This is a genomic window from Companilactobacillus nantensis DSM 16982, assembly GCF_001435815.1.
Classification (GTDB): domain Bacteria; phylum Bacillota; class Bacilli; order Lactobacillales; family Lactobacillaceae; genus Companilactobacillus; species Companilactobacillus nantensis.
This window is the reverse complement of the sequence record NZ_AZFV01000006.1, coordinates 1-57671: the sequence shown is the minus strand read 5'-3', so window position 1 is coordinate 57671 and position 57671 is coordinate 1. Positions and strand designations below refer to the sequence as shown.

57 protein-coding genes and 1 other annotated feature (1 of these 58 running past the window's edge) are annotated in these 57671 nt (G+C 35.1%); of the genes, 39 read left to right on the top strand and 18 right to left on the bottom strand.

All coding sequences use genetic code 11. The features are described from left to right. From FD31_RS03815 to FD31_RS03785, 7 genes are all read left to right on the top strand, one after another. A protein-coding gene (locus FD31_RS03815; RefSeq protein ID WP_057891438.1) for an SDR family NAD(P)-dependent oxidoreductase crosses the window boundary here: on the top strand, positions 1–501 show its 3' portion. The gene continues 324 nt to the left of window position 1, outside the view; only the last 501 of its 825 coding nucleotides appear in the window; the start codon falls outside the window, past its left edge; the stop codon is at positions 499–501. Between the two features lie 114 nt (positions 502–615). Then, positions 616–1092, top strand: a complete 477-nt coding sequence (locus tag FD31_RS03810) for a hypothetical protein (RefSeq protein WP_057891437.1) — start codon at positions 616–618, stop codon at positions 1090–1092. Positions 1093–1176: 84 nt separating this feature from the next. Next, positions 1177–2061 carry a proline iminopeptidase gene (pepI, locus tag FD31_RS03805; protein ID WP_057891436.1) on the top strand — a complete coding sequence of 295 codons (885 nt, stop codon included), beginning with the start codon at positions 1177–1179 and terminating at the stop codon, positions 2059–2061. Further along, entirely contained in the window at positions 2054–2434 is a 381-nt protein-coding gene (locus FD31_RS03800) for a helix-turn-helix domain-containing protein (protein WP_057891435.1), read from the top strand. Before pepI ends, FD31_RS03800 begins: the two co-directional genes overlap by 8 nt. A gap of 30 nt (positions 2435–2464) precedes the next feature. Next, the gene (locus FD31_RS03795) at positions 2465–2953 is read left to right on the top strand and encodes an AraC family transcriptional regulator (RefSeq protein WP_057891434.1); all 489 of its coding nucleotides are present in this window, start codon (positions 2465–2467) and stop codon (positions 2951–2953) included. A gap of 89 nt (positions 2954–3042) precedes the next feature. After that, the gene (locus tag FD31_RS03790; RefSeq protein WP_083483577.1) at positions 3043–3354 is read left to right on the top strand and encodes a HigA family addiction module antitoxin; all 312 of its coding nucleotides are present in this window, start codon (positions 3043–3045) and stop codon (positions 3352–3354) included. Between the two features lie 133 nt (positions 3355–3487). After that, positions 3488–4324 (top strand): SDR family oxidoreductase, encoded by an 837-nt coding sequence (locus FD31_RS03785; protein WP_057891432.1) that lies wholly within the window; start codon positions 3488–3490, stop codon positions 4322–4324. A 176-nt stretch (positions 4325–4500) separates the two neighbouring features. On the opposite strand, the gene FD31_RS03780 is transcribed toward FD31_RS03785, so the two are convergent. After that, positions 4501–4785 (bottom strand): hypothetical protein, encoded by a 285-nt coding sequence (locus FD31_RS03780; protein ID WP_057891431.1) that lies wholly within the window; start codon positions 4783–4785, stop codon positions 4501–4503. 285 nt (positions 4786–5070) lie between these two features. Between FD31_RS03780 and FD31_RS03775 the strand changes: the two genes are divergently transcribed. The 3 genes from FD31_RS03775 (at position 5071) to FD31_RS03765 (ending at position 7837) form a co-directional block, all read left to right on the top strand. Then, positions 5071–5961, top strand: a complete 891-nt coding sequence (locus tag FD31_RS03775; protein ID WP_235805322.1) for a serine hydrolase — start codon at positions 5071–5073, stop codon at positions 5959–5961. A 151-nt stretch (positions 5962–6112) separates the two neighbouring features. Beyond that, positions 6113–7054: an NAD(P)H-binding protein gene (locus FD31_RS03770; protein WP_057891430.1), complete on the top strand. Its 942-nt coding sequence runs from the start codon at positions 6113–6115 to the stop codon at positions 7052–7054. 243 nt (positions 7055–7297) lie between these two features. Further along, on the top strand, positions 7298–7837 hold the full coding sequence (locus tag FD31_RS03765) for a dihydrofolate reductase family protein (protein ID WP_057891429.1): 540 nt from the start codon (positions 7298–7300) through the stop codon (positions 7835–7837). A 38-nt stretch (positions 7838–7875) separates the two neighbouring features. On the opposite strand, the gene FD31_RS03760 is transcribed toward FD31_RS03765, so the two are convergent. The 6 genes from FD31_RS03760 to FD31_RS03735 form a co-directional block, all read right to left on the bottom strand. Then, a complete protein-coding gene (locus FD31_RS03760; protein WP_057891428.1) occupies positions 7876–8685 on the bottom strand; it encodes a CAP domain-containing protein in 810 nt (269 codons plus the stop codon). 17 nt (positions 8686–8702) lie between these two features. Continuing rightward, a complete protein-coding gene (locus FD31_RS03755) occupies positions 8703–9284 on the bottom strand; it encodes an SLAP domain-containing protein (protein ID WP_057891427.1) in 582 nt (193 codons plus the stop codon). 100 nt (positions 9285–9384) lie between these two features. Further along, positions 9385–10611, bottom strand: coding sequence for a hypothetical protein (locus tag FD31_RS03750; protein ID WP_057891426.1), 1227 nt, complete (start codon positions 10609–10611; stop codon positions 9385–9387). Between the two features lie 126 nt (positions 10612–10737). Then, a complete protein-coding gene (locus FD31_RS03745) occupies positions 10738–11352 on the bottom strand; it encodes an SLAP domain-containing protein (protein ID WP_057891425.1) in 615 nt (204 codons plus the stop codon). Between the two features lie 12 nt (positions 11353–11364). Next, positions 11365–11778, bottom strand: a complete 414-nt coding sequence (locus FD31_RS03740) for a nucleoside 2-deoxyribosyltransferase (RefSeq protein ID WP_057891424.1) — start codon at positions 11776–11778, stop codon at positions 11365–11367. Between the two features lies 1 nt (position 11779). Continuing rightward, the gene (locus FD31_RS03735) at positions 11780–12661 is read right to left on the bottom strand and encodes a LysR family transcriptional regulator (protein WP_057891423.1); all 882 of its coding nucleotides are present in this window, start codon (positions 12659–12661) and stop codon (positions 11780–11782) included. Between the two features lie 107 nt (positions 12662–12768). On the opposite strand from FD31_RS03735, the gene FD31_RS03730 reads away from it, so the two are divergent. Genes FD31_RS03730 through FD31_RS03720 form a run of 3 tightly spaced genes read left to right on the top strand, consistent with a single transcriptional unit; the run spans position 12769 to position 14942 of the window. Then, the gene (locus FD31_RS03730) at positions 12769–13311 is read left to right on the top strand and encodes a DapH/DapD/GlmU-related protein (RefSeq protein WP_057891422.1); all 543 of its coding nucleotides are present in this window, start codon (positions 12769–12771) and stop codon (positions 13309–13311) included. Continuing rightward, on the top strand, positions 13311–14060 hold the full coding sequence (locus FD31_RS03725) for an SDR family oxidoreductase (RefSeq protein ID WP_057891421.1): 750 nt from the start codon (positions 13311–13313) through the stop codon (positions 14058–14060). The genes FD31_RS03730 and FD31_RS03725 overlap by 1 nt, the downstream gene beginning before the upstream one ends. Before the next feature lie 15 nt (positions 14061–14075). After that, a complete protein-coding gene (locus FD31_RS03720) occupies positions 14076–14942 on the top strand; it encodes an aldo/keto reductase (protein ID WP_057891420.1) in 867 nt (288 codons plus the stop codon). A gap of 77 nt (positions 14943–15019) precedes the next feature. On the opposite strand, the gene FD31_RS03715 is transcribed toward FD31_RS03720, so the two are convergent. Beyond that, entirely contained in the window at positions 15020–15883 is an 864-nt protein-coding gene (locus FD31_RS03715; protein WP_057891419.1) for an SDR family oxidoreductase, read from the bottom strand. A 93-nt stretch (positions 15884–15976) separates the two neighbouring features. On the opposite strand from FD31_RS03715, the gene FD31_RS03710 reads away from it, so the two are divergent. The 6 genes from FD31_RS03710 to FD31_RS03685 all read left to right on the top strand — a co-directional run bounded on the left by FD31_RS03710 (position 15977) and on the right by FD31_RS03685 (position 20484). Next, positions 15977–16726 carry an alpha/beta hydrolase gene (locus FD31_RS03710; protein WP_057891418.1) on the top strand — a complete coding sequence of 250 codons (750 nt, stop codon included), beginning with the start codon at positions 15977–15979 and terminating at the stop codon, positions 16724–16726. A 111-nt stretch (positions 16727–16837) separates the two neighbouring features. Next, entirely contained in the window at positions 16838–17071 is a 234-nt protein-coding gene (locus FD31_RS03705; protein ID WP_057891417.1) for a cytochrome b5 domain-containing protein, read from the top strand. 337 nt (positions 17072–17408) lie between these two features. Continuing rightward, the gene (locus FD31_RS03700) at positions 17409–18446 is read left to right on the top strand and encodes a zinc-dependent alcohol dehydrogenase family protein (protein ID WP_057891416.1); all 1038 of its coding nucleotides are present in this window, start codon (positions 17409–17411) and stop codon (positions 18444–18446) included. Positions 18447–18460: 14 nt separating this feature from the next. Further along, positions 18461–19057: an NAD(P)H-binding protein gene (locus tag FD31_RS03695; RefSeq protein WP_057891415.1), complete on the top strand. Its 597-nt coding sequence runs from the start codon at positions 18461–18463 to the stop codon at positions 19055–19057. 80 nt (positions 19058–19137) lie between these two features. Then, the gene (locus FD31_RS03690; RefSeq protein ID WP_057891414.1) at positions 19138–20016 is read left to right on the top strand and encodes a LysR family transcriptional regulator; all 879 of its coding nucleotides are present in this window, start codon (positions 19138–19140) and stop codon (positions 20014–20016) included. A 96-nt stretch (positions 20017–20112) separates the two neighbouring features. After that, positions 20113–20484, top strand: coding sequence for a nuclear transport factor 2 family protein (locus FD31_RS03685; RefSeq protein ID WP_057891478.1), 372 nt, complete (start codon positions 20113–20115; stop codon positions 20482–20484). A gap of 66 nt (positions 20485–20550) precedes the next feature. On the opposite strand, the gene FD31_RS03680 is transcribed toward FD31_RS03685, so the two are convergent. From FD31_RS03680 to FD31_RS14525, 3 genes are all read right to left on the bottom strand, one after another. Beyond that, positions 20551–21207 carry a nitroreductase gene (locus tag FD31_RS03680; RefSeq protein ID WP_057891413.1) on the bottom strand — a complete coding sequence of 219 codons (657 nt, stop codon included), beginning with the start codon at positions 21205–21207 and terminating at the stop codon, positions 20551–20553. Positions 21208–21230: 23 nt separating this feature from the next. After that, a complete protein-coding gene (locus FD31_RS14530; RefSeq protein WP_307724943.1) occupies positions 21231–21455 on the bottom strand; it encodes a hypothetical protein in 225 nt (74 codons plus the stop codon). A 99-nt stretch (positions 21456–21554) separates the two neighbouring features. Then, positions 21555–21689: a hypothetical protein gene (locus tag FD31_RS14525; RefSeq protein ID WP_307724942.1), complete on the bottom strand. Its 135-nt coding sequence runs from the start codon at positions 21687–21689 to the stop codon at positions 21555–21557. A gap of 123 nt (positions 21690–21812) precedes the next feature. On the opposite strand from FD31_RS14525, the gene FD31_RS03670 reads away from it, so the two are divergent. Genes FD31_RS03670 through FD31_RS03660 form a run of 3 tightly spaced genes read left to right on the top strand, consistent with a single transcriptional unit; the run spans position 21813 to position 24029 of the window. After that, on the top strand, positions 21813–22577 hold the full coding sequence (locus tag FD31_RS03670) for an ABC transporter ATP-binding protein (RefSeq protein ID WP_057891412.1): 765 nt from the start codon (positions 21813–21815) through the stop codon (positions 22575–22577). Between the two features lies 1 nt (position 22578). Next, positions 22579–23310 carry a hypothetical protein gene (locus FD31_RS03665; protein WP_057891411.1) on the top strand — a complete coding sequence of 244 codons (732 nt, stop codon included), beginning with the start codon at positions 22579–22581 and terminating at the stop codon, positions 23308–23310. A 2-nt stretch (positions 23311–23312) separates the two neighbouring features. Then, entirely contained in the window at positions 23313–24029 is a 717-nt protein-coding gene (locus FD31_RS03660) for an ABC transporter permease (protein WP_057891410.1), read from the top strand. Positions 24030–24086: 57 nt separating this feature from the next. Here the strand turns inward: FD31_RS03660 and FD31_RS03655 are convergent, their stop codons facing one another. Next, entirely contained in the window at positions 24087–25277 is a 1191-nt protein-coding gene (locus FD31_RS03655; protein ID WP_057891409.1) for an ATP-binding protein, read from the bottom strand. Positions 25278–25645: 368 nt separating this feature from the next. Between FD31_RS03655 and FD31_RS03650 the strand changes: the two genes are divergently transcribed. The 6 genes from FD31_RS03650 to FD31_RS03625 all read left to right on the top strand — a co-directional run bounded on the left by FD31_RS03650 (position 25646) and on the right by FD31_RS03625 (position 35960). Continuing rightward, positions 25646–28177: a M1 family metallopeptidase gene (locus tag FD31_RS03650; RefSeq protein WP_057891408.1), complete on the top strand. Its 2532-nt coding sequence runs from the start codon at positions 25646–25648 to the stop codon at positions 28175–28177. Positions 28178–28363: 186 nt separating this feature from the next. Continuing rightward, entirely contained in the window at positions 28364–30550 is a 2187-nt protein-coding gene (locus FD31_RS03645; protein WP_057891407.1) for a hypothetical protein, read from the top strand. Positions 30551–30756: 206 nt separating this feature from the next. Beyond that, positions 30757–32976, top strand: a complete 2220-nt coding sequence (locus FD31_RS03640; protein WP_057891406.1) for a hypothetical protein — start codon at positions 30757–30759, stop codon at positions 32974–32976. Positions 32977–33436: 460 nt separating this feature from the next. Then, positions 33437–34177, top strand: coding sequence for a metal ABC transporter ATP-binding protein (locus tag FD31_RS03635; protein ID WP_057891405.1), 741 nt, complete (start codon positions 33437–33439; stop codon positions 34175–34177). Then, the gene (locus FD31_RS03630; RefSeq protein WP_057891404.1) at positions 34177–35028 is read left to right on the top strand and encodes a metal ABC transporter permease; all 852 of its coding nucleotides are present in this window, start codon (positions 34177–34179) and stop codon (positions 35026–35028) included. The genes FD31_RS03635 and FD31_RS03630 overlap by 1 nt, the downstream gene beginning before the upstream one ends. Next, positions 35025–35960 carry a metal ABC transporter substrate-binding protein gene (locus FD31_RS03625; RefSeq protein ID WP_057891403.1) on the top strand — a complete coding sequence of 312 codons (936 nt, stop codon included), beginning with the start codon at positions 35025–35027 and terminating at the stop codon, positions 35958–35960. Before FD31_RS03630 ends, FD31_RS03625 begins: the two co-directional genes overlap by 4 nt. A 254-nt stretch (positions 35961–36214) precedes the next feature. Here FD31_RS03625 and FD31_RS03620 read toward each other — a convergent pair whose 3' ends face one another. After that, positions 36215–36913, bottom strand: coding sequence for a Bax inhibitor-1/YccA family protein (locus FD31_RS03620; protein WP_057891402.1), 699 nt, complete (start codon positions 36911–36913; stop codon positions 36215–36217). Between the two features lie 78 nt (positions 36914–36991). Between FD31_RS03620 and FD31_RS03615 the strand changes: the two genes are divergently transcribed. From FD31_RS03615 to FD31_RS14370, 7 genes are all read left to right on the top strand, one after another. Next, positions 36992–37432 (top strand): hypothetical protein, encoded by a 441-nt coding sequence (locus FD31_RS03615; RefSeq protein ID WP_057891401.1) that lies wholly within the window; start codon positions 36992–36994, stop codon positions 37430–37432. A 133-nt stretch (positions 37433–37565) separates the two neighbouring features. Next, positions 37566–38030 (top strand): LytTR family DNA-binding domain-containing protein, encoded by a 465-nt coding sequence (locus tag FD31_RS03610; RefSeq protein WP_057891400.1) that lies wholly within the window; start codon positions 37566–37568, stop codon positions 38028–38030. Continuing rightward, a complete protein-coding gene (locus FD31_RS03605; protein ID WP_057891399.1) occupies positions 38020–38769 on the top strand; it encodes a LiaF transmembrane domain-containing protein in 750 nt (249 codons plus the stop codon). The genes FD31_RS03610 and FD31_RS03605 overlap by 11 nt, the downstream gene beginning before the upstream one ends. Before the next feature lie 342 nt (positions 38770–39111). Further along, entirely contained in the window at positions 39112–40389 is a 1278-nt protein-coding gene (locus FD31_RS03600) for a Fic family protein (RefSeq protein WP_057891398.1), read from the top strand. A 219-nt stretch (positions 40390–40608) separates the two neighbouring features. Further along, positions 40609–43695 carry a type I restriction endonuclease subunit R gene (locus FD31_RS03595; protein WP_057891397.1) on the top strand — a complete coding sequence of 1029 codons (3087 nt, stop codon included), beginning with the start codon at positions 40609–40611 and terminating at the stop codon, positions 43693–43695. An 8-nt stretch (positions 43696–43703) separates the two neighbouring features. After that, positions 43704–45353, top strand: coding sequence for a type I restriction-modification system subunit M (locus tag FD31_RS03590; protein ID WP_057891396.1), 1650 nt, complete (start codon positions 43704–43706; stop codon positions 45351–45353). Next, positions 45346–46581 (top strand): restriction endonuclease subunit S, encoded by a 1236-nt coding sequence (locus FD31_RS14370; RefSeq protein ID WP_057891395.1) that lies wholly within the window; start codon positions 45346–45348, stop codon positions 46579–46581. Before FD31_RS03590 ends, FD31_RS14370 begins: the two co-directional genes overlap by 8 nt. A gap of 13 nt (positions 46582–46594) precedes the next feature. On the opposite strand, the gene FD31_RS03580 is transcribed toward FD31_RS14370, so the two are convergent. From FD31_RS03580 to FD31_RS03565, 4 genes are all read right to left on the bottom strand, one after another. Continuing rightward, positions 46595–47521: a site-specific integrase gene (locus FD31_RS03580; RefSeq protein WP_057891394.1), complete on the bottom strand. Its 927-nt coding sequence runs from the start codon at positions 47519–47521 to the stop codon at positions 46595–46597. An 81-nt stretch (positions 47522–47602) separates the two neighbouring features. Beyond that, entirely contained in the window at positions 47603–48766 is a 1164-nt protein-coding gene (locus tag FD31_RS03575) for a restriction endonuclease subunit S (protein WP_057891393.1), read from the bottom strand. 234 nt (positions 48767–49000) lie between these two features. Continuing rightward, positions 49001–50008 carry an aspartate--ammonia ligase gene (asnA, locus tag FD31_RS03570; protein ID WP_057891392.1) on the bottom strand — a complete coding sequence of 336 codons (1008 nt, stop codon included), beginning with the start codon at positions 50006–50008 and terminating at the stop codon, positions 49001–49003. Positions 50009–50103: 95 nt separating this feature from the next. Next, positions 50104–50353 (bottom strand) — a binding site (T-box leader). 115 nt (positions 50354–50468) lie between these two features. After that, positions 50469–50954: a GNAT family N-acetyltransferase gene (locus FD31_RS03565; RefSeq protein ID WP_057891391.1), complete on the bottom strand. Its 486-nt coding sequence runs from the start codon at positions 50952–50954 to the stop codon at positions 50469–50471. Between the two features lie 112 nt (positions 50955–51066). On the opposite strand from FD31_RS03565, the gene FD31_RS03560 reads away from it, so the two are divergent. Both FD31_RS03560 and FD31_RS03555 read left to right on the top strand, forming a co-directional pair. After that, positions 51067–51915 carry a LysR family transcriptional regulator gene (locus FD31_RS03560; RefSeq protein WP_057891390.1) on the top strand — a complete coding sequence of 283 codons (849 nt, stop codon included), beginning with the start codon at positions 51067–51069 and terminating at the stop codon, positions 51913–51915. A gap of 44 nt (positions 51916–51959) precedes the next feature. Continuing rightward, entirely contained in the window at positions 51960–53645 is a 1686-nt protein-coding gene (locus FD31_RS03555) for a glycosyltransferase family protein (protein ID WP_057891389.1), read from the top strand. 27 nt (positions 53646–53672) lie between these two features. Here the strand turns inward: FD31_RS03555 and FD31_RS03550 are convergent, their stop codons facing one another. After that, complete coding sequence (locus FD31_RS03550) at positions 53673–54290, bottom strand: LysE/ArgO family amino acid transporter (protein ID WP_057891388.1); 618 nt, start codon at positions 54288–54290, stop codon at positions 53673–53675. Positions 54291–54415: 125 nt separating this feature from the next. Here FD31_RS03550 and FD31_RS03545 point away from each other — a divergent pair, with 125 nt between their 5' ends. Both FD31_RS03545 and FD31_RS03540 read left to right on the top strand, forming a co-directional pair. Continuing rightward, the gene (locus FD31_RS03545) at positions 54416–55864 is read left to right on the top strand and encodes an aminotransferase-like domain-containing protein (protein ID WP_057891387.1); all 1449 of its coding nucleotides are present in this window, start codon (positions 54416–54418) and stop codon (positions 55862–55864) included. A 224-nt stretch (positions 55865–56088) separates the two neighbouring features. Beyond that, positions 56089–57671, top strand: a 1583-nt coding sequence (locus FD31_RS03540; protein ID WP_157049140.1) for a hypothetical protein, incomplete at its 3' end; no start/stop codon positions are given.

Sequence of the window (57671 nt, the reverse complement as noted above, 5' to 3'; positions counted from 1 at the left end):
GTTTTTGGATTAGGCAATGTTACAAAAGCTGTTTTGCCAATCATGCGTTCACAAAAACAAGGCTTAATTGTCAATATTTCGTCTGCCTTAGGCGTTACTTCATTACCGACTCTCGGTTGGTACAGTGCCACTAAATTTGCCGTAGAAGGGTATTCAAACGCTTTGCGCCAAGAAGTTGCTCCATTAGGCATTCAAGTTATGAACGTTGAACCAAGTGGTGCTAGAACAAAATGGAATGCTGGTAAAACTGCACCAGTTGAAATTGCCGATTATAGCAAGTTTGCGGATATGGTAAATGGTGCTTCAGCTGGTGTTACTCAAGCTCCCGGAAATCCAGAATTAATTGCTGAAACAATTTATGATTTCGCTACAAATCATGAAACAGTCCCTGAACACTTGCCATTGGGTACTTTTGCGACTGATGGTATTAAACAAGAACTTACTAATACTTTGAAAGATGTTGACGAATATCACGATATTTCAGTTGGTATTGATAAATAAATTAAAAAATCTCAGCTAACAATTTAGCTGGGATTTTATTTTGCCGATTTTTTAATAAATAAACTTTTTCTTCGTAATTTGTATATCAGACGGAACAAAGTGAGGGATACAAATATGCGGACGAAGTTGAAGGAGCTAGGTAGTGAACAACGTTATAGATATACTGGAAAATTTGTTAAGTATGGCTTTAGATATAGCGATTGGGGCAAGATTCATGCAAAACCAACGATGATCTTGAAGGATATTAAATTGCTTGATGAAAATGGTGTAGAAATAGCGGTTGCTGATTATCTTTGGCTTAATTTGACGGTTGGATTTAAAAAGTTAGGAATATTAATTGAAGATGAGATTGTTTCATTCAATGGTCGGGTTGCAACTTATCAAAAAGGTTATTATTTACATGGTAAAAAGGTGGATTACAAACTGGAGCGACCATCTAAAGTTGTTCTGACAAAATCCTTAATTGATGATTTGCAAAGAAAAGTATGGCCCGAGCTTAATTGGCAAGTGTGTAATGATATTTATGACATGTATGCTGAAGATTATTTGAAACGGGGAATTGCTAAACCTTATCCTAAAATGTTCAATTAGTGATATTTGTTACATTCGACTTTTTTCTAGGTGTTTGGTGTGTTGTAATAATCCTAGAAAGTAAAATTTGGGGGGAGGATTTAGATGGAAATCACTGAGGGTTACATGCCATTTCATGAATATAAAACTTATTATCGAATTGTTGGAGATTTAAATACCAATAGGACGCCACTCTTACTTTTACACGGTGGACCAGGATCAACGCATAATTATTTTGAAATCTTCGACCAACTGACTAAACAAACTGGTCGACCAGTTGTCATGTATGACCAATTAGGCTGTGGTAAGTCGAGTATTCCTGATGATTCAAGCCTTTTTCAAGCGGATACTTGGGTTGAAGAATTGAAGTCTTTGCGCGAATATCTTGGTTTAAAAGAAGTACATTTGTTAGGTCAATCTTGGGGCGGAATGTTGGCGATTATTTATATGTGTGACCATAATCCTGAAGGTGTGAAAAGTTTGATTTTAGCCAGTACTTTGTCATCGGCTAAGTTGTGGGCACAAGAGCAACATCGGATGATTAAATTCATGTCAGTTACCGACCAAAAAGCTATTGCTCAAGCCGAAGAAACAAATGATTACACGAGTTCAGCTTATCTAACAGCCAATGAACACTTCATGTTGCAACATGCTTCTGGTCCTATTACAAGTGCTTCTCCAGAATTTTTACGTCGTCCGAAAGTTAGTGGTGAGGTTTCCTATGTCACAGCTTGGGGTCCCAATGAATATTGCCCAACTGGAACTTTAAGGAATTATGATTATACTGACAAATTACATAATATTGTCACACCAACGTTAGTAACGAGTGGAACGAATGATTTGTGTACACCGTTAGTTGCCAAAACAATGGTTGATCAGTTGCCTAATGCTGAATGGAGTTTGTTTGCTAAAAGTCGTCACATGGCGTTTATTGATGAAACTAAGTCGTATATGCAACGATTGACAGCTTGGTTGGCAGATAATGACTAAAGATATGTCGAGTCAGAATTATCAGCGGTTGATAAATAAAACAGAAGACTATATTGAACAACACTTGGGAGACCCAATATTGTTAAAGGATTTGGCATCTAATGCCCATTTGTCTGAATTTCATTTTCATCGAATTTATAGCAAATATTCAACGGAGACACTTAATGAATTTGTGACTAGGTTTAAGTTGGAGCGAGCAGCAATCTACTTAACTGTGAATACTTCAATTTCATTGACGGAAATTGCTTTAAATTATGGTTATAACGATGCAAGTACCTTTAGTCGAGCATTTAAACGTTATTTTAAAATAAGTCCGTCCAATTATCGAAAACAGCAAGAATTGACAAGAGATTCCTTGCAGAACATGAAATAATGAGTCCATAAAGATAACGGAGGGCTTAAAATGATTGAACCTAAGAGTATTACAACAATGGAAGTAAATTTAAAAATTATTTACGTTCGTTTCCGTGGAAGCTATTCGGATTTTAGAAAAAATAGCCGAAAAATGTTCAAGGAATTATTTGATTTTGGAACTAAAAACGATTTGATTGTTCCTGATGAGACTAAAGTTTTAACGATGTATGATGATAATCCATTTATTACTGCCGATAAAAATTTACGCACAAGTGTAGCAATGACAGTTCCTAATGAAGCCAATGTTATAGAAGACGGCAATGTTTGTTTATCAAGAATTTCTGGAAAATTTGGAGTTGGACATTTCGAACTATCACCAAAAGAATATGGTGATGCGTGGAAATATATGTATGATAAATGGCTTTTGAAGAATCCTGAGCAATCTCGTGATGCCGTTCCATTTGAATTATATGTTACTGATCCACCAAAGAGTTTTAAGGGTCATAGTCAAACTGATATTTATATTCCAATTAATTAAGAAAATATTTTATCCATTTTTGTTTAATCGTAATAAATTGGCAAATTGTAGAAATATCCAAATATAAGTGGAGGAGGGGCATGAACATTATGAGTAATGAGATTAAATACAATAATTCGATTGCTTTTCATCCTGGGTCATACGTAGAAGATATTATCCGGGAACGTAATATCACTGAATCTGAATTTGCTGAACAACTTGGGGTATCTTCAAGAACGATAAGTAAAATTATAAATGGTAAAGAAGATATCAGTGAAGATGTTGCTAATAAATTAGCTGAATTTACTGGAGTATCCCTGAAAACCTGGTTGAATCTACAGAAAAATTACGATATAAAATTAATGGAAATACGAACCCAAAATAATAACTTTGATTATTCAAAAAAAACTAAAGTACCTTAAACAAGCACTTTACTTTGGTGACTAATAAGCAAAACTTATGAATTGCTTTTAGAATCAGAATTGGTCTGCAATACATTTCTTTGTAATATATATCTCGAAAGTTAACTCGTTTAATCAATGGAGGATATATATATTGGATAATGAAGTAGTTGTATTATTTGGAGCTGGTGCTATCGGTGAGGCAATTGTTCGTCGTATTTCAGCAGGTAGAAAGTTATTGTTGGCAGACTACAGTTCAGAAAAATTAGCTCTAATGCAAAAACATTTGACAGAAGCTGGGTTTTCAGTTGAAACGATTAAGGCTGACCTTTCTTCAAGAGTATCGATCAAGGAAGTTGTTAAGAAAGCTCAGAGTCTTGGTAAAATAATGGGTCTAGTTAACGCTGCCGGTGTATCGCCATCTCAAGCTAGTGCTAAGGAAGTTTTAAAAGTTGATTTGTATGGTACTTCAGTTTTGTTAGAGGAATTTGGCAAAGTTATGGCTGCCGGCGGTGCAGGAATCGTTATTTCATCACAGTCAGGTCATCGTTTACCAGGACTGTCAGTTGAGGACAACAAGGCTTTAGCAATGACACCAACGGAAGAATTGTTAGATTTACCAATCCTGCAGCCTGATATTATTACGGATTCATTGGCTGCTTATCAATATGCCAAAAGAACTAACGTCTTGCGTGTAGCTTCGGAGTCTGTGAAATGGCAGGAACGTGGAGCTAGAATCAATGCTATCAGTCCGGGAATTATCATGACACCATTAGCACTAGATGAACTCAACGGCCCTCGTGGTTCAGGATATAAGAAAATGTTTGATTCAATGGTCACGAAACGTCCAGGTACTCCCGATGAAATTGCCAACTTGGCTGAATTATTGATGGATCGTCGTGGTTCGTTCATAACCGGCAGTGATTTCCTAGTTGATGGTGGGATTACAGCTCAGTATTGGTATGGGGATGTTGAAGAAGTTAGAAATTAGAGAGTGTGACAAAACATGATTAGCTTTCGAGCATTAAGGCAAATAACGCTAGTAATCCGAATTTGGATTGCTAGCGTTATTTGTTTTAAGCGGAAAAAGCTATGTTTTGTTGCACGTTTATGCAGCATGTTTAGGAAAAAGTAGTTATGTAACAGCCTTTTTTGTTATAGCTTAATTTAAGCACTAGCATTAATATCGTCAGCACTTTTTAACATGTGATAAGTAGCTTCAAAAACGGGGCAGACGTCATTGGGAATTGCATAATCGTGAGTTGTTTGGCGTAGTTGTTCAAAATTATCGTTCAAATTTTTACCATCACGAGCATCTAAACATAATTTGATATACTCTTGGCGAACATCGAAAACTTCGGGATGATTTTGTCCGTGAGCGTTAGTAATTGCTTTGGTATAGAAATCTAATTTGTCGTGGCGTTCATCTAAATAATCTTTAACAGCAGTCATGGGGAAAACCTCTTTTCATTGAATGATTTTAGTATAGAGAGGTTGTTGCTGAAGTAACTTGATTTAAATCAAGCTGGAAAAAGTTTTAGCAAATCCCAATAATGACGGCTTGTTTTTAATATTCGATGTAAAAATTATGTAATGAAAATGTATTAATCAAATTCACTTTTAGCTCGTATAATGGAATTACTTAAATCAATTATGAATAATTAAATATAAACGTTGAAATGAGGTAATCACATAAGAACTAAAAAAAGAAAAATCAAAAAATATTTAAGAATCCTTTTGGCAGTCGTCGTGCTGGTTGCCGGATTGGGTTATTATTTCAATAATTCGTATGCTTCAAGTGGCAATGACAATGCTAAAACTGACCAAGCTATCAAGAAGAAGCAAAAAATCATCAAACATAACCTGACGAGTTATTTAAATAGTGTGACTAAAGATGGTACAACTAGTGTTAGTTTTTATAATCTCGGTGCCACAGATGGTAGTGATGCTGCAGACGGCAAGTACGCCAAGGTTTATCAAAAAGGTAGTCTGGAAGTTGAGTCTAACGCCCATGCAGTTAAGACAGCTGCCAGTACTTACAAGTTATATTTAGCGGCTTTTTTGATGCAACAAAAGTTGAACGGAAACTTTAGCTGGACGACGGATAATGAAGAAGGTTTCGAAAAAATGATTGTTAACAGTGAGAATGATTTCGCTGAAGAACAAATCAATAATTACGGAACCGAAGCACTGAATACTTTTGGAGCTAACCAAGGTTGGTATTCAGCTGTTTTCCAAGCAGGTGAGGGGACTCAAACAACTAGTTACAGCCTGCAATTGTTGTTAGAAAGTTTGGAAAACGGAACAGGTGCTTTCCAAAACAAAAGTGATCGGATAAAAATATTGAATCTAATGGGCCAACAAATTTATCGAACCGGTATACCTGCTGGTGCGACTGCCGCTGATGCCGGTGCAACAGTTCAAGATAAAGTCGGTTTTCTCGATGACGTCAATAATGATGCCGGAATCGTGACATTGCCAAATGGTGAGAAATATATTCTTGTTGTTTTGACAAATGGTCATAATCAAAGTGGATTCAGTGGTTTTAAGAAGATTGCTGAAATTACGCAAAATGTGCAGAAGATTGTTTATGGATCTGATGCTGGTACTAAGGTTGTTAATTATTAGAGTGTGGCACCAAATATAGTCGGCCCTTAATCATTAGGCAAAATAAGAACAGTAATCCGATTTTGGATTGCTGTTCTTTTGGTATTGACTTTAATAGTCATGACTGCATATCATGTAACCGCATACATTTTAAGGCGTGGAGGAATTGAAAATGCAAAAAGTTGTTGTTAATGGTGTTGATGGAAATTTTGGAAAATTAGTAGCTGAGTATATTCAAGAAATGATTCCTAAAAATAAATTGATTTTTACTGCACCACAAGCGGATAAATTGAAAAAATATGCTGATTTAGGTATTCAAACAGCTGTGGTAGATTTCAATTCTCCGGATGAATTGGTAAAAGCTTTTGCACATGTGGATAAAGTTTTATTAATCTCAATGCCTTTTGTGGGGAAAAAAAGACGCCAGGCACATAAGAATTTTGTGGAGGCTTGTGTTAAAGCAAGGGTCAGACAAGTTATTTATACGTCTGTTTTGTCAGCGGGTAACCCGTTTAACCCCAGCGTTGAAAATGCGGATCACGGTTATACTGAATCCATTATTCAAAATACCGATTTGGATTATATCTTTTTGAGAAATTCACTTTTTGCGGAAGCTTTTATCTCTGATTATTTGCGAGCTGTTAATAATCATGAAAATTCGATTGAGAAAAATATGGGTAATGGTCGTGTCTGGTTCATTTCCCGACGTGATGCCGCCTTGAGTGCTGCTTGTGCTTTAAGTGATGACCAGTTGCATAGGGCTACTTTGAATATTAATGGATTAGAACCATTTACATATACTGATTTTTTGAAGGTTGGTAATGAAGTGACCGGTAATCAAATTAGTTACGTGAAGAAAACTGACCAGGAACTTTATGATTATTTTGATAAAATTGGTGTACCTAGAAATACAGATGGTGATTTTTCTAAGAGCCCAATTCAAGCTACTTCCGAAGGGATGGTTACCTTTGGAACTTCTGTTCGAGAGGGGTACTTGGATGTACCGATGAGTGATTTTTATCAATTGACGGGGAAAGATCCGACGACGGTGAAGTATATGTTTGAGCATAAAGATGAATTTTTGTTAGGTGACCGCCACTCAACTGAAAAATAAAAAAGCACAAAAAAAGAGCTAGGTGACCACACCTAGCTCTTTCTTTGATACAAAGTAACTGAGATTGTTACTTATAAAAGCTGTATCAATTTCAGTATAACAATAACTTTTACAAATAGATAGAATTATTTTCAGAAATAATACAACTGACAAAAAGTAAAATCGAAATATTGCTTAATTCCATGCATTTGCCGATGATTGATTATATAATTATTCCAAATAAAGCAGCCGGGGGTTAAAATCATGGCACGCAAAGTTATTTTATTTATCGCTGAAACCTTAGATGGTTATATTGCTGAAGAAGACGGTAATATTGATTATTTAATTGATAGCGACTTTACTTCTGGTGAAACAACCGATCACGAATACGAAAAACTCGTCAAAAATGTTGATACCGTAGTGATGGGCCGCAAAACTTATGAGCAAGTAGCTAATAAATTGTCCCCAAATAACTATCCATATGATAATTATGAAAATTATATTTTAACGACTCATCCCACAGAAAGTCTTGATAATATCCATTTTATACGGGACGATGCGGTTGATTTGGTCGAAATGTTAAAGAGTCAACCTTCGAAAAAAGATATTTGGATTATCGGTGGTAGCAGTATTATTGCGCCGTTGGTAAATAGCGATTTGATTGACAGTTATCAAATTGGCATTGTTCCAATTATTTTGGGGAAGGGTATTCCGTTGTTCTCCGAGAAAACTAATTTTAAGGAACTTAATTTAGAATCAGCCAAGAAAATTAATGGTATTGCATATTTAACCTATAGTAAATAAATAAGGAAAATCCTTGAATGGGATTTTCCTTATTTTTATTATTGAACGGAATCTTTTGAAACAAATTTAGTATCTGGAGATGTACCAGTGTAATTGTAAAGATTCATGAAATCATTACCAGGAGCCCAGTCAGCTACAAAGGATGCGGCATCATCAGACATACCAACGGCAACAGTTGGACCAGAATAGATAATGGCTGCACGGTGACCGAAGTGTCCTCTAGTACCTACATAACTCCACATATTAAAAGTTTCGTCATACCAACTCTTTAATAAATAATATGCAACGTCTTTATCAGAATGAACGTAGCCCCAGAAAAGTAGATAATGGTATCCATCACTAGAGAGATTTTCTGATGTTTCGCGTGTCGCCGTTGAATGGTCAAGGTGTCCCTTAGTTTGTTGTGCAGCACGTTGGTTAGCATAGCTAATAAAATCAGCAGAAGTATGAACTGGTTGAGTTCCATTAGCCGCGTGAATTGCGTTTACATATTTAACAACATATTCATTAATTTTATTTATATCAGGTTTGTAGTTAGTGAGTTGAACATCATCGTCAGGATTATCATTGTATATTTGTCCGTCACCAACAAAGACGTACTCATTGGTAGCTACTTGAGCGTAATTAGAACCATCAATGAAGCCGACCTTACCAACAGCCCAAGTTGTATATGGACCTAGAGCACGATTACTGATTAATTTTCCTTCAGAAGTATAAAGCTTTGTAACGTTACGAACAAAGAAGGTGGGCCTTGTTGCAGCCTTTGTAGAGATATTATTCGTCGAAAAACCACAAATGATTGTAATAGTTAGAGCAATTAGTATGCTTGCAAGTTTATTCTTTTTCATAGTTATCCCCTTATTTTTTAATAGTCAGTAAGTGGTTTGTAATTAGGATCTTCCATTTCTTTATAGTAAAAGAAATCAGGATCAGAAGTTGGTTCTGGAAGTGGCTGATTAAATTTCATGTGCGTAACTGGAACGTATTCGTCACCGGAAACTTGAACATATTTTTTACCCAAACGGTTAATGATATATTTACCAATTCTCCATTGTGAACCTTGAGGAAGACCAAAACTGTTAGAAAACTCGTTCAGTTTTTTACTGATAGTAAGTGTCCCATGAGAAGAAGTAACCGTACCAATCAAAGGAGCTTGAGCAGTATTGTCAGATAGACTAGAGTCACTAGCCTTCAAGTATTCATTTGTGGCCACTTGGTAAAGTTTCTCGTTGTTAATTGTGATTGTTTGTCCAACAGCCCATTTAGTATTTGGAGCTAAAGCACGGTCAGTAATCATTTTCCCCCCGGAAGTATAAAGCCAAGCTGGACCTTGAGTTGTAGTTGTGGCAACAGTTGCGGCTTGAGCATCATTTTGTGTGACAAACAATGCACCAGTTGTAGCCATTGCTAAAGCAGCAATAAAAGCCGCTGATTTTGCAAATTTCATAAAAAATCCCCCTATAATATATCATCCTAAATATCGGATAATTTAATCATAGAGGAATTTTATAAACATTTCAATATTTAGTAGAAACCGATTTCAAAAATTAAATTGAATCTTTAGAAATAAATTTAGTATTAGGGTTTGAACCAGTGTAATTGTAAATTTGAAGGAATTGATCATTTTGAGCCATATTCCAATTAGCATCAAAAGCAGCATCGCTATCAGTAATTCCTAAACCAACTTCAGGGCCAGAATAAATTAGAGCAGCACGGTGACCAAAGTGACCTTCTTGACCAATTGCGGCATAGTTATTATCTTCGTCATACCAATCCTTTAATAGGAAGTAGGCAGCATCTTTATCAGATTTAACGCCAACATAGTTCATATAATTAAAGCCGGCACTTGATAGATTTTCTGAATCATTTTCTGTGGCAGTTGAGTGATCCAAATTGTTGCCATTTTGTTGTTCAGCACGTTGTTGAGCATAACTCATGAAGTGATCAGTTGAATGGACCGGAGCAGTTCCATTAGCTTTATGCAAAGCGTTTAGGTATGCAACAAAGTATTTATTAATGTTAGCTACGTTTGGTTTGTATGTTTCTGTATCAGTCGATGTATTATTGTTGTCTGTGTTTGTATCAACGTTAGTATTCGTGTTGTTATTAGTATTAACAACATTTGAATTATCGTCAGTACCGATATTTGACCAATTATTATCATTATTATTGTTATTTGAAGTATTTGCCTCATCATCAGTATCAACATGGGCACCAGAAATACCAAAGTTGGCACTGTAGATTGTTTGCTCAGGAGCATGATTCAAACTTAAATGTTTACCATTAACATATTCGTGGGTTGAAACTTGGAAGAAATCGTCACCATTTTTATTAAGATAGTGCTTACCAATTGCCCAGTTAGAACCGTTAGCTAACATTCGATTTGACATAGAATTAGTATCATCACGATACAAGGTAGTAGTACCATTGATGATTTGTCCGGTTAATTTGGCAGAAGCTGCTGATTTATTTGGTTGCAAATAAGCGTAATCACCAGTTAAATTAGCTTCGGTTGATCTCAAGTATTCATTGGTTGAAACTTGATAAATGGCCTTGTCACCAGAAACAAAAATACTTCCGACAGCCCATTTTGAATTAGGTGATAGGGCACGGTTAGTGATGGCGTTACCGTTAATGTCGTATAGTGTTGCTGGTCCGTTGGTAGTTATGGTTGCGATAGTTGAGGCGTTCGCTTGTTTTTGTGTGAAAATCAAACCTGCGGTAGATGCCATTGCTAAAGCAGCGATAATTGATGCTGATTTAGATAAATTCATCTGTAAATCCCCCTATAATTTTCTTCCTTGATAAAGGACAAACTAATCATAAAATTATTTGAAAAATTTAGCAATAAAAAAAAGGATTCTACAAAATTTTTGTAGAATCCTTTTTTACTAAGCTATCTAAAAGTTAAACCATTCGTCAATACCACTATAATGGAAAGTATTTTGTGGGTCACGGAGTGGCTGATAGAAGAAACTTTGGTCATATGTTGGACTTGGTAATATCTGATTAAATATCATATGAACAGCTGGAACGTAAGTATTTCTGGCAACTTCAACATATATTTCGCCAAAGGTATTAACGAGACACTGACCAATTTTCCATTTTGAACCTTCAGGTAGACGAGGAGTGGGAGACATGTAATTGAGATTCTTATCAATAGTTACAGTCCCACTTTGATTATTAGTCATTACAGTTCCAATTAAGGGTTCTTGTACCGGATTCTGTACATCGGACAAAGTGGCATCGTTGTAATCCAAATATTCATTGGTTGCTACCTGATAATATCTGAATCCGTTAATTAAAATGGTATTTCCAACAGCCCATTCTGTATTAGGACTTAAGGCACGGTCAGTTATTTTAGTCCCATCTGAAGTGTAGAGCGTAATTGGTCCCCTTCCCGTAATTGTAGTAGCAATTTTGGCGGCTTGAGTGTCATTTTGTGAGGTCAAAATTGCACCCGTAGCGGCTACTAAAAACATTGCAATAAAAGTAATTGCTTTAGATAATTTCATTTTTAAATCCCCCTATAATTTGATTGATCTTTTAAGAATCTCGATAGCTTCTGAAACTGTTTCGTATTCGAAAATATCTTTAAAATAGTCGGTCCCATTAATCATCGCCGACAATTGGCTCTTAGTTGAATTATGCAAAATAATCACCGGCTTGTGCAATTTTTCTGCATAAGCTAATTCATAGCCGACACCCAAACTAGGATTGGATGTTTCGGCAACAACTAAATCAGCTTCCTTCATCCAATTAATGTCACGGTCACGAATATATTTATCATCAGACTGGCTTTGACTCGTGACAGACAAATTCCCGTTACCAATGTGTTCGGTCAAAACTTGATTATCTTGATTAAGAAAATCAATCAACTCTTTATAAATTTTAACATCATCTCGTCCACCGCGAATGGATGCCGCAAAATAAATTTTCATCTTATTGTTCTCCAATTTTTTCTTTCAAAGTTTTCAAAAATAATTGATCAACATCTGGTAAAGTTCGTTTCTTACTCCAAATCAACGTATTCGGATCGGTTAACTCAGGTGTTAATGGTCTAAATGTCAGCTCACTGTCAGCTGAGACATCAACTAAATTTTCATATGTTAGTGCCATACAAGCGCCGGTTTTAACTAATAAACTAGCATTGAAAATTAAATTATAAGTCCCGACAAAGTTGAACTGCTCGAATAAACCCTGACTCCAATTTTTTAAGTCTTGATGTTGTTTAATTTGTTGTGATGCAAGTAGGGAGCGGCCTAGTAGGTCACTCGGTTGAATTGATTCTTTTATAGCTAATTGTTCATCTTGACGCATCAATAAGCCCCAACGATTGCTTTCTGGCAATTGCAAAGTATTGTAGTTGCCTAATTCATTATGACCCATAATAATACCAAATTCTAAAATGCCACTATCCAAGGCTGATTCGATAATAGCGTGATCACCACTGTTGAAGTTGACGTGAACTTCTGGATATTTGTGAATTATATCGTGAACCGTGTCCATTACACATTGAAGAGCGACACTTTCGCCAGCGCCAATATCTAAAGTACCACTGACAACATCTTGCTTTTGTAAATTATAGGTTGTTTTATCAACTAATCCGACGATTTCTTGGGCACGTTCTAACAAATAATAACCATCTTGGGTCAATTGAATTTGGCGTTTGCCACGAATAAATAATTGAGTACCTAAATTGGTTTCTAAATCAGCTATTTGACGTGATAAAGCAGGCTGTGAAACGTGTAGTAAACGAGCGGCTCGGGAAATATTTTGTTCCTGAGCAATGGCAATAAAGTATCGTAAAACCCTGACATCCATTGATAGACTCCTGTTATGACTAAAAGTTATGGTTAATGATTCATGATAAGTATTTAACATTATATTAATCTCTTTGTATACTGATTTCAATCAGTGAGGTGCAAAAGATGAAATCAAAAATGGATGTAGGAACAGCAGCCTACGAACAAATTGAAAAAGTTAATCGGCGGAATCAAATATTGGTCCAAGAATTAAATAATACGCCACATACAAAAACGGAAATTCGCGAGTTAGTCAGTCAAATTACAAATGAAAAAATTGATGAGACCACGGAAATTCGTTTGCCATTTTATACCGATTTTGGACAAAATTTACATCTTGGTAAAAATGTTTACATTAGTAATTGTTCAATGTTTGTTGACTTGGGTGGAATTTATATTGGTGACAATGTCTTGATTGGGCCCAATACGACCATTACATCTGTTAATCATCGTGTCAATCCTGAGGAAAGACGGCATTTAAATTTTAAGTCCGTCTATATTCACGATAACGCTTGGTTGGGGGCAAATGTCACAGTTACTCCGGGAACTGTTATCGGTGAAAATGCAATTGTGGCTGCTGGAGCTGTGGTTACGAAAAATGTGCCAGCTAATACGATTGTTGCTGGTGTTCCAGCACGAATTATTAAAACAATTAAGGAGACAAATTAATGAGTTTAAAAGATAAAGTAGTTGTAATCATGGGTGCTTCAAGTGGTATTGGTGCTGCCACGGCTAATTTGTTAGCCAAACAAGGTGCTAAGTTGAGCATTGTTGCCAGAAGATTCGATCGTTTGGAAGAAATTAAGAAACAAAATCCTGATGCAGAAATTAAGGCTTTTAAAGCAGATGTTACTCAATCTGACGAAGTAGAAAAGGTGATAGCATATACCGTAGCGTCATATGGTCACATCGATGTTTTATTTAATAACGCGGGAATTATGCCAGTTAATAATTTGGATCAAGTAGCTCATGACGAATGGCAAAATATGCTTGATATTAATGTTAAAGGCGTATTGAATGGTATCGCTGCAGCTTTACCAGTTATGAAGAAACAAAAGCATGGTCATATCATTACCACATCATCTGTTTTAGGGTATGAGGTTTTACCAGGTTATGCTGCTTATTCAGGAACTAAATATGCCGTTCGGGCAATTATGGAAGGTTTGCGTCAAGAAGAACATGCTAACAATATTAAGACAACCATTATTGCTCCCGGTTCAGTGAAAACTGAATTATTCAATTCAATTAATAATAAGGAAGTTCGTGAAGGTTTAGTTGATGCAATGAAACAACCAGGCTCTGAAATGATGGCTTTACAACCAGAAGAAATCGCTCAAGCAGTTGCTTTTGTGATTGATACACCAGCCAATATGGCAGTTAACGAAATGGTAATTCGTCCTACAGGACAAGAAGTTTAATAAGAGGAGAAAAATATGTCAATTTTTGATGAAACAATTACATTAAATAATGGAGTTAAGATTCCTAAGTTAGCTTTAGGAGTTTGGGAAATTCCTGACGATAAAGTAGCCGATGCAGTTAAGAGTGCAGTTGATATTGGTTATCGTCATATCGATACGGCTCAAGCTTACGGCAATGAACGTGGTGTCGGCGAAGGTGTTCGTAATGCTAGTGTTAGTCGTGATGAGATTTTTGTTAATTCCAAAGTAGCGGCTGAAATTAAGAATTACGATGCTGCTAAACAATCAATTGATGAGACTTTAAATAAGATGGGCTTGGATTATCTGGATATGATGATTATTCATAATCCCCAACCATGGAATGAAGTTAACCAAGGTAATGACCGTCATTTTGAAGGAAACTTGGAAACATGGCGTGCGATGGAAGATGCTGTTAAAGCAGGTAAGTTGAAGACTATCGGTGTCTCCAGTTTTGGCAAGGAAGACTTGGACAATTTAATTAAAAATAGTTCAACTAAACCGGCAGTTAATCAAGTTCAAATTCATATTGGTGATACGCCAATGGACATTATCAAATACTCACAAGCTAATGATATTGCGGTTGAGGCATTTTCACCTGTTGCCCATGGTGCAGCGATGAAAGACGAAAGAATCAAACAAATGGCTGCCAAATATAACGTCAGTGTGCCACAATTGTGCATTCGCTATGATTGGCAATTGAACGTGATAGTTTTGCCTAAGTCAGCCAATCCCGAACATATGAAAGCTAATGCTGAATTGGATTTTGAAATTTCTGATGAAGATATGAAGACTTTAATGGCAATTGATCAAATGGATTATGGAGAGGCTAGTGTATTCCCAGTCTTTGGTGGAAAAATTTAGAGTATCAATTCTTATTCCGCTTAAATATTAATAGAAGAAAAAATGCGAAAGACCAATTAATTTTGGCTTTCGCATTTTTATTTGAAATAATTTTCGTAATCTTGGATATAGTTTTGAATAGTTCTAGGTTTGTGACCAAGAACTTTCTCAGCCGTATCAGTCACTTCCTTGGCATTGCCCAATTGAGTAATCAAATAAAGCATTACCATCACGTTAACAAAGTCTTTTTTCATTCCACGTTTTAACATTATTTTTCGGAATTTCCATAGGCTTGGTTTGCTGTAAGTGATAGTCGTCCCCAATACTTGAGTCATTATTTGAGCAATCTCGTGGTATGACAAAGCCATTGGTCCCGTGATATTAAGCTTTTGATAGAAATATTTATCATTGAGCAATGCAATTCCAGCTATTTCACCAATATCCCGTGTATCGATGAAACTAGTCCGTGAGTTGCCAGCGGGAATGAACAAGTCATGATTTTTTTGAATGTCCAGTTGATGGGTGGTATCAAGATTTTGCATGAAAAAGCTTGGCCTGATGAATGTATATGGCAAATTCAAGTCTAAAATCATTTGTTCAATTTGGTGATGTGGAGTCATAGGGTTCTTTTCAACACCTAATAACGAGATGAAAACAATTTGATCAATCTTTTGTTGTTGAGCGTATTTTAAGAATGGAAACATATCTTTTTGGGGATTGGCTAGTTGCGGTGGTCTGACGAAAAAGATTTTGTTAATACCATTAAAAGCCGATTCAAAAGTTGTGGAGTCTAGGAAATCAAAGCCTTTAACTGTTACATTATCAAAGCTTTGAAATTTTTTGGCAGCTTTGTTGGGACTATGTGAGCCAGCGATGACGGAGATGTCTTTTTGATTTAAATATTTAATTAGTGGATAGCCGATATTACCAGTACCACCAATAACGAGAATTTTATCTGTCATTTTTATATACTCCTATCTGTTCAAGTTCATTATATCCATTTTTGAATAACAGTATTAAAATAATCCTAATTCACCAGAAGAGGATGATTTTAAATGGATATCGAAATAAAACGAGACGGTTTAACTTTACGAGGAACTTTTAATAAACCGCAAACAAAACAATTCGATTTAGTTGTTTTAATGCACGGCTTTACGTCTGACCGTGGCATGAACCCAAATCAACTGTTATATCAATTGGCTGCACGTTTTGAGGGAAAAGGATTGGCAACGTTACGCTTTGATTTTAATGGTCACGGTCAATCGGATGGAAAGTTTGAAGATATGACGGTCTTAAATGAAATTGGCGATGCTAAAGCAATTTTGGATTATGCTCGACAAATTGCTGGCGTTGGAAAGATTTATTTATTGGGACACTCCCAAGGTGGTGTAGTTGCCAGTATGATAGCGGGTTATTATCCAGAAAAGATTGCTAAATTAGCTCTATTGGCTCCAGCAGCAACTTTGAAAGATGATGCTTTAAAGGGTGATACACAAGGATTTACTTATGATCCAAATAATATTCCAGATCAATTGCCAATTAAGAAGGGTCTAACACTAGGCGGATTTTATTTGCGGACAGCTCAAACTTTACCTATTTATGAAGTGGCTCAACAATATCATGGACCAGTCTGTTTAGTTCATGGATTGAAAGATACAGTGGTGAATAAAATTGCTTCGACACGATATGATGATGTGTATTCTAATGACACCTTACATTTATTATCTGATGCTGACCATGGCTTTGAAATTGGTAATTCTCGACAAGAAGCTTTGGATATTGCGACGGATTTTTTCTTGAATTAGTTAGATTTAAATAAAGAATTCAATAAATCTTATGAGCTTTAAAATTATCTTTATCTATCGATAAATGTCATAATGATATTAGATAATAATTTGGAAGGTGAGGTTGAAAAGATGGCAGATAAACAATTTACACTTGAGGAATTAAAGAAATTTAACGGTGAAAATGGCAATCCCGCTTATGTAGCAATCGACGGAATTGTCTATGATATGACAAATGTTGACCCATGGAAGGGCGGCAAGCATCACGGCAATGTTGCCGGAAATGATTTGTCAGAAGCAATTATGAAATCACCACATAAACATTCTGTATTGGCTAAGCTCAATGCAGTTGGAAAACTAGCTTAATTCATATGTCATTTTAAAAAGTAAGAGAGTGGGACAAAACATGTTCAGCTTTCGAGCATTAAGGCAAATAGCTCCAGTAATCCGATTTTGGATTGCTGGAGCTATTTGTTTTAAGCGGAAAAAGCTATGTTTTGTTCCACGTTTATGCAGCATGTTTAAAGACAAAAATAGTATTGTCCCAGACTCTTTCTTTTTTTATTTTTAAAATCATAAGTAAAACTTATCAATCAGAATGAAATTTCAAATTGGTTATAATCAGTTTTGCTTGTAAGATATGACTCGTAAGTTAAATCAAAGAAATATTTATATAAAACAAAATTAAGGAGAAATTCAAATTATGAAAGCAGCAACTTTTATTGAACCAGGAAAAATGGAAGTCAGGGAATATGCTAAACCAACAATTCAAAAACCAACGGACGCCATTATCAAGATTGTTCGTGCTTGTGTCTGTGGATCAGACCTCTGGTGGTACCGTGGAATTGCTAAACGTGAATCCGGTTCAACAGTGGGCCACGAGGCTATCGGTGTCATTGAATCTGTCGGTGCTGATGTTAAAGATGTCAAAGTCGGTGATTTCGTGATTGCACCATTTACACATGGTTGTGGTTACTGTGCAGCTTGTTTAGCAGGCTTTGATGGAGACTGTTTGAACCAAGAAGCTGGTGGCAACGGTGGTTATCAAGGTGAATATCTTCGTTTTACCAATGCTAACTGGGCTTTAGTTAAAATCCCTGGTCAACCTGAAGATTATTCTGATGAAATGCTTAATAATTTTCTAGCTTTGGCAGATGTAATGGCAACTGGTTTTCATGCTGCTACAAGTGCCGAAGTTAAGAAAGGTGATACAGTCGTTGTAATGGGTGATGGAGCTGTTGGCTTGAGTGGTGTTCTTTCCGCTAAATTGCTTGGTGCCAAACGTATTATTGCCATGAGTCGTCATGAAGACCGTCAAAAGTTAGCTAAAGAATTTGGCGCAACCGATATTATTGCTGAACGTGGCGATGAAGCCGTTGAAAAAGTTATGGAATTAACTGGTTCTGGCGCTGATGCCGTTTTGGAATGTGTTGGTACGGAACAATCCGTTGATACTGCAGTTAAAGTTGGTCGCCCTGGTGCAATTGTTGGTCGTGTTGGTGTACCTCAAAAAGCAGAAATGAATACTAATAACTTATTCTGGAAAAATATTGGTCTTCGTGGCGGCATTGCTTCAGTGACAACTGATGATAAAAAGATTTTATTAAATGCTGTTTTAAATGGTGAAATCAATCCAGGCAAAGTCTTTACGAAGCGGTTTGACCTTGATCATATCCAAGATGCTTATGAAGCAATGGACAAGAGAACTGCTATTAAATCATTATTAATTATTGATAAATAAGAAGGTATTTTAAAATGAAAAATGTATTAATTATTGGTGCAACAGGTACTATCGGTGGAGCTGTTCGCCAAACACTTTTGAATGAAACAGATGACAAGTTAACATTGTTTGCACGTAGTGCTAGCCGTTTGAGCGTTGGTGATCAAGAATCAGTCATTGCTGGTGACGTGATGAAAGATGCTGATTTGGACAAAGCTATGGCTAATCAAGATGCTGTCTTCGTTGCTTTGAGTGGTCCTTTAGGTCAATTTGCTAAAAAAATCGTTGCAGCAATGGATCGAAATCATGTTTCCAGATTACTATTCATTACTTCAATGGGAATTTATAATGAAATTCCTGCTTCCGTTGGTAGTAACGGTAATTTAGAAAATAATGGTGTCCTTCATCCTTATCGAGAGGCTGCCGATATTGTGGAAGCTTCCGATTTGAACTATACCGTAATTCGTCCAGGTTGGTTCACTAATGGTCCAGTGAATTATGAAATTACACGTAAAGGTGAACCTTTTGGTGGACATGATGTTTCAATTAGTTCTATTGCAGATTTTGTTAAAAATGCGGTAGCTGATGAAACTTATTATTCAAACGAAAGTGTTGGTTTAAATACAAAATAAGGTAGCCCCAATAGGGGTTATTTTTTGTCTATCTAAATATTGTTATAATAAGAAAAAAGATGAATTTGAGGCAAAAATAAATGTTTCAACAAATGCAGTATTTTATCGCCATAGTTAAAAATCACAGTTTCACCCAAGCTGCAGTCGAGTGTAATATCTCTCAATCAGCCATTTCTCAACAAATGAAAGAGCTCGAAAGTAACTTAGGGGTGAAATTATTGGAACGAAAAGGTCGCAGCTTTGAAGTAACTGAGGCTGGACAGTATTTTTACACCCACAGTCAGGATATTTTGGCAGATGTTAATCAATTAGTTCAAAACACTACTAAGATTGTTCGCAATAATGAAGTGAATCTCAATGTTGGCTATTTACGTAGCTTCGGAACGACTGAATTTTTGCAGACAGTTTCAAAATTTACTCAAGAATATCCACAAGTAAAAATTCACATAACTAGTGGCAATCATGAGGAATTATATGAATTACTCCAGACTGGGAAAATAGATTTAAATTTCTCAGATCAACGGCGAGCACTATCGAATGAGTATCAAAATGAGTTTTTGACCGCTAGTGAATTTATGGTAGCAGTTAGTCACTCATTGCCAGTTAGTAATGAAAAAATTGATATTGAGGAATTAGCTGATCTTTCGTGTATTTTGATTTCAGATAGCGAGAATCCAACCACTGATGAAGCTTATTACCGTGATATTCTTGGAGTTAGAAGTAACTTCATTTTTGCTAAAAATTACGATGAAGCGCAGATGTTAGTAGCAGCTAATCAAGGTTATTTAATCATCAATGCACGCATGCAAAGCCAATTGAATCAGGACATTGTTAAGACTATTAAGCTTGTTAAAGGTGACCGCAAATTGAAACAAAATTATTATGCATATTGGAAAGATGATAATTCAGGATTTTATATTGAAACGTTTGCCGATTTATTGAAGGAAAGTTTTGCATAAGTAATGCTTATCAATCATGACTTGAATTGAAATAGCTCTAAAATGGTCAACAAGGTATCATCTTTCTTGTAAATGAAATCAGAAAGTGTGATTAAGATGACTGATCAAGAAGCAATTATTCAATTATATCGTGAAGAAAACGAAGCTATGGTGGCAAAAAATCTTAGTAAATTAAACCAAATTTTAGCTCCAACTATGAAACTGACTCATATGACAGGATACGTTCAACCTAAGCTAGAATGGATCGATCAGATTCAAAATGATGAGATGCAATATTTGTCTTCAAAAGAAGAAAACATTAAAGATATTGAAATTTATGACAATCAAGCAAGTTTGATTGGACAAAATCAAGTGCAGGCTAAAATCTGGGGTGGTGGGGTCAACACTTGGCCATTACAGATGAAAATGTATTTTGCTAAACAAAATGGCAACTGGATTATTACTAATCAGGTTGCCAGTACTTATTAAAGTCTCTTATATAAAAAAGCTGTTACAAGAATTTAAATTAATCTTGCAACAGCTTTTTTTGATGGATTACTTTCTTATTTTTAAAACATTCTCGATCGGTTCACGTTTGGAACGGTAAGTGTTAATCTTGGCAGCTTCGGCGTAACCAATTGAAATACCAACGACAATTGTTTCATCTTCAGGAATATCGAGATAGCGCCGTAGAACCTCAGGAAAACGAACACTATTGTAATTTGGAATGGTGTCTAATCCCTTATCTTTAGCAGCTAACATAATTGTTTGACCAAACGAACCCATATCGAAAACGGACCATAACGATGAATCTTTGGGCATTGTTAAAAAGAGAATCGCAGGTGCGTAATTGAGATGGTTACTGGCATCAGACATAATATGATGAGCTTCGTCAAAGTCGGTAAAATGATGGACGATTTCGTGACGCCACTGTTTCATATTAGCTTGAGTACGGTTATTCCAATCATCACGATGCATGACTGGAAAATCAGGATGAGATTTTTCACTATTACGGTCTTTAGTTTCATAGTCAGTCTTGATTTGTTCCAAAGCTTTGCCAGTTGCTGCATAAACTTTCCAAGGTTGAGAATTGACCCAAGAAGGTGCAAGTTGAGCTAGCTTAATAATTTCTTCTATATCAGTTGTAGAGACGTTCTTTTTACTAAAGTGACGAACAGAATGACGTGATTTAACGGTTTCTTTGAACTCCATAATAAGATTTATAAATTCCTTCCTTATTTAATGATATTAGTTTCAATTTTGTTCAATGAAATATCACGGGGAACAAAAGTTTCGTTAGTTTGACCTAAAGTCAATGTAAAGAGTGGTTTGAAGCCGGTAGGAATGATGTTTTCTGGAATCGAACCGAGGCAAGCCATATTGTAGTTAGAGCCTAAACCTTGATTTTCAGCTGTTAATTCCATGTTGTGGACAATTGTACCAGCGGAAATGCCTTCCATTAAGCTATTGTTAGTCGAAGAAACGATGATAACTGTTGGTGCATCGTAAGTTCCGGTTAATTTTGCTAAAACTTCTGGCTTTTGGATAACAGTTAAACGTTAATCTTCAAATTTTCCTAAACCAACTGCACCAGCATTAGCAGCTAATAAAATATTATTCAATTGTTCATCGGTAATTTGACCAGTGTATTGACGAACAGCCTTACGTGATTTAATCATTTCAAAAGTTTCCATAGTAAAACCTCCAAATTATATATTGTCTCAATGATAATTCTTTTTATATGAATATGCACAAGTAGACCGAATAACCGCTAAAAGTTGTATTATAAGATTCAAATTAAACTGGAAGTGATTATTATGGCCACAATTTTATCGGTCCAGCACTTAAGTAAGACTTTTAGTGAACATGGGAAAGATTTCCATGCTGTCGAAGATATTAGTTTCACTATTAATAAGGGAGAAATTGTATCTTTGTTGGGCCCGAATGGTGCTGGAAAAACGACGACTGTTTCAATGGTTGGAGGATATTTAATGCCAACCACTGGCAAAATTTTTATCAATGGTATTGATCGATTTAAATCGAAATCAATACCAAATATTGGGGTAATGTTTGGTGGTGACTTGGGATTTTATGGGCGCGCAACGGCAGAAGATAATTTGTTATTCTTTGCTGATTTGGCAAAAATTACGTCTAAAGCCAGACATTCTGAAGTTGACCGTGTTTTAGATTTAGTTGATTTAACAAATGTTGCTCATAAGAAAGTTCAATATTTTTCTAAAGGAATGAAGCAGCGTTTACATATTGCGCGGTCACTATTAGGCAATCCACCTTTGTTATTATTAGACGAACCTACAAGCGGATTGGATGTAGAAATTGCTAGTGATATTAGACAAATCGTTCGAAATTTAAAACAAAATGGAACGGCCATTTTGTTGACCAGTCATACGATGAGTGAAGTTGAATCCTTAGCGGATCGAATTCTTTTGATAGGTGGAGGTAAGATTTTTGATGAGGGCACGGTGGCAGATATTATTGCTAAATCGAATGTTCATCATATTGACCGTCCAGCAACTTTAGAGGAATCTTACTTAGCACTTGCTCCAGAATTGAGGCGTAAGTGAGATGAGATTTTTGAGATTATGTTGGTTTCATTTGAAACTTTATGCGACAGATCAATATTTTTTGTGGCTGACTATATCTAGTACTGTTTCACTCTTTCTAGTTCAATATGTGCTTGCGTATACAACTCATAATTTGGCAGATACTTCGCTTTGGTTGAGAAGTGGGATTTTTGGACTATGGTCTTCAGCTACAACGGCTACTGGCTGCATCGGCTTTCAACGTTACCAAGGAACGTTGCCGTATATTTTGAATAATCAACTAGATGATCGACTATCATTATTAGCATTGATTTTACCAGCATCTTGTTTTGGCTTGCTGTCATTTCCAATTTCTTATTTTTTAGCAATTATTTTTGGTGTTGGTCATAACAACTTTGATTTACGAATGGTTGGTTTAATATTTTTATTTTGGTTAGCCGCGTATGTCATGGATGTGTTAATTGCCGTATCGTTTATTTTAACGGTTAACGCGATTGTATATGAAGAACTGATTTTGATTCCATTATTATTGTTGTCAGGATTATTCGGATATCCCAAGGAATTGATTGGAGTATTACAGCTATTTCAATGGCTAATTCCTATTTCAGCACCGATGAAAGCCATTTTAAGTGGCAACCAATTTAATTTTGGAGCTGGAATATTTAGTTTATTGCTCTGGGGTATTATTGGTTGGAAGCTGGCAACGGTAATACTTCGTAAAGCTAAAGTTTCTGGTACTGAGGGGATGATGTGATTATGAAGACACAGTTTACGTCTTTGACATATTTACAAAATTGGAAAACAATTCTGGTTCACTTCATTATTATTCCTTTTGTTAATTTACTCTTATTAGTTGCTATTAATTCGCAGTATCAAGGTGGATTTAGTTGGGGTGTTGCCGTCGGTACGATTGTTCTGAATGGTGGCTTGCTATCAATGGGCAGTATGGCAGCACTTTTTACAATGGACAGAACTTTAAAAATCGATCGAGAAATGGCAACCCAACGACCTTATTCATTTAAATATTGGTTTGATAAAATTATTACGGCAATTATTTGTGGTGTGATTTCGATTTTTATTAACGATTTTATTTTGATGATATTAGGAGCGCCGAATGCTTTAGTTTTACGTTCAATGATAATGGCTATACCCTTTGCAGTTGTGGGAACTATTTTTGGATTTGTTGGCAGTATTGCAGCATGGACAATGATTAATCCCTATTTCTATTTAAATATCTTGGAACCGATGATGATTATTATTTCAGGTACACTAGTTAATGTCGAAAAGTATCCTAGTTGGCTAAGAATTTTGAGTAATTGTTTTCCTTTTGCCCAATTAATTAGATATGTGGAAACTAGTAAGGGAATGGTTGGACGTGACATATTGTTAGCATTGGTTTGGCTGCTGGTTGGTATTGGAATTTATGTGTATAAAGTTTCAACTATTAGTGAAAAATATCGAGAAATGTATTAAAAAAACAGGTCTGGAAAACTCTAATAATAAGTTTTCTAAGCCTGTTTTTTGTTAAATTCATTCAAGTAACCAATCAATGATATGTTTAACTGGAATTCCATTAACCTGTCCAACATCCATACGATTTGCTGTTAAAACAAATTTAGGATAATTATCGTTTAATGATACTAGATTATTGACTTCACGATCACTATTGGAAGGTAATTGCATGGTGACTTGATAATATTGAACTTCGTTGCCCTTGTGTGCAACAAAATCTATTTCCTTTGTATCATCTTTACCTACGTCTACTTGAAATCCACGTCGACGTAATTCTAAGTACACGATGTTTTCTATTTGATGACCATAGTTATCATGATAGTTACGATTCAAAGTTGTATTTCTTAATCCAGTATCAACAGCATAATATTTAGCTGTTGTACGTAAGTATGCTTTTCCACGTAAGTCATAACGCTTGGCGGGATAAAAGAGGAAAGCATTTTCCAAAAGACTAATATAACGAAGAACGGAGGTTGCATTGGAAGTTTTGAAACCCTCATTATTTAAAACTCCAGCAATTTTGTTACCTGAAACAAGATTGCCAATTTCACTCAAAAGATAATTAGATATTTGAATTAATTGTCCATCATCTCTAATTTGGGCACGTTCGGTTACGTCTCTAAGTAGAATTGAACTATATATACCATCTAGAATGCTTTGCTTGACCGCATCGTCTTGCACCAATGCAACGGCAGGAAATCCTCCTTCTGTTATATAGTTATTAAATTCTTGTTCAAGGTGTTCATTTGTATTACGAAAAGTTAGATACTCTTTGAAGGATAGTGGATATATAGGGATTTCAACCATTCGACCAGTTAGTAGAGTAGCCAGTTCACCTGATAATAGGGAGGCGTTTGAACCAGAAACATAAATGTCAGAATCAAAGTCAACACGGAAACTATTGATTACATCTTCCCAACCGTCAACTCTTTGAATTTCATCAAAAAATAAATACATCTTTTTGTTTGGAATTATTAGTTTCATCACATAATTATAAAAATTATTTTTATTTAGTAAGCTTTGATATTGCATAGATTCAAAGTTTATGAAGATAATTTGGCTCTCGGGAATACCTTGACTACGAAGTTCATCTCTAAACATCCGCAGGATGAATGTTTTTCCAGAGCGTCTAACGCCCGTAATAACTTTGACGAATTCAGTGTTTTGAAACTTACGAAGACGATTTAAATAAAGATTTCGAACAATCATGAAAGATATCCTCCAATTTTCTTCAATTATAATTGATAAAAAGTAGTAAATCCAGTTTTCTTCAATTATAATTGAAGAAAACTGAAATATGGAGTTGATTTCAATTGTAATTGAAACTTTGACTTATAAGGAAAAATTGAATTGTCCTTATCGGTAGCGTTTTATTTGGGTTATAATCAATATTTTGTTAAACTAAAATTACTAATAGCGGTGTTGCTTTTCGGAGCGCATCTGGAAACGGCTGATTACATTTAATGTATTTGGTCGTTTTTTTAATTATTACTATTAGTTTTATATTGAAAGTAAGATATCTTAAAGATTATAATAAATTAGAAGTAAATTAAAGAACGATTAAAAAAGGGGAACTTATGACTGAAATAACACGTTTTTATGATAAATTTCAACCAAGTCGCTATGATGTCTTTATTGATATCAACCGTGGTACAAAACAAATTTCTGGTAAGACTGTTATTGATGGTGAAGCTAAAGTGCCATCAATTTCGATCCACCAAAAGTATTTAACTATTGAAACTGTTCAAGCTGACGGAAAAGATGTTCCATTCACAACTGATGATGACAACGATGCTATCAACATTGATTTGCCAGCAGCTGGTGAAACAACTTTAACAATCACTTACAATGCCAAATTAACTGATTCAATGATGGGTATTTATCCTTCATACTATGAAGTTAATGGTGAAAAGAAACAAATTATTGGGACACAATTTGAAACAACTTTTGCTCGTCAAGCTTTCCCATGTGTTGATGAACCTGAAGCCAAAGCTAAGTTCGACATGGCTATCAAATTTGATGAACAACCAGGTGAAACTATTTTAGCTAATATGCCTGAAATCAGAACTGAAAATGGCATTCACTATTTCGATACAACTGTTAAGATGTCAACTTACTTAATCGCCTTTGCCTTTGGTGATCTTCAAAGTAAAGTTACAACAACTAAGAGTGGTGTTGAAGTTGGGGTCTTCGCTACTAAAGCTCATAAAGCTAACGAACTAGATTTTGCCTTGGATATTGCTAAACGTGCTATCGAATTCTACGAAGATTTCTATCAAACTCCATATCCACTACCACATTCATGGCAATTGGCACTACCTGATTTCTCAGCCGGTGCTATGGAAAACTGGGGTCTTGTCACATATCGTGAAGCTTACTTGATGGTTGATCCTGACAATACTTCACTTGATACAAAACAACTTGTAGCTACAGTTATTACTCACGAATTGGCTCACCAATGGTTTGGTGACCTTGTAACTATGAAGTGGTGGGATGACTTATGGTTGAACGAAAGTTTTGCTAACATGATGGAATATGTTGCGGTTGACGCAATTGAACCTGACTGGCATGTTTGGGAAATGTTCCAAACTTCTGATGTTCCTGCTGCTTTACAACGTGATGCTACTGACGGTGTGCAATCAGTTCACGTTCAAGTTAATAATCCAGCTGAAATTGATGCTTTGTTTGATTCAGCTATCGTTTACGCTAAGGGTGCCAGAATGCTAGTTATGGTTCGCGCCTTGTTAGGTGACGATAACTTACGTGCTGGTTTGAAGAAGTACTTTGAAGCCCACAGTTATAGCAATGCTAAAGGGGATGACCTCTGGAATGCTTTAGGTGATGCTTCTGGTATTGATGTTGGTTCAATTATGCATTCATGGTTGGAACAACCTGGCTATCCAGTTGTTTCTGCTAGTGTGATTGATGGCAAGATTACTTTGTCACAACAACAATTCTTCATTGGTCAAGGTCAAGACGAGGCTCGCTTATGGCAAATTCCTTTGAACAGTAACTACGGTGCTGCTCCTAAGATTATGGCTGACAAAGAAGTTGTTGTTGGTGACTATGCTGAATTACACAAGGACGCTAACGAACCATTCCGTTTGAATGTTGGTAATAATTCTCACTTTATCGTTAAATATGATGAAACTTTGTTGAAAGATATCTTAGATAACATCGACTCAATCGACAATATTTCACAACTTGGTATTTTACAAGATCTTCGTTTGTTGGCTGATGCACGCGAAATTTCTTATGCATCAATCGTGCCATTATTGAACAAGTTTGCTCAAAGTCATTCAACAGTTGTTAATGCAGCCTTGTATCGTGTTGCTAATAACTTGAAGAAGTTTGTTCAACCTGGTTCTGACGAAGAAAAGAATTTGAAAGCTTTGTTTGATAAACTGAGTGCTAAACAAGTTGCTCGTTTAGGTTGGGAACCACAAGCCGGTGAATCAAATGACGACCAATTAACACGTCCATTTGTTTTAAATGCCGCTTTGTACGCTGACAATGCCGACGCAATTGCTCAAGCTCACAAGATTTTCACTGATAATAAAGCTAACCTAATTGGACTATCAGCTGATATTCGTCTCTTCGTATTGAGAAATGAAGTTAAGAATTATGGTAGTGCTGAATTGTTTGATAACTTATTGGCTGATTACGTTAAAACAGCTGATCCAAGTTACAAGGCTGACCTTTCCGTAGCTATTACAAGTACACCAGATACTGAATTAATTAATAAGTTAATTGGTAAGTTTGAAGATGCTGACACAATTAAGCCACAGGATTTGCGTTCATGGTATCGTGGAACTTTGGCTAACGAAAAAGCTCAACAAGCTGCTTGGGATTGGATTAGAAATGATTGGTCATGGCTTGAAAAGACAGTTGGTGGAGATATGGAATTCTCAACATATATCACCGTTACTTCAATGGTCTTCCATACACCAGAACGTTTAGCTGAGTTCAAAGCATTCTTTGAACCTAAAGTTAATACACCAGGTTTAACACGTGAAATTCAAATGGATATCAAGATTGTTGAAACAAACGTCAACTTGATTGAAGATGAAAAAGACGCTGTTAACCAAGCTGTTGCTGAAAATAAATAGTAAATAATTTGAAGGATAAACTTATCTAAATATAGATAGGTTTATTTTTTTGTGGATTGAGAATAAAAAATGCCGTCGAAGAACTGAATGAAAAATAAATTTAGTGAAGTGTTTTTATAATAATTATGTGTATATAATAATAACAAGAACTTTGAAGGAATATTAATAAACTGTGGGGGCAGCAAAATGAGGAAGATTTTAAGGCTAATTTTTGTAGCCTTTTTTGTAGTAATTGTGGGATTATTTAAACAATACGATAATGTTTCAGCAGAAGGCGCTGCTGCAGCTATGGCTGAACAAACTACTGGATTGGACAGTGCGCCTGACAATTTAGGCCTTGACTCTAACTTATTCGTTACAGCAAATTTTAGTAAACTTAATGGATCAAGTACTCGTAATTTGGCTACTTTATCACGGTCAAATGGCGTTTCAAATGGTGCCATTAGAATGACTTATAATACAAATCAAGCAGGAGCTATTTGGTCTAATGTAAGTGGTGGAAATTATATTGATATTAAAAAAAAGCAGACGTTATCTATGTGGTTATATTTTGGACCTAAAAATCATACTGAATCAGGTGATTTTGGAGATGGCATGGCTTTTGTACTACAAAATTCTGCTGATGGTGAAAATGCGTTTGCACATAAAGGCAGTAAACTTGGTCTTGGTGAAACATTAGGCGTTTGGGGAATGGATGATGATTCTAGTGTGAAGGATACTCAAACTGTTGCCAGTTCTGCTATTCAACGTAGTTGGGCTCTAGAATTTGATGATCATATTAATGATGGAGGAGATTCAGGAGGGGCAGATTCTTTTGATAAAGGAATTACCCAATCTCATATAGCTTATGGTTATCCGGCGGATCGTAGTACCTATAACTATGTTCCTAGTGTTTTTCTTGCTGGGGGTAATTATTTTACACAAAATCATACAAATGTGATTCCTGTCACTTTACATGACGGTAACTGGCATCATTTGACAATTGTTTGGAATCCGACAAAATTTAACGCAACATTTTCTTTTAATGATAAAAACCGAGACGGAACCAATGGTACAAATCCAATTGAATTTACTACTGCAGCAATTGATCCAAGTGAATTTGGTGTTGTTCCTGATGATCATTTACGTTGGGGATTTACGGCGACGACGGGAGATTCTTTTCAGGCTAATTTAATAGCATTTGAGTCTATTCCTTCATCAGTTGAAGGAGATGCAAGTGCATCAATTAAAGATGTGACTCAAGGAGGAATTGATGTTCCTAATGATGGGTCCGTAAATTCTAATGATGAATTAAACATAAATTATGTGTTGAATTACAAAAGTGGACGTGATCCATGGGAAAACATTACTTCTGATATAAATTTACCAGCAAATGTCACGTACGAACCTGACGCAAATGGTGATATTGGAACTATTACTTACAATGGTGGATATACGGCTAAAATTCCAGCCGGTGCGTTGACTGGAACAACACTTCCTAAGTACACATTTCCTAAAAGCTTACTTGCTACAGGAGATATGGCAACCGTTTCTATTAATGGTGTTGCTAAATCGGTTAATTCTAATACTAATGTTGCTTCAGTACATACCAAATTTGATAGTGATACGCTGATAAAAGATGTTAATACACCATCTTTCACAATTAAAAAAGCTAAGCCAATCAATTTAACTTTGGATCAAAGTGATATTTCAGTAAATCCCAATACTGATGCTAATATTACAGGGACAGTCTCATATAATGACGGGTCAGCAATAACTAACTCTCAAATGTCAGTTTATTCGACTTTAAATGGTGATAAATTCAGTGACTTTTTAATGAGTGATAGTGATGCCGCAGGTCATTTGAAGTTGACTATCCCGTCAGATAAGTTGAAACAGGATAATAATACTTTGGAAATTTATGTAGCTGATCCAAATGGTAATAGAACAACTACTTCGAAGGTAATTATTACCAAAAAGGGTTCGCTATCATTAACAGTCGACAAAGCCTATGAGTTTGGCGATATCAATAATTCTTCCGCATCGCGCTTAATTTCTCGGAAGGGTAATTGGGATATATCAGTCAATGATGGTCGCGAAGTTAGTCCTACAAATACATGGGAACTATCCGCTGATACAACGGGTTTGACTAATAATACGGGCAAATTTAATGGAGATATGGTTTTCCGCAATAGTAATGGGACGGAAAGTACTCTAACAGGCGATAATTTGGTTGATATTGCTAATGGTGTCAAAACGCAAACCGGGCAGCAAACGACCAATATTGCGAGTGATTGGGATTCTTCTGATGGAATATTCCTTCGTAGTAACGGTTTGACCACAGCTGGTGCATATGGTGGGACAATTAATTGGACTTTATCAGATACGCTTTAGGCAATGGATTTCATTATTAATCAAAAAAAGACGTTTGATTCTTTGTTTTTCAAAGAGTCAGGCGCCTTTTTTTGATGTGGAAAAATAGTTAATTTATAAATCAAAATAAATAAATGCATATGGACTGTACTTTCTCAGTTATGCACCTATAATAGATGTGCAAGTGAAATATGTTTAAACACGTATGAAACTGGAGGGCGATTAATATGAAAAAACAGAATATATTTAAACTACTTTTCGTAGGAGCTTTTATAAGTGCTGCAATTATTTTTAGCCAACCAGTAAGTACTCAGGCTGAATCAACGCTTCAAGCAATTGGTGAGCAAAATGCCGGATTAAGTTCAGCTCCTGATAATTTAGGCCTTAATAATGACTTATTTGAAGTACCAGATTTCAAAAGTGCTGGGTATGTGGATTCGAATGGTACGTCCGTTGGTAATACTGCCGCTTTAATGAATTCCTTAGGATCAAGTGCTGGCGGTAATTTACGTGCTATTAGAATGACTAGTTTCCAACACCAAGTTGGCGCCATTTGGTCTAATGTTGATACTAGTGCTGGTAGTCTAAAAGATAATAGTATTGATATTCAAAAGAAGCAAACTTTATCTATGTGGCTCTATTTTGGACCTTCAGAGCATACTGGTGGCGGAGAATTTGGGGACGGAATGGCCTTTGTTTTGCAAAATGGCGATGTTCCAGTTTCACATCAAGGAACTCTAATTGGTGATGGTGAAAGTTTAGGTGTTTGGGGTGTTGATAGAAATAAGAAGACATCAAGTGCTCAAACAATTGCTAATTCAGCAATTCCTAATAGTTGGGCCATTGAGTTTGATACTCACCCTAATACTTCAAGTACACCAGGAGCAGCCGATTATTTTGACAACGGTATTTCAGGACAACATATTGCAGATGGATATCCTGCTTTGGCAACAACGTATAATAGATCAGGCGGTTTGCTTTCAGGATATGCTTATTCTCAAAATCATACTGACGTTCAAAGCAATCTTTCATTGCATGACGGGGCTTGGCATCACTTAACGGTTAGCTGGAATCCCATTACAAAAGAAATTACGTATTCATTTAATGATAAGAATGTTGATGGTTCAAAGGGTACTAATCCGATTACGGTAACGACTAGTCCAATGACATCCGATGATTTTGGAACGATTCCTGATGATAAATTACGTTGGGGATTTACGGCGACAACGGGTGATTATTTTCAAGCTAATTTGATTGCTTTTGAGTCTTTACCTGCTTTAGTTGAAGGGGATGCGACGGCCACAATCTACGATAATACTGAAAAGAAAGATGTTGCTGATGGTGACGCCGTTAACTCTAATGATAATTTGGCTATAACCTATAAATTAAATTACGACAGTGGTCGGAACGATTGGTCTAATATTAAAGCTAGTTTGAATTTGCCTAAGAATATCACGTATGCACCTGATGCTAATGGCAATATTGGCCAGATAGTTTATCCAAGTGGAAAGACAGAAGATATTAAGTATAGCGATTTGAACAACAATGCCTATTATCATGAATTAACTGAAAATCTAAATTCAACTAATAAAACTGCCACGATTACCTTTAATGGCGTTGCTAGTACAACTAGTTCTAGCACTAATGTTGCCTCAGTACGTTCACATATCGACAGTGATAGTTTAATTAAGGATATTGATACGCCGGCTTTTGTTATCAAGAAGAGCAAGCCAATTACTTTAACACTCGATAGCAATAATCTTTCTGTTGGTAGTAATGAAGATGCCAAAATTACTGGTAAAGTTAGTTACGCTGATGGAGTTACACCAGTGGTCAATTCTGATGTTTCTGTTTATGCTAAATTAAATGGTACAGCTTTGGATACGGTTAAATTAAATAGTAGTGATACAGCCGGACAATTAAATTTTGTGGTACCTTCTGGAAAATTATTGGAAGGGACAAATAATCTTGAAATTTATGTTCAGGATAAAGATGGTAATACTTCATCTGTTTCCAATGTAACAATTACAAGAAGCGGGTCACTAACTTTAACTGTTAATAAAGATTATGGCTTTGGTAGTATCAATCAAGTTGATGAATCACAGTTACTTCCACGTAAAGGTAATTGGGATATAACCGTAAATGATAATCGTGAAATCAGTAAGAGCTCATGGAATTTGACAGCCTCAACAAATGGTCTTTACAATGGGACTACTGCTTTTAACGGTAACTTAGTATATATAAATGGTAACGGCGATGAAACGGCATTGATTAATAATGAGCCAGTCGATATTGCTAGTGGTTTGAAAACCGCAACAGGTGATCAAGTCACAGATGTTTCCAAAGTTTGGAACAGCACGAGTGGAATCTTTTTAAGAAGCAATGCAGAAAGTCCAGCTGGTAAATACCAAGGGGAAATTGATTGGACGTTATCAGATACGATTTAGAGAGTTGGACAAAAAATGGTCAGCTTTCGAGCATTAAGGCAAAAGAGTCAAGTAATCCGATTTTGGATTGCTTGACTCTTTTGCTTTAAGCGAAAAAAGCCTATAAGTCCTGTTAATCTAACAATTCGAAATAAAAGCACCGAATAAACTAGCCGGAAGAAGCAAGAAATTAGGTCGCTGTGAAGGTGGCGTTAGCACTTTAGTGCTTACACCACGGGACGAGTTTTGAAACTCGCGATTTGTGCGAGGTTCAAAATCGAGCCGAAAGACCTTGGCTTTCGGCGGTCCCCACAGCGACCTAAATTTCTTGTTTCTGGAGGCGGAATATTAAAAACAAATTCATATTAAACTATGTTTAAAATTTAAATTAAGTTATCCTAACTTTTTCATTGAAATCACCATGCAGTATATGATACTCTGACATTAGAGCGGGAATCCGCTAAAAGAATGGAGGCTTTTTATGTTAACTGTAAAAAACCTCACTGTCGCTTACGATGACACACCAGTATTTTCTGATGTTGCCGTTAATTTTAACGCTGGTAAAATCACTGGAATCATTGGACCGAATGGTGCAGGTAAATCAACTTTGATCAAAGCTATTTTGAATTTGATTAAAGCACGCCAAGGAAGTGTCGACTACAATGGTCAGTCGATGAAATCAGTTCAAAAGAAAATTGCTTACGTTGAACAAAGAAAAGATTTGGATTTAACTTTCCCAATTGATGTTCTAGATGTTGTGTTGACTGGAACGTATGGAAAATTGGGCTTGTTCAAGAATCCCGGTAAAGCTGAGAAGCAAGCTAGTTTGGACGCTTTAGAACAAGTTTCGCTGTCAGAGTTTAAAAAACGTCAAATTGGTAATCTCTCTGGTGGTCAGTTACAACGAGTTTTCGTTGCTCGTGCGATTGTCCAACAAGCTGAAATTATCATTTTGGACGAACCATTTGTGGGAATTGATTTGCAGAGTGAAACAGCCATTATGCAAATTCTCAAACAATGGCGAGATGAAAATAAGACAATCATTGTTATTCATCATGATTTGAACAAAGTTACTAAATACTTTGATGATTTAGTTATCTTAAACCATGGAATAGTGGATTTTGGACCGGCAAAACAGGTTTATAATCCTAAAAATATTGAAAGTGCCTTTAGTGCAGATCTTTCTTCGGTATTGTTTCAGGAAAAGGAAGGTGTGCAGTGATGACATCGATTATTGAATTTATTCATGCGTTAGGAAAGTATGATTTCCTTCAAAGTGCATTATTAACTGCCGTGATGGTCGGAATTATGTCCGGTATTATCGGTAGCTTCATTATCTTACGTGGGATGTCCTTAATGGGGGATGCCATTTCTCATGCCGTCTTGCCAGGTGTTGCCGTCGCTTATATGTTAGGTATCAATATTTTGATTGGAGCTTCAGTTTTTGGAGTCTTAGCTGCGCTATTGATTGGATTCGTTGCTTCCCGAAGTAAAATTAAGACGGATACCTCAATTGGGGTCGTCTTCAGTGCTTTTTATGCTTTAGGATTTATCTTGATTTCCATGGCTGAAAGTTCAACTAACTTACATCATATTTTGTTTGGAAATATTTTAGCTGTTAGTGATTCGGATATTATGACAACGGCCGTGGTATTGGGGCTCGTTATTTTATTCGTTGTGACTTTCTACAAGGAATTATTGGTTACTTCATTTGATGAAACTTATGCCAAAACTTATGGCTTGAACGTGCAAATTATTCATTATGCGTTGATGCTCGTGTTGACGTTAGTAACTGTTTCAGCTCTACAGACAGTCGGAATCATTTTGGTAGTTGCGATGTTGATTACACCGGCTGCAACGGCATTCTTGTGGACTGACAAACTCAATGTCATGCTTGTTTTATCAGCTGTTGTTGGCGTTATTTCTTCAATTACCGGCTTGTACTTTAGTTACACATTCAACTGGGCGTCGGGTCCAGCTATTGTTATTGTGGCTGCCATGTTGTTCGCCATTTCTTTCGTTGCTTCACCGAAACAAAACTTCTTTAAGTTAAAAAGGAGTGTGGCTCGATGAAACGATTTTTAATTACACTAGTTAGTGTGGTTGCGATGGTCAGTGGCGTATATTTTTTCTTACATCATCGTGATAATAGTACTAAGACAATTGCTAATAACGAAAAGATTCAAGTCGTTACAACTAATTCGATTTTAGAAGATATGGTTCATAATGTTGGGCAAGATCGAATTGAACTTTACAGTATTGTTAAACGTGGGACTGATCCACATGAATATGAACCACAACCAAGTGATGTTTCGGCAGCCGCTGATGCTGATGTTATTTTCCACAATGGTTTGAACTTGGAAACTGGTGGAAATGGTTGGTTCACTAAATTAGTTGAAACTTCACATAAAAAATTCGGTCGTGAAGTTTTCTCAGCTAGTGAAGATGTTGAGGCTAAGCATTTAACAACAAATAAGGATGAAGAAGATCCACATGCGTGGTTAGATTTGGCTAACGGAATTAAGTATGTTCGGACGATTACTAATGTTTTGAAACAAAAAGATCCTAAGAATGCGAGTTTTTATCAGGACAATGCGGATGAATACATTGCTAAATTAGAAAAACTGCATCAACAGGCCCAGTCGAAGTATTTACAAATACCTGAAAAACAACGATTACTAGTGACATCTGAGGGTGCCTTTAAGTATTTCTCTGAAGCATATCATGTGACGCCAGCATATATTTGGGAAATAAATACAGAAGCTCAAGGGACACCGGAACAGATGAAGGCTGTCTTGAGCAAAATTAAGGATTCAGACGTAAAGCATCTATTCGTTGAATCGTCAGTTTCACCAAAATCGATGGATAAAGTGGCTAAAGAATCAGGATTAGAAATCTATTCAAAGATTTTTACTGACTCACTGGCTAAAAAGGGTACCGATGGCGATACTTATTATTCAATGATGAAATGGAATATTGATCACATTTACAATGGCTTGAAATAAAAAATTTCCCCGCAGTCTTTTTAGTAGACTACGGGGAAATTTTTTCGATTTCTACTCACGAAAAAACGAAAACATAGCAATTGAGGACTGATAGTTTTCGAATTCTCTCGTGAGCTGATTATAATACTACCTTATTTTTGAAAGTGCAAGAATTTGGATTAACGTGCGAAAAAAATAACGGCGTGAAAAAAATAACCATAAGAACTATCTTTGATTGATAGATTTCTTATGGCTATATTATAAATCTAGAAAGACTAGTTATTATTACCAAAAATTTGAATGATACTCATGAACAAGTTAATGAAATCAAGCACCAAACTAACTGAAGCAACAAGTGCAATGGCACCTAAGCTTTCTGAGTCAGAGAAGTTTTGGTAAATACGTTTGATATTTTGTGAATCGTAGGCGATATAGAACAAGAATAAAACGATAACTACGGCACTGATAATCATCATCATGGCTGAACTGTGGAAAATAAGTCCATTTAGTAATTCGACAACGATTACGGCGATTAAAGCTGTGAACAAGGTTCTATTCCATGATGTTAAATCCTTCTTAGTCATGAAACCAATGACAGCTGAAACAACGAAGGCACCAGCTGTAACTGATAATGTTTGGACAATACTTCTAGCTGAGTAAAGATAGAAGACTGGCACACCGATAACTGATAGTGTGACGATAAATCCGATGTAACTCAAGAACGTTAAGAAATACGACTTAGTTGCTAAACGACTACATAAACTAATGAAGGCGAATGGTATACCAATCATTAAAATCATTGAAATGATACGGTGTTGTGCCATTCCTTGGAAAATTGACATTGATAGAGCTTGGTTATTGGCGATCATTTGTGCACTGATGGTCCAAAGAGCAATACCCAATCCCGTGTAAAGATAAACGAGGGATGTGAATCTTGCCAAACCAGCAGATCTTACTTTATCTACAGATTGCATGTAATTCCTCCTCAACTATTAACTATAATAATTGTACAATAGAATAACATTTTTATCAGATTTAAGAAAGGAAGCAGTATGGGACAAAAACATGATTTACGTTGTAGCAAATGTGGTTATGAAATTGATGCATTGCTAGGTATCGGTATGTTGTACTCTGTGGAAAATATTTTCAAGAGTGAAAAGCCATTGTTACCAGAGTTAGTTGGAGACAATAAAATTACACAACAAGCTTTGGCATTAGTTAATAATAATGCTGAAATTTCCGAGAATTATGGGCATTCTTTATACGCCTGTCCGGAAGATTTTTATTTGTTCGATAAGTTTTATTTTCAAGTTGGAGATTTTAAACCACAATATCATTGTCCATATTGTCAAAATATTTTACAACGAGTTACCTTTGCGAAAGGAACTGCTGGGAAGACTCGATTGAAGTTTATGGATCAGGATAAATATTGGCAGTGTCCTCGTTGTGGTAATGATGAGATGATTGAATATTCATTTGGTAATTGGGATTAAAGAGGGTCGGAAATTTATTGTTTCCGATTTTTTTGTGCCACTTAGTTTCTGAAAAAGACCACTTAGGCAAAATTGCTATACAGCAAAGTCTTGAAGTGGTGTAATACATTTAACGAAAGGGGGTTGAGTCGATGTGAAGATTAAGTTGAATATTTCATCTGAATATCAGGAAAAAGAAGTTGTGATTAACGCTGCACAAAAGGATGATGAAGTGCAACAGATTTTAGACGTTTTAAAAGATGTTGAAGAAAGATTTAATCATCTAAATGGCTATATTGGTGAAACGGTTTATTCGCTGGCATTAAAGGATATTTTGTTTTTTGAAACGAATGATCGAAATGTTTATGCTCACACGACTAACAATGCCTTTCTAATACATTATCGGTTGTATGAATTGGAAGAAAATTTGCCAGATAATTATTTGCGAGTTTCTAAATCATCGATTTTGAATATTAATGAAATTTTATCGCTGTCCCGTTCAGTGACAGGTAATTTAGTTCAGTTTCGCGATTCATACAAGCAAATTTATGTATCACGTCGATTTTTGAAAGAATTGAAGGAAAGATTAAAGCAAAGGAGTTTTAAAAATGAGAAATAGAAATGGAATTTTCTGGGGTATCTTTCTATTATTAAGTGCCGCCATCTTAATTATTAGTCAATTACATTTGATTACTTATTCGTTTAGTTTTTGGACGATTGCTGCGACTATCTTTTTGGCAGCTGTTTTGATTAAAAGTTTAGTTTACTTTGCAATACCGGGAACCGTGTTCTCATTAGCTTTTCTAGCCATTTTATATGCTAAACCTTTAGGAATTACAGCTATCGTTCCTTGGACTTTATTGGGAGCAGCATTGTTAGTTTCTATCGGATTATCAATGATTTTTCGGCCTCTACTAGCAAAGCATCGCCCTTGGATTAACTACCATAGGGGTTATACAAGAGGACACCATGGCCCTTTTGTTAAAATGGATTACACGGCCAGACCAGATGTGAAGACTGTTGATGATCCAGATGTAAATGTTTATGTAAAAATGGGTAGCAGTATTCGTTACGTTAAATCTGAAGATTTTAGTTCAGCTAATATCGACGTTTCGATGGGGGATGCCAAAGTTTATTTTGATAATGTAAAAGTCCATGATACTGCTACGATTAGTGTCAATGTGTCACTTGGCGGAGTCGAATTGTTTGTCCCACGTAATTGGAATATTGTTAAGGGATTGGATAATAATATGGGAGCCATTTCTGAAGTTGGGAATCCCGTAACAGATGCGGATAGTCCTAGTGTTACTGTTGTTGGGCTTGTCTCGTTAGGGAATTTGAAGATTAATTACGTTTAGATATTTTGAGTCCATAAAACATTGTTGATGAATTATCATTGACGGTGTTTTTCTTTTTCTGAATTATTAATATTGGTTTGAATAATGAAATAGAGTATATAAAGCCGAATTCTATTTTGATATTTGCTTAAAATAGTGAAATAGGATGTATAAAGTGTGAACCTATTTTAATATTTTGACAAAATATTAAAATAGGTTGTGTAAAATTGGACTCTATTTCATTATTTGTTTAGAATAATAAAATAGGAAATCCAAATGATTACTGTATTTTATTAAAGTGAAGAAGTATTGAAGTATACAGTAAGTTTGGACTAATTAAATAAATTTTGGGGGAATTAAGCTATGGAAATGAAACCTTTGTCCACTTTAAAGTATATGAGTAGTACCGATGACTCTATTGACGTTATAGAAGAGTATAAGAAGAGACTAAGTGGTTATTCATCGTTCCAGACTAATCTTTTTCCCATACTTACTGATAAAAGTAAAAAGCAATATGATGATTATCCTATATTCTTTGTTGAAACTAGGAGTATGGTACGTTTGAATGCTGAAATTAGAAAGAATTCCAGTCAAATTGAAAATATAGGTTCGTCCTTACCAGGTATTGCTAAGGAGAGTTACACTAACTCACTACTTACTAATGAAATTCAATTTAGTAATGAAATAGAAGGAGTTAAGACTGAAAGAAGAGAAATTGGTACTGTGGTTGATGAATTACAGAACAATAATAGGACTGATAAAAAAAGATTAGTATCTACGGTAAAGAAGTATATTGATATTCTTGGTGAACCAGAAATTAAAATTGAAAACTTCCAAAAGATTAGGGATATTTATGATAAATTGACTGATGGTGAAATTGAAGAGGGAAAATTACCAGATGGAGAATACTTTAGGGATAAACCCGTCAGAATTGGAACAGATATTGAAACAGTTCATATGCCTCCTGCAAATGAGAAAACCATTAAAGATAAATTGATGTCACTGATTGATTTTATGAATAATGAAGATATTCCACCAGTTGAGAAGTCATTAGTAACACATTTTATGTTTGAAAACACCCATCCTTTTATGGATGGAAATGGTCGCATGGGAAGGTATTTATTATCTCAATATTTGAGTAAAAAATTAGATCCATATACTGCACTTTCGATATCCAGTTCAATTCATAATAATCAGGCCAAGTATTATAAAATATTTAAAGATGCGGAATTATATGAGAATAAAGCTGAACTTACATTTTTCATTCAAAAAATGATGGAGATAATTTTAGAAGGTCAAATTTCGGTTTTGGAGAAGTTAAATGAGCTATTAGATTTACTCAACAAATATTTTGCCGAATTAAAGGAAATATTAAATGTTAATGATACTAATAATGATTTGGAATTCAATTTATTATTTGTTTTCATAGAATCTAAATTATTCAATGTTGATAGTTCCTTAGGAGTGAAGGATACCCCATTAATTAATATGTTGTATAAGCGAGATACCAGATTATATAAGAAAGTTAAAATCAGAGAGATTATAAAGAAATATGAAGATTCTGGAATTTTAGTTAAGGTTGGGCAAAAGCCCTTGCAGCATGAAATAGATTTGGAAAAACTTTTTGGTGATATATATTAAATTTTTTAGAAAATAATTATGGATAGTAATTAATAGGCAAGTTATTTCTCTGAGAGATAACTTGCCTATTTAATTTGTTATGCGGTTAAATTACGTCAATTTGTTGTCTTTTTATCTGATAAAATAAGTAAAGAATGTAAAGATTAATTTACAGTAACTAAACGACAAATATATATAAATTTGTGTTTAGGCTAATTTACAGTTATTCGGGGGAATATCATGAGTTTGGAGACTAATGAATTGGCTTTTGAAAATAATTTGATTGATTATTTGGTCAACCTAGGTGGAACAAAACAATGGGATTATTTGCCGGAAATAAAAACTACTGATGATTTATGGAGAAATTTCAAAAATATTGTTGAACAACATAATCAAGATCGACTAGATGGTAAATTATCCGATGCAGAATTTAAACAAATAAAAGTTATCATTGGACAGCTAGAGACTCCGTATCAGGCTGGTCAATTTCTATATGGTATGAATGGTATATCACAAGTAGAAGTTGATTTGGATAATGGTAAACATGTATATTTAAAAATATTTGATCAAGATAACATTGGAGCCGGAGATACAATTTATCAAATTGTAAATCAGATTGAAAGACCAGCAATTATTCCAGGAAGAAAAGCTCGGAGATTTGATACGACGTTATTGATTAATGGATTACCAATCATTCAAATAGAGGAAAAAGCGGACGGTCATGATGCTAAAGAAGCGTTAAACCAAATGCACCAATATATTGAAGAAAATCAGTATTCAGATATTTTTTCGACACTGCAAATATTAGTTGCAATTACACCACACGATAGTCGATATATGGCAAATTCAACTGCAGATAAATTTAATACCGATTTTGCTTTTCGTTGGCAAAGGGCTGATGATAATAAACCGGTTTTTGACTGGAGAGAATTTGCCAATAATATGTTGTCAATTCCAATGTCACACCAAATGGCAACAAACTATATGATTTTGGATGGTACTCCAAAACATCAAATGATTAAGGTAATGCGTCCGTATCAAGTTTATGCAACTCAAAAAGTTATCAGAAAGATCAGACAACATACTTTTGGAATTGATGATCAGGGCGTGGGATACGTTTGGCATACAACTGGTTCTGGTAAAACAATTAGTTCCTTTAAAGCTGCATGGTTAGCTTCAAGATTACCTAATGTAGATAAAGTAGTTTTCTTGGTAGACCGTGTTGCATTAACGAATCAAACAGTTGATGAATATAAAGCGTATGATCCTGAAAACACTGAAGAAAGTAATGGTGGCGTTGTAACTGATACAAGTAATCGGTGGGTTTTGGAAAGAAAACTTAACAAAAAAGGTAACGGAATTATTGTTACTTCTACTCAAAAGATGGACTCAATGGTTAGAAGTAGTAATTTTAGTCCAGTTAATAAAAATGTAGTTTTTATTGTCGATGAGGCACACCGATCAACTTCTGGTGATATGTTAAAACGAATCAAAGATGGTTTTAGAAAATCAGCTTGGATTGGTTATACTGGTACACCAGTTTTTGATACACATCCAACAACTAGAGAAGTTTTTGGTGATTTAATTCATGCTTATACAATTAGAGATGCGATTGCAGATGGAAATGTTTTAGGATTTAAAGTAGATTTTGAAACAACTTTATCTGATTCAGTTCTAAGAGACCAGTATCTGCCGGCCTATTTTAAAGCCTGCTATCCATCAATGTCTGAGCAAGATATTGAAATGCGTATTGATAATATGGCTGATGAAGATATGGATGATACAGTAGAGCCTTCCGTTTACGACAATAATCCTAAACATATTGAATTAGTGGTTAAGGATATTATTAAAAATTGGAATAAGCGTTCCCGTAATGGTGAGTATAATGCTTTGTTTACGACTCATGTAGGTGGTGGCAAGGCATCAACTCCTATGGCAATGGCATATTATGAGGAATTTAAAAAGCAGAACGCCAATTTGGAAAAGCCATTACGAGTTGGTATCACATTTAGTCAAGATACATCTAATAGTGATAAACAATTGAAAAATAATGAATCACTACGTGAAATTATGAATGACTATAATGAAGCGTTTGGTACTAACTTTGATGATACACAGGTGAAGGAATATACGGCTCAAGTTGTGGCCAGATTGAATCGAACAATTGATGATGGTAAGTATTTTGATATTGTCATTGTTGTTGATCAATTATTGACCGGATTTAATGCTCCGCAGATGAATACTTTATATGTTGATAGAACGTTACAGGGGGCAGCCTTAATTCAAGCATACTCAAGAACTAATCGTGTTTATGATATGCAGACTAAACCTTTCGGGCGTATTGTTAATTATCGTTGGCCACATCACACTGAAATATTAATGAAGAAAGCTTTGGCCAAGTATGCTAATCGAGACTCTGCCAATATTCAATTGGAATTTCCAGTTCCACCTGAAGAAGTAATTATTCCGCCAGTGGAAGAAACAATAAAGGAATTGAAGGATGTTGTTGTACAATTAGCAAATTATTCTGATGATTTTAACAGAGTCCCTGATGACGATAATAAAGTAAAAGAAATGTACTCTAGCTTGCGAAAATATAATCATCTGATGTCGATGATAAAGCAAGATGATAGTTATAATGAGGAACATCCAGAAGAATTGTTGAAAAAAGTTGGTATGACTGTTGATACTGAAGAAGTTTTAACAACAACTTTGAAAAACGAAGTTAAACAAAAGATTGCCATCATGGATCATGTTGATATTTCGCAAGTTGACTTACAAATGGAGCACGTGAAAGCAATACGAGTGAACTACGACTACCTTGAAGAACTAATTGCTGATTTGATGAATCAGTATCATGACGATGACTTAGATTCAGCTAATAAAACGGCTACTGAAATTAAGAATATTTCTGATAAGGTCGATGACCGTAAGTATGCTGAACAAATTAACCAATTTACTAAAGATGTTTTGAATGGCGATGTGTCAGTTAATAACTATCCAGTTAATCAAAAAGATATTAAGGGTCTGGTATCTAGTCACAATGATATGAGATTGAGAAATGAGATTTTTGATTATAAAAAGGATTGGGGTCTAGCAGATATTGATTCATCCCAAAAGATAAATAAGATTGTTTTAAGCCACATTAAAAATGCTGATGATTTGAATATTAATGGCGTCCTAGACGAAATTGTTAAAGAAGGAACAACCGTTTATACAACAGATGCCGAATCATCAAGAGTTAAGAAATTATCCAAAATTAAATATAGAACCCATTTGAGAAGAAGTTTTAAAGAATTTGCTGATCAAATGGTAGAGAAGTACTAGGAGAAATTATGAGTAAAGCGCAAGAGATTACTAGCCAAATTTGGGAGATGGCCAACCGTCTTCGTAGCAATATGGATGCCAGTGAGTATAGAAATTATATTTTGGGATTTATGTTTTATCGTTACTTGTCAGAACATCAAGAAGAACGAATGGTACAAAATGATTTGTTAGATATCGCTGACGGCCAAAGTGTGAATGAGGCATATGCTGAACAAGCTGGTGGGGATGATTTAAGTGATTATCTGGAAGAATTGGCAGATTCATTAGGATACGCCATTGCACCACAATACACATGGCAAACTATTGTTGATAAAGTTAATAACAATTCTATTGCACCATCTGATTTTCAAGATATGTTGGATGATTTTAATCATAATGTTGACTTAAATACAAATGCTAAGCAGGATTTCCACGGTGTATTTGCAGATATGAATTTAGGAAATTCTCGTTTAGGTCAAACAACTGCCGCACGTGCTAAAGCTTTGACAGAAATTGTTAATTTGGTTGATGAAGTTGAGTATAAAGACGACGATGGTCACGATATTTTAGGTGATATTTATGAATACTTAATTGCTCAATTTGCAGGTAATTCTGGTAAAAAAGCTGGCGAGTTTTATACACCTCACCAAGTATCGGAAGTTTTAGCAAAATTAGTGGCTCAAGGATTAGACCCTAAAGAAGATAAACCAAGTGTTTATGATTTTGCATGTGGTTCCGGTTCGTTGTTGCTAACTGTTCAAGAGCAAATCAAGAATCGTCGGTTATTTTATTATGGTCAAGAATTGAATACGACAACATATAATTTGGCTCGAATGAATTTGATGATGCATGATGTTTCCTATATGAATATGGATTTGCGTAATGCTGATACTTTGGAAAGTGACTGGCCTGATGGGATTGATGCTCAAGGTGTCGACCATCCAAGAAGCTTTGATATGGTTGTGGCAAACCCTCCATATTCTGCCCATTGGGATAACAATGATAATAAAATGAAAGATTCCCGTTTCAAGGATTATGGTGGATTAGCACCTAAAACAAAGGCTGATTATGCATTCTTATTACATGGCTTGTATCATTTGAGTTCAAAAGGGACAATGGCTATTGTTTTGCCTCACGGAGTTTTGTTCCGAGGAGCTAAAGAAGAAAAAATTCGTCGAGCACTTTTAGATAAAAATCAAATCGATGCAATTATTGGTTTGCCAGCTGGATTGTTCTATTCAACTGGAATCCCAACGGTTGTTATGGTATTAAAGAAGAATAAAACTAACAAAGATGTTTTATTCATTGATGCAAGTGATAACTTTGAAAAAGGGAAGAATCAAAATATTCTTCGAGCAGAAGATATTGATAAAATTATGGATGCTTACAATGAACGTAAAGATGTTGATAAGTATGCTCATGTTGCCGATTTCAAAGAAATTGAAGAAAATGATTATAATTTAAATATTCCAAGATATGTTGATACCTTTGAACCTGAACCAGAAATTGATCTTGGAGAAATAACAAAAGAAATAAAAGAAAATAATAAAAAAATTGAAGAAAATAAAAAGGAGTTACTTTCAATGATGAAAGAACTCACTTCTTCGGATGAGAAAACGATGAATGATCTCAATGATTTTATTTCAATGTTGGATGATGAGGTGAACCATAATGGATAAACGTGTACCTGAAGTGCGGTTTAAAGGGTTTACTGATGATTGGGAACAGCAAAAATCTAATAAGATATTTAAACCTTTATCAAAAAAAGGGTTTGAAAAATTACCTGTATTATCAGTAACCCAAGATGATGGAGTAATTAAAAGATCCGATTTAAACATGGATATAAAATATACAACAGCATCATTACATAATTATAAATTAATTGAACCACATAACTTCGTTATTAGTCTAAGATCATTTCAAGGTGGTTTTGAATTATCTGACATAACAGGAGTTGTGAGTCCTGCGTATACAATATTTTCATTTAAAGAAAACAATAATCAGGACGAACTGTTTTGGAAATATAAATTTAAAACTCATAACTTTATTCAATCTCTAAAAACAATAACTTTTGGTATTAGAGATGGTAAATCTATAAGCTTTTCAGAGTTTAAAAGTCTACCACTTGTATTCCCCAATAATAAAAAGGAACAAAAAGAAATAGGCAAATCTTTTATAATATTAGAAAAAATGATAATGCTGGAACGTGAAAAACTGAATCTGTACGAAAGTTTAAAGAAATACATGTTACAGAACCTATTCCCAACTATTGAGGAAAGAAAGTCCAATCTTATTTTCACCTCATCCAATACCACTTGGAAACAATATTATCTTTTTGATGTTATCAATAAGATAATAGATTTTAGGGGATTAACTCCAAAAAAATTAGGACTTGATTGGAGTAAAGATGGAATATTGGCATTATCAGCACTAAACGTTAAAAATAATTACATTGATAAGGATATAAATATACATTATGGAAATGAGTTACTTTATAGTAAATGGATGAAAGACACTCATTTACATAAAGGACAAGTTTTAATGACAACTGAAGCTCCAATGGGTAATGTTGCACAGGTTCCAGACAAAAATAAATATATATTAAGTCAGCGTGTTATTGCATTTGATACTAATGAACAAAAAATAACAGACGACTTTCTAGCAATAACGTTGCATACAACGAGAGTTTTTAATGATTTATTATCATTGTCCAGTGGAGGAACTGCAAAGGGAGTGAGCCAAAGATCTTTATCACAATTAAAAATCAATATTCCATCCAATATTGATTATCAAAATGATATTAGTGACTACTATAAATTGTTGAATAAAAAAATAAGTGAGACCCAATCACACTTACACTCATATAAAATGTTGAAAAAATATTTTCTTCAAAAATTATTTTTGTAATCCGTTTTATACACTATAGCAGTTTAGACATCTGAAACATTATTTTTTCATTGTCCTGTGTCTGTAGCTCTTGAATAATATGCAAGTATGTACTTTGAGTAGTGGTTATATTAGCGTGTCCCAATCTCTGAGCAACACTTGCAATCGACACTCCTGCAAACAAAAGTAAGGATGCATGAGTGTGTCTGAGTCCATGAACTGTAATTATTGGAATATTAGCATTTTTACATAGAACCTCAAGCCGTTTATTAACTGTTGAATTAAAAATACGTTGATTTACAAAAATTGGTTTATCTACTGGTGTGCTATTTATCATTTTTGAAAATTGCATTGCTAACTGCCAATCAATTTGTATTTTTCTGACCGATGATGAGTTTTTGGTTGGTTGAAATCCGCCAGTTGTGGAACGATAATTCCAAGTCTTATTAATATTTAACAATTGCTTAGTAAAATCAAAATCTTTGGGTGTTAAGGCAAGAGCTTCTGCAAACCTTAATCCAGTTTTTGCTACCAATAAGATATACCAATCCCAATTTATTTCCGAGTCGAGATTTAGTTGCTTAACAAGTTGTTGTAGTTCATATTCATTCAAAAACTTCGGTTTCTTTTCAGCAGGTTGCTTACCTTTGATGATTATTTTTCGTGTAGGATTTTGTTCAATTAATCCTTCATCCATAGCATCTAAAATAGCACCCTTTATTTGATGATGAAAATCTTTCGTGGTTTGTTTCTCATGTTCTAATGCGTAATTATTAATAAGTTCCTGGTAACTTCGCCTTGTTAAATCGCATAGTCTTAAATTGGGAGCTAACTTTATGATCCATTTCAAACTCATATAATATTTGTTCAAAGTAATGGTTCTAATTGCATTGACCTTATACAGATTAATCCACTCTTCATAATACTCATGGAATAATTGTGTCGATTTATTTTTAGACATAAAAAACCTCCGAATTATTTTTTTGACATTTGTTGTCAAAATCATTATCCGGAAGTTTTTTTATTTATGCAGGGTTAAATGTTAAATAAATAATTTTTGAAGATAATATTTTTTTATCTTTTCGTACATAATAATTTTTTCTCGATAAAAATCAATAGTTTGGTTTAGTTTTGAAATCAGTCGTCCTACCTCTAACTGCTCAACATAGCTTGGAACATATATTTGAAACTTGCTGAATTGCTTCTTATTGATAATTGCTGTAGCGGTCTTTCCCGCCAAAGATGCAAATTTTCCAGAATGAAAGTTCATAGATTCAAGAATAAAGTTTGCATTATTACCTTTTGGAACAATTGCATTAATTTGTTGATTAAATGCCGCTGGAATGGTGTTGATTGTATTTTTTCCAATTGAAGCTATGCTCGTAATTAACACAGATTGAGCAGGTACAGTTCGTGCCTCCTTCCAACCACGTTCGGTTAAATGTTTCTTAGAACTATTTGTCCGTAATTTTACGATATCTGAGGGAGTAATCCAAACATATCCATTAGCATTGATACTCCAAAAATCATGTTGGTTTGTGGAGGGAGTGTTCCCAGTATATATTTCACCAAGATCAGAAAGCTTATGCTGTTCCCAATCTTCGTGAAAATCAGCAATTCTCACAGCGGGAACACTTTCCCCATCTGAAGGAAAAAGATTCTGTAACATGTACTTCTTTATCCCTTCGTACAGTAATAATTGTTTTTCTTGCGTATTTATTAAATCATTAAGACTGTTTAGTATAGATCCTATTTTTTTCTGTTCACTAATTTGTAATGGAATATCCAAAAAGCGATTCTCCATATTTTCTTTTGTTATATGTACCATTGTTGATCCATTTAAATCTTTTTTTAGATTTTCTTTATCTAATTTTAACCAATAGAAAATATATTTCTTGTCAAGACTGTCTGTTTTAAATTGAATTTTCCAAATATGATAATGAAATATTACTTTTGTAGATTTCCATAATTCGGGTCCAAAATTTGTTGCCCACAGATAAAGTAAATCTCCATTCTCCGCATACTTATCGTCTGGAAGTTCCAAATTCGAATAATACCAACGTGTATTTGTATTAAAATTTCCTACTCGCAATACCTTATACTTTCCTTCGTCCAGTAATTCTGATTGTTTAAAAGCACGTCCGTTAATGAGATTTAAATATTCTCCTAACTTATGCTGTTCCCAATCGATGTAAGTGATAAACATCTATAGGTTCAGGATAAATATAATCAATAAAAATAATATTTTATTGATAGGATCCTATTATTATTTAATGAAGAATACTATGCTTCTGTGTACATATGCTATTTCGTTGTCTAAGGAATTTCTGTGAGTTTGTATTGATTTTTTTATAAAAGGATATTTAAAAATGGTCCTATATTCTGAACGAACAGAGTATAGGACCATTATTTGTATGTAGGGGGGGAGAATCAACAATCTTTATAGCAAATGAATACCATTTTCATCACATTTCTTACGTAAATCTTCAGGCCAAACGGCAGCTTGCACTTCACCAACGTGAGCTTTACCGAGCAATAACATACATAGACGTGATTGTCCGATACCACCACCGATTGTATATGGTAGTTCGCCAGCTAGTAACATCTTATGGAATGGCAATGAAGCACGATCTTCGGCGTGAGCCATCTTCAATTGTTCTTTCATTGATTCTTCACTGACACGGATACCCATACTTGAGATTTCCAAAGCTTTTTGTAGGGGTTCATACCAGAATAAGATATCTCCGTTTAGTTTCCAGTCATCATAATCAGGGGCACGGCCATCATGACGTTTGCCACTCTTCATAGGTCCACCGATTTGCATTAGGAAGACACAACCAAGTTCTTTACAAATAGCATCTTCACGTTCTTTAGGTGTCTTGTCAGGCCAGCGGTCTTCGAGTTCTTGAGTTGTTACAAAGTGAATTTCGTCTGGTAAATGATGAACAGCCTTAGGGAATTTGTACCAAACTTCGTGTTCCATATGTTTGATAACTTTGAAAATTTGACGGACAGTGCTTTCCAAAGTTGCAGTTGTACGTTCATCTTTAGCAATGATTTTTTCCCAATCCCATTGATCAACGTAGATTGAGTGAATGTTATCAAGATCTTCATCTTTTCTGATAGCGTTCATGTTAGTGTAAATACCTTCATGCATGTCGAATTGGTAACGTTTCAAAGCTAGACGTTTCCATTTAGCCAATGAGTGAACGATTTCGATTGTTTCACCAGGGATACCTTTCATAGTAAAGGAAACAGGGGATTCAACACCGTTAAGGTTATCGTTCAAACCAGTGCCTTTTTCGACCATCATTGGTGCTGATAGACGTGATAAATTTAATTCTTTACCAAATTCATCTTGAAATGTTTCACGAATGTATTGGATAGCTTTTTGTGTCTCTTTGACAGATAGTTTTGGGTCGTAGTCCTTAGGTATAATCAAATCCATAATAATTTCCTCCATAGTGTCGATCAATCGATCGGTTTTAATTGAATAAATGCAAAATAAAAAAAGTCTTTCATTCCAGTTATTAACTTAATAATAACTGGGACGAAAGACTTTTCGCGGTACCACCCAAGTTGCCCATATAAAAATAGACCACCTCAATAAGAGCACTAACATGCTCCACCGATGGTAACGTACCGGTTAACGTCTGAACTTACTCTGATTACTCATTTTAGCCAGAAACATAAGAAAGTGTTATTCGGATAATCCATTTACTAATTGGGTTCTCACCATTCCCAACTCACTGTTAGTGTGGAAAATCTTACTCTTCTTTCTCGTCGTTTTTATCTTGTGACACTTATATTAGCATGTTTTTCTAAAAAGTAAATAATAAAATTTGAAAATTATTAATTTTTATATAATTTCTTAGATTGCCTTTAATGTAAGAAAAAGTGAAAAATTATTATAAAAATAACTCGTAAAGTCGTGAGTTTCTGTCGGGATAAGGATAACTAGCATTGAAATTCTGGGGTTCGACTTGTTTGAAACCTTGTTTTTCGTAGAAATAGTGAGATCTAGTTTCTCCCTCAGGAGTATCTAAAACTAATCGTTGGAAGTTATGATCCTTTGCGAATGAAAGTAGTTGCTGATATAACCTGGCACCTAAACGATTTGGTTGTCCGCGGAACTGTGGATAAGTGAAGAATTTTTTAAGAACTGCTGTCTGATTGTCGAGTGGTAATAGTGCAATTGAACCAACAACTTGATTATTTTCTAAAGCAATCCAGAAATTACCACCTTTTTCTTGATAGTAGTCGTCAATTTGGAAAATATCATCCTGTTCAGCCATTTTAATATTGAGTTTAGCTTCGATATTTTGACAGTAATTAATTAGATCAACTAGTTGGGCGAGATGGTGGGGATTGTTTTGATAAGTGGTTATTTGCATGGGAAAGCCTCATTTCTTGAACATTGATTTTATTGTAACTAATCAATATCTATATGTATAATTGATAGTATCAATATTAATTATCAATAAAAATGATAGATAGGGTAAACTGATGGATTTTCGTGAATTAACAACCTTCAAAACTATTTCAGAAACGCGTAATTTTTCGAAAGCAGCTGATATTTTGGGCTATACGCAATCAACTGTTTCGATGCAAATTAAAAATTTAGAAGCAGAATTAGGAACAAAATTATTCGAATATAAAAAACGCCAAGTAAGCATAACTGATGCTGGATTGCAGTTATTACCAATGGTCGACAAGACTTTGGATAATTTTTCGGATATTAAAAAATGGAATCAAACTGCGGAGACAGGAATTTTGAAAGTTGCTGCGCCAGAATCTTTGACGATTTCAGTCATAGCGCCTAAATTACAACAGTTTCAGGCGATGTATCCACAAGTTCAATTGGAATTGCAAAATGCGACTTGTTTACATAATGAAGAATTATTGTTGCGAAGTGACGTCGATATAGCTTTGATGATGTGGCCAAGCAAACCTAGCAAACGCTTGATTGATCATGATTTGGGAGAACAACGTATGGTATTAGTTAATTCGAAAAAGCAAACTTTTCAACAAATTTTGAATGATAATCAGGCAACTTTTGTTATCAATGAACCGGAATGTAGTTATCGCAACCAATTTGAAACGGCTGTTTGGCAACAACATCAACGTCAATTCAAGACGGTCAGTTTACCAAGCATTGCGTCAATTAAGTCAATCGTGATTGGTGGATTGGGATTTAGTTATTTACCTTTGGAAATGGTTAAAACAGAAGTTGAACAAGGACAACTCTTTGTTATTAAGACGGACATCGTTAATCATGTCCATGGACATTTATTGACCCGCAACTATAAATACAAATCGAATTTAATTTCTGATTTTGTGAACATATTCAAATAACTTATAATATAAAATAAAGTTTGATATACCAAATGGGGGTAGTTATGAAAAGACTAAATACGACCCATAAGTCACGAATATTAATGATTTTATTGGGGTATTTTATCGTTGCCAGCGTTATGTATCTCGTTTTTCAAAACAAGAGTATTTGGTATGGTGACGACATTTATTATCAATTTCAACGGATTCAGGGTATTAGTAAATCGTTAAAAGAGGGACTATTCCCGTCTATTTCAACGATAAATTTTGGGAAAATTGGCTATGCGGTTAATATCTTTTACCCGTGGATGACTTTGTTGCCATTTGGAATCGTTTCGTTATTTAACAGTAATCCGATATCTGCCTTTTACATGGGGCTGTTTGTTTACTTTTTAGCATCTCTGTTGATCAGTCATTATTCAATGTATGAGTTTTCGGGTTCACACATTCAAGCGGTAGTTTTTACACTGATTTATAATTTTAGTACGTATCGGTTGATTGATTTGTTGAGTCGGGCAGCGTTGGCGGAGTACATTGCGACAATCTTTTTGCCACTTTGTTTTTTAGGCTTTTATGAAACATTTTTTAGAAATTATCATAAATGGTATTTGTTTGCGTTAGGTTTTGGAGCCATTATTTTGACCCATGTGTTGACGACTTTCATGACTATTTTGATCTTTATTGTTTTCATATTATTGAATTTTATGAAAATCAAACCATTTAAAGAACATGCAGTGGCTTTGATTAAAGCTGTTGTAACAACGATTCTGTTAACATTACTTTATACAGTGCCATTTATTTTAGAGGAATTATTTCAAAGATTTCCTAAACCCGATCCTCAAATATTAAAGGGATTGGAGTTAGCAAAGTTTCTCAAGGTTACTTTACAAAGTAATGCTAGTCGGTTTGTTGAAGGTAATCTTTATAATCCAGGTTTGATCGTATTGTTGATTCTGATAGCAGGAATATTTTATTTTAAAAAGTTTAATCGTTTGAATAAACAGATTTATGTAATAGGATTAGCAATATTTTTAATTTCTACGAATTTATTTCCTTGGCATATTTTACAAAATACACCAATCAGTGTGATTCAGTATCCTTATCGATTACTGATTTTTGCCAGTTTATTCGCAGCTGTCACTGGTTCGTGGATTGTTAAGAATATCGTGCAAAAGGATGACCAAGAACGTCAATGGTTGGTTGTGGCACTGTGTGGAGTCTTGATGTTTGGAATTTGGTTTGGCTCATTCAAAATGGCAACAACTAATTCGATGATTTCTGATCCGAAAGGTATGATTGATAGTTCAATGATTAAGGAAGACCGCATTCCGGATTCTTATTTGAATCAGTATGTGCCTAAGGAAACATTAAATTATTTATCTTCGGTCACAGAACATCAAATGTATGTTAATGAAAAAGTTATTACCGCATATCCTCGTGATGACCGTGATACTGGTGTGATGAATATTGAAAACTTGCGACAGGGTGATGATGTTAATTTACCAGTCATTCGGTACCGTTTGACGCGCGTGACGGTCAATGGTCAGTCAGTTCCGTTTTGGACAAGTACTCGAGGTACGATTGAATTTCATGCTAAACAAAATAGTCGTCATAATCGAATCGTAATTTCTTATGGAAGTAAGAAGTTATATGCGGGATTATTTTGTTTAACAGTTATTGGGTTTTTGATAATTTGGATAGATATCTTTATTCAACGAAGGTTAAAGATGATTGAAAAATTAAGTATATAAAAAAAGAAGCCGATTTAGGCTTCTTTTTTAGTGGATGAGTAAAGTAATAAAATTAAATAACAATTTACCACCATATAAAATAATGATTACACCACAAACTAAGTTAATAATTCGTAAAACCTTAGCATTAAATTTATCTTTGAATTTAGTCACGATAGCATTTAATAAGATGAACCAAAGTGCTGAAGCAATTCCTACACCCGCAATAAAAATTGGATAACTATAATTAGGCAGTGTGACTTGGAAAGCGCCCAACATCATTGAACCGTCGATAATTGCTTGTGGATTGAACCAAATTACGACAAATGCCGAAGTAACAGTTTTAAAAATAGTCATTTCGGGATCAGCTTCTGCACTGATATCCGTTGTCTGGGAGCGCAGTAAATTGATTCCCATATAAATGACGATTAAACTACCAACCAATAAAATAATCAGTTGGAGCCACTCAAATTTTTTCATAACTGCACCGATGCCGAAGAAACAGGCGAAGGCTAGTGATACATCAAAAATGATAATGATTAATGTTGTTAAAAATGATTTGCGACGTGTTTGCGTTAATGCCGCATTGATGACGAACAGATTTGCCAGACCGATTGGAGCATCGTAAGCAATCCCCATTGTTAACCCTTGTAAAAAGAAATTCATGATTAGTCCCCTTTACCAACCAAATAATGTGTTATATATTGACTACAATAACGATTATATCGGTAGCTAAGTAAGATGTAACCAACCAAAAATAAACTTTTGACCCAACCAAAGAGGTGTTCATTATGAAACGAGTTCGTCCCATTCAGATTGATTGGAAACCAAATAAGCAGATTACCGTGCCAGTTTATCGACAAATTGTGCAATATATTTGTGATAAAGTGGCGAATGGTGAGTGGACGATTGGTTCGAGATTACCGTCACAACGGGCTTTGGCTGAAGCTTTTGCCGTGAATCGGAGTACCATTTTTACAGCAATTGATGAGTTAACTTCTTATGGAATCATTGCAGGTAAATCAGGAGCTGGAACTCAAATTGTCAGTAACACATGGTCTTTGATGTTGCCAACCAAACCAAGTTGGAAAAAATTAATTTCATCAGGTTCATTGCAGGAAAATAACCGACGGATGCAACAAATTAACCGATTGGAATTTGCCCCAGATATTATTCGATTGGGAACGGGTGAACTGGATCCAAGACTGTTTCCGCAGAAAATGTGGACTGAGGTTTTACAAAAGATGAGCGTTGAAATAACGTCTTTAGGATATGCGGAACCGTTGGGAATTATGGAGTTGCGACAAGCTATCGTTGAACATATGCGACAGTTTGGTATCAATGTTTCTGCAAATAATGTTTTAGTAACTTCCGGGGCATTACAAGGCTTACAGTTAATCGCCTCTTGTATGTTGGAAGAAGGCAGCACGGTGTTTACGGAAGCACCAACATATTTAAAATCACTTCAAATGTTTCAATCAGCAGGTTTAAATTTGAAAGGTATTCCGATGGATCATGATGGACTGGAATATTGGCAAATGAAAAAGAAGTTGCATCCTACCGAACCATCGATTTTGTATACAATTCCAACTAATCAAAATCCGACTGGTATCACGATGAGCAATACTCGTCGTAAGGAGTTAATGGACTTTTGTATTAAAAATCGTCTGCCAATTATTGAAGATGGTGCTTATCAGGAATTGTGTTTTGATGATGAATTGGCATTGCCTTTGAAAGCGATTGATGAGAACGGGATGGTGATGTATTTAGGCAGTGCATCGAAGACGTTGGCACCAGGTTTGAGAATTGGCTGGGTAATTGCATCGGAACCAGTTATTCAACGCCTAGGGGATGCTAAGATGCAAATGGACTATGGAGCTAGTTCATTGTCGCAGTTAGTCTTTGCAGAATTTTTGAATAGTGGTAAGTATGGTTGCTATTTAGCCGATTTGAAACAAATCTTAAAGGAACGACGTGATAATGCGTTGGAAATTTTGGCAAAGGATTTTCGAGATATTGCGACTTGGGATGTGCCAATTGGCGGATTTTATATTTGGCTGACGTTTAATGATGGCGTTGAGGTTGATGATTTGTTTGAGAAGGCATTAGCAAAGGGGATTCTGTTAAATCCGGGTGATATTTATGATTTTAAGCATAATCGATCGTTACGATTATCTTTTGCTTATGTGACTTGTGAGGAATTTACTGAAGCAATGAGAAGTATGAGAAGGATAATTTGAAATTTTGAAAATTTTAATTTAGAAATGTAAAGCCAGTTAATTAGTGATAATTAACTGGCTTTTAAGCGTTTAAGGAGTATTTTCTTGAAAAAGTGATGTAATTATATAGCTATTTTTCTGAAACTTTACATTCTATTTACATGAAATCCACAATAAATCTACAACTTGTCTATATGATGATTAAGTTATAACTTATGAAAATCATTAGGAGAAATTTTAAATTTATGAAAAGAAGTAAATCACTCGTTGTTACGAGCTTATTATTTAGTACTATGATCTTGAACCCAAGTGTTATTCAAGGCGTAATTGTCCAAGCTGATGCTGCTAATCAAGCACAGGTTGCGGACGCAAAAGATTCTCAAAATGCCAATGCTGAACAAGCTAAGGAAGAAATTAATAATCTTACTTCAGCTGTCACAACAACAACTAAAAAAATTGTTATTAAATACGCTGATTCTAAAAATAACTCTAATAAGATTCCAGAATCATCAATGAATGTAGATAAAAATGCTAAAAGTATTCTTGGGAAAGACATTCCTATGCCAGAAGGTTATGAATACGATGGAGCAAGTTCTGATGTTAAGATTAAATCTAATAAATTTGTATTTGTTAAAGTTAAGAAAGTAACTCAAGAACAACCGCATGAAGTTGCTAAATCTGATATCGTCGTTAAATATGTTAACGATACAAACGCCAATAACAAGATTGCCGATGGTGTAGTCAAAGATATTCCCGTTAACGCAACATCTGTCGAAGCTCAACAAGTAACAACACCTGAAGGCTACAAGTTGGTAGAAGGTCAAAAGTTTGTTGTTAGTTATGGCAAAGTTATTGTCCATGTAGTGGCTGACAAGCCAGCTGAAGAAACAAAAGAAATTACAGTTAAATATCTTGATTCAACTAATAACTCAAAGAAATTTTCTGACGGCAAAATGACTGTTGCCAAGAACACACGTAAAGTTGCCAGAGAAACAGTACCGTTACCAGATGGGTATGAAATCAGTGCTCGTCGATTGATCTCTATTAGAAAAGGTCATATTTTAGCTCATATTAAACCAATTGGCTGGAACAATAATCATGAAGTTGCTAAGTCAGATATCACTGTTAAGTATGTTAATGATAAAAATATTAATGATAAGATTGCTAGTAGTGTAATCAAAGATATTCCAATGAATGCAACGTCCATAACGGCTGAGCAGGTATCAGTACCAAAGGGTTACAAGTTAGTAGCGGATCAAAACTTTACAGTTAGTTATGCGAAAGTGACAGTTCACTTGGTACCAGTCGAAGAAACAAAAGAAATTACAATTAAATATCTAGATTCAACAAATAATATGAACAAACTTGCTGATGGTAAGATGACTGTCGCTAAGAATGCTAAGAAAGTTGCCGGAGAAACAGTACCATTGCCAGAAGGTTATGAAATCAGTGCTCGCCGATTGATAGGTATTAAAAATGGACATATTTTGGCACACGTTAAACCAATTGGTTGGAACAACGGACATGAAGTGGCTAAATCAGATATCACCGTTAAGTATGTTAACGACAAAAATGCTAATGATAAAATTTCTAACAGCATAATCAAAGATATTCCAATGAACGCAACATCTGTAAAAGCTGAACAAGTGTCAGTACCAAAGGGTTACAAGCTAGTAGCAGGTCAAAATTTTGCAGTTAGTTATGCGAAAGTAACAGTTCACTTGGTACCAGCTGAAGAAACAAAAGAGATTACAATTAAATATCTAGACTCAACTAACAACATGAACAAAATTGCTGACGGCAAAATGACTGTCGCTAAGAATGCTAA

Excerpts from the sequence above, each read along its gene's own strand:
- FD31_RS03810 (WP_057891437.1), top strand. The coding sequence starts at position 616 with ATGCGGACGAAGTTGAAGGAGCTAGGTAGTGAACAACGTTATAGATAT.
- pepI (WP_057891436.1), top strand. The coding sequence starts at position 1,177 with ATGGAAATCACTGAGGGTTACATGCCATTTCATGAATATAAAACTTAT.
- FD31_RS03800 (WP_057891435.1), top strand. The coding sequence starts at position 2,054 with ATGACTAAAGATATGTCGAGTCAGAATTATCAGCGGTTGATAAATAAA.
- FD31_RS03795 (WP_057891434.1), top strand. The coding sequence starts at position 2,465 with ATGATTGAACCTAAGAGTATTACAACAATGGAAGTAAATTTAAAAATT.
- FD31_RS03790 (WP_083483577.1), top strand. The coding sequence starts at position 3,043 with ATGAGTAATGAGATTAAATACAATAATTCGATTGCTTTTCATCCTGGG.
- FD31_RS03780 (WP_057891431.1), bottom strand. The coding sequence starts at position 4,785 with ATGACTGCTGTTAAAGATTATTTAGATGAACGCCACGACAAATTAGAT.
- FD31_RS03770 (WP_057891430.1), top strand. The coding sequence starts at position 6,113 with ATGCAAAAAGTTGTTGTTAATGGTGTTGATGGAAATTTTGGAAAATTA.
- FD31_RS03765 (WP_057891429.1), top strand. The coding sequence starts at position 7,298 with ATGGCACGCAAAGTTATTTTATTTATCGCTGAAACCTTAGATGGTTAT.
- FD31_RS03760 (WP_057891428.1), bottom strand. The coding sequence starts at position 8,685 with ATGAAAAAGAATAAACTTGCAAGCATACTAATTGCTCTAACTATTACA.
- FD31_RS03755 (WP_057891427.1), bottom strand. The coding sequence starts at position 9,284 with ATGAAATTTGCAAAATCAGCGGCTTTTATTGCTGCTTTAGCAATGGCT.
- FD31_RS03750 (WP_057891426.1), bottom strand. The coding sequence starts at position 10,611 with ATGAATTTATCTAAATCAGCATCAATTATCGCTGCTTTAGCAATGGCA.
- FD31_RS03745 (WP_057891425.1), bottom strand. The coding sequence starts at position 11,352 with ATGAAATTATCTAAAGCAATTACTTTTATTGCAATGTTTTTAGTAGCC.
- FD31_RS03740 (WP_057891424.1), bottom strand. The coding sequence starts at position 11,778 with ATGAAAATTTATTTTGCGGCATCCATTCGCGGTGGACGAGATGATGTT.
- FD31_RS03735 (WP_057891423.1), bottom strand. The coding sequence starts at position 12,661 with ATGGATGTCAGGGTTTTACGATACTTTATTGCCATTGCTCAGGAACAA.
- FD31_RS03730 (WP_057891422.1), top strand. The coding sequence starts at position 12,769 with ATGAAATCAAAAATGGATGTAGGAACAGCAGCCTACGAACAAATTGAA.
- FD31_RS03725 (WP_057891421.1), top strand. The coding sequence starts at position 13,311 with ATGAGTTTAAAAGATAAAGTAGTTGTAATCATGGGTGCTTCAAGTGGT.
- FD31_RS03720 (WP_057891420.1), top strand. The coding sequence starts at position 14,076 with ATGTCAATTTTTGATGAAACAATTACATTAAATAATGGAGTTAAGATT.
- FD31_RS03715 (WP_057891419.1), bottom strand. The coding sequence starts at position 15,883 with ATGACAGATAAAATTCTCGTTATTGGTGGTACTGGTAATATCGGCTAT.
- FD31_RS03710 (WP_057891418.1), top strand. The coding sequence starts at position 15,977 with ATGGATATCGAAATAAAACGAGACGGTTTAACTTTACGAGGAACTTTT.
- FD31_RS03705 (WP_057891417.1), top strand. The coding sequence starts at position 16,838 with ATGGCAGATAAACAATTTACACTTGAGGAATTAAAGAAATTTAACGGT.
- FD31_RS03700 (WP_057891416.1), top strand. The coding sequence starts at position 17,409 with ATGAAAGCAGCAACTTTTATTGAACCAGGAAAAATGGAAGTCAGGGAA.
- FD31_RS03695 (WP_057891415.1), top strand. The coding sequence starts at position 18,461 with ATGAAAAATGTATTAATTATTGGTGCAACAGGTACTATCGGTGGAGCT.
- FD31_RS03690 (WP_057891414.1), top strand. The coding sequence starts at position 19,138 with ATGTTTCAACAAATGCAGTATTTTATCGCCATAGTTAAAAATCACAGT.
- FD31_RS03685 (WP_057891478.1), top strand. The coding sequence starts at position 20,113 with ATGACTGATCAAGAAGCAATTATTCAATTATATCGTGAAGAAAACGAA.
- FD31_RS03680 (WP_057891413.1), bottom strand. The coding sequence starts at position 21,207 with ATGGAGTTCAAAGAAACCGTTAAATCACGTCATTCTGTTCGTCACTTT.
- FD31_RS14530 (WP_307724943.1), bottom strand. The coding sequence starts at position 21,455 with ATGGAAGGCATTTCCGCTGGTACAATTGTCCACAACATGGAATTAACA.
- FD31_RS14525 (WP_307724942.1), bottom strand. The coding sequence starts at position 21,689 with ATGGAAACTTTTGAAATGATTAAATCACGTAAGGCTGTTCGTCAATAC.
- FD31_RS03670 (WP_057891412.1), top strand. The coding sequence starts at position 21,813 with ATGGCCACAATTTTATCGGTCCAGCACTTAAGTAAGACTTTTAGTGAA.
- FD31_RS03665 (WP_057891411.1), top strand. The coding sequence starts at position 22,579 with ATGAGATTTTTGAGATTATGTTGGTTTCATTTGAAACTTTATGCGACA.
- FD31_RS03660 (WP_057891410.1), top strand. The coding sequence starts at position 23,313 with ATGAAGACACAGTTTACGTCTTTGACATATTTACAAAATTGGAAAACA.
- FD31_RS03655 (WP_057891409.1), bottom strand. The coding sequence starts at position 25,277 with ATGATTGTTCGAAATCTTTATTTAAATCGTCTTCGTAAGTTTCAAAAC.
- FD31_RS03650 (WP_057891408.1), top strand. The coding sequence starts at position 25,646 with ATGACTGAAATAACACGTTTTTATGATAAATTTCAACCAAGTCGCTAT.
- FD31_RS03645 (WP_057891407.1), top strand. The coding sequence starts at position 28,364 with ATGAGGAAGATTTTAAGGCTAATTTTTGTAGCCTTTTTTGTAGTAATT.
- FD31_RS03640 (WP_057891406.1), top strand. The coding sequence starts at position 30,757 with ATGAAAAAACAGAATATATTTAAACTACTTTTCGTAGGAGCTTTTATA.
- FD31_RS03635 (WP_057891405.1), top strand. The coding sequence starts at position 33,437 with ATGTTAACTGTAAAAAACCTCACTGTCGCTTACGATGACACACCAGTA.
- FD31_RS03630 (WP_057891404.1), top strand. The coding sequence starts at position 34,177 with ATGACATCGATTATTGAATTTATTCATGCGTTAGGAAAGTATGATTTC.
- FD31_RS03625 (WP_057891403.1), top strand. The coding sequence starts at position 35,025 with ATGAAACGATTTTTAATTACACTAGTTAGTGTGGTTGCGATGGTCAGT.
- FD31_RS03620 (WP_057891402.1), bottom strand. The coding sequence starts at position 36,913 with ATGCAATCTGTAGATAAAGTAAGATCTGCTGGTTTGGCAAGATTCACA.
- FD31_RS03615 (WP_057891401.1), top strand. The coding sequence starts at position 36,992 with ATGGGACAAAAACATGATTTACGTTGTAGCAAATGTGGTTATGAAATT.
- FD31_RS03605 (WP_057891399.1), top strand. The coding sequence starts at position 38,020 with ATGAGAAATAGAAATGGAATTTTCTGGGGTATCTTTCTATTATTAAGT.
- FD31_RS03600 (WP_057891398.1), top strand. The coding sequence starts at position 39,112 with ATGGAAATGAAACCTTTGTCCACTTTAAAGTATATGAGTAGTACCGAT.
- FD31_RS03595 (WP_057891397.1), top strand. The coding sequence starts at position 40,609 with ATGAGTTTGGAGACTAATGAATTGGCTTTTGAAAATAATTTGATTGAT.
- FD31_RS03590 (WP_057891396.1), top strand. The coding sequence starts at position 43,704 with ATGAGTAAAGCGCAAGAGATTACTAGCCAAATTTGGGAGATGGCCAAC.
- FD31_RS14370 (WP_057891395.1), top strand. The coding sequence starts at position 45,346 with ATGGATAAACGTGTACCTGAAGTGCGGTTTAAAGGGTTTACTGATGAT.
- FD31_RS03580 (WP_057891394.1), bottom strand. The coding sequence starts at position 47,521 with ATGTCTAAAAATAAATCGACACAATTATTCCATGAGTATTATGAAGAG.
- FD31_RS03575 (WP_057891393.1), bottom strand. The coding sequence starts at position 48,766 with ATGTTTATCACTTACATCGATTGGGAACAGCATAAGTTAGGAGAATAT.
- asnA (WP_057891392.1), bottom strand. The coding sequence starts at position 50,008 with ATGGATTTGATTATACCTAAGGACTACGACCCAAAACTATCTGTCAAA.
- FD31_RS03565 (WP_057891391.1), bottom strand. The coding sequence starts at position 50,954 with ATGCAAATAACCACTTATCAAAACAATCCCCACCATCTCGCCCAACTA.
- FD31_RS03560 (WP_057891390.1), top strand. The coding sequence starts at position 51,067 with ATGGATTTTCGTGAATTAACAACCTTCAAAACTATTTCAGAAACGCGT.
- FD31_RS03555 (WP_057891389.1), top strand. The coding sequence starts at position 51,960 with ATGAAAAGACTAAATACGACCCATAAGTCACGAATATTAATGATTTTA.
- FD31_RS03550 (WP_057891388.1), bottom strand. The coding sequence starts at position 54,290 with ATGAATTTCTTTTTACAAGGGTTAACAATGGGGATTGCTTACGATGCT.
- FD31_RS03545 (WP_057891387.1), top strand. The coding sequence starts at position 54,416 with ATGAAACGAGTTCGTCCCATTCAGATTGATTGGAAACCAAATAAGCAG.